Below are 57,278 nucleotides of genomic sequence, written 5' to 3'. Positions count from 1 at the left end.
TAATAGCACCAATTTGGGGGATGCGCCGACCGCAAATCAGAGCCTCCATGCGGTTAGAGAGATTGCGCGGTACGCCATCAGCATAACCAATTCCCACCACAGCCAAACGGAGTTCGCGATCGCTGGCAAAATGATGTCCGTAGCTCACGCCTGTATTGGGGGGGATAGTTTTTACCTGCGTAATTCGCGCTTTGACTTGCAGTACGGGTTTCAACTGGACAGAACTGCTGAGATGAGCTGCTGGGTAGAGTCCATACATTGCTAACCCCACACGTACCAAATCGTAATGTAGATCGGGGCTAGTCAAAGTAGCAGCTGAGTTGGCTAAATGCAGCAATGGAAGAAAGACACCAGCCGCTTGAACCTGTGCGATCGCCGTTTCAAATCGCTGCTGTTGTTGCTGCATTATCCTGCGGTCTGGGTTTTCTGCCGTTGCCAGGTGAGAATAAATACTAGCGATTTGCAAATGCGGTAAAGAATGGACTAGCTGCACGAACTCTGTTGCTTGTTCCCACAGGGGTCCAAGGCGAGACATTCCCGTATCGAGTTTGACATGAACTGGTAAATTACCACCCGTAGTCGCAGCCAAAGTTTCAGAGAAGACCAAAGCTTGTTTGGGGTCGCACAGCGTCGGTTGAAGTTGCCAGTGGGCGATCGCCTTTAGTTGTTCCGGCGTATGCGTTGCACCTAAAATCAAAATCGGCGCGTCAATTCCTGCTTGGCGCAGTTCAATTCCTTCCGGTATGGTTGCCACACCCAACCAATTTGCTCCAGCACTTAAAGCTGTACGTGCCACCGTCACCGCTCCATGACCGTAAGCATCTGCCTTCACAACTGCCATTAACGCTGTTTTAGCCGCTAGCAAGCCCTTGAGTTGCCGCACGTTATGGGCTAAAGCACCTAAATTGATTTCCACCCAGGCTCTTTGACGCAATCCACCCACGACATCATTACTAAAAACCGTCTTCTCACTCTGCTCCTGACTCAGCATCCCCACTCCTCTTGTTTTCAGTGACCAGTTACCAGTTATCAGTTATCAGTTGTCAGTGTAGAGACGTTACATGTAACGTCTGTACAAAGTTATCAGTTATCAATGACTAGTGGCTGGTAGCTGGTGGAACCAGAATTAGCCCCCTTGTCCCCCTTGTCCCCCTTGTCTCCCTTGTCCCCCTTGTCTCCCTTGTCCCCCTTGTCCCCCTTGTCTCTTTCCACGCACCACGCACCACTCACCACTTAATTAATGACAAATGACGCAAATATGAGTAATTATGTTAATATCTTGTAAAAAAGTTGGCTGCTGCGATACTCAATGGCTAAGGTATTAGTCCTGAACGCCTCTTACGAGCCGATTAACATCACGAGCTGGCGACGGGCAATTGTATTGCTAATTAAAGGCAAAGCGGAGCAAGTCGAACACAACGGCAAAGTCATTTACGCCGAGTTTCCCTTGCCGACTGTCATCCGCCTGCGTCACTACGTTCGCGTCCCTTACAAAGAAATTCCCCTTACCAGACGTAATATCCTCCATCGAGACAGTCACAGTTGTCAATACTGCGGCTACATCGGGGAGGATTTAACGTTAGATCACGTTCTACCGCGATCGCGTGGCGGGATGGATACTTGGGAAAACATCGTTACTGCGTGCGTCCGCTGCAACGTCAAGAAAGGCAGTCGCACTCCATCCGAGGCACACATGCATCTGCGCCATCCGCCGCGCAAGCCCTACAGCAGCCTCTACTTTGAAGTCACCAAGCATCTCAAGAGCGGTCTGCATGATGAGTGGCAAAAGTATGTCATCGGTCTTTAATCGACCTCTGGCTGAATAGTTGCTATAGAGCTATGATGAGAAATAGAATTTGTATTTCATCCCAGCGCCGGATTGAGTAGCATAACCGTTGATGCCTAAAATAATTGCAGTAAAAAATTGCAGTCACTGTGCGATGAGGCTGATACAGTTTATCGAGTAATAGTAACATTTTTGACCACAATTTTCGCTTCACACGCATACGATAGTATTTATGCCCTTGAACTCGTTCAAGCAGCTTAATAGTCTGCCTTCCACTTCCAATAGCGAGCCTTCTGTTGAAGAAGTTGAGATAGATATGGGATCTGCGGTCGCAACCCAAGAACCATCTCTCGCTCCCTTGTCCGGCGATTCTGGGACTCAACCAGTTGGACGCAACAACAATGGTTCTTCCACCACGTCAAAAGTGGAAGCATTGCGGCAAGTTTTAGAGCGACATCAGCACGAACGACATTTAGTCTTATTGCAAGACTTCCCCGACCCCGATGCTCTTTCGTCGGCGTGGGCGTACCAACTCATCGCGCAGCAATATGATTTGCAGTGCGACATCGTTTATGCCGGAACCCTGAGCCATCAAGAGAATATTGCTTTAGTCAAACTAACGGGACTACCAGCGCAGCGCCTACCAGTTCAAACAGCTAAAAGCAAAGACTTATCTGGTTATAAAGGTTACGTGCTAGTTGACAACCAAGGGACGACAAGTCAACTACTCTCGCTCGTTTTAGAAGCAGGTTTGCCACTCATATCGGTCATTGACCATCACAGCCTGCAAGGAGAACTCAAGCCAGAGTTTGCCGATATTCGTCCCAACGTTCGCGCCACAGCCACAATTTTGACCCAGTACTTGCAAACAGGGTTACTGGTACTCGATAGTAGCGTCGGACAACACGTCAAATGCGCCACTGCCTTGATGCACGGCTTGCGTTCCGACACCAGCAGCTTAATGCAAGCACAAGAAGAGGATTTTCAGGCAGCAGGCTTTTTGAGTCGATTTTACGATTACCAATTGCTCAAAGCCGTATTGCAGACCAATCGCTCCAAACGGGTGATGGATGTGATCGAGCGATCGCTGAAAAATCGTATAGTTCAAAATAACTTTTCTATTGCAGGTGTGGGATACCTACGTTATGACGACCGCGATGCTATTCCTCAAGCAGCTGACTTTTTAGTCACAGAAGAAAACGTCCACACGGCTGTCGTTTATGGTATCGTTCACGACGAAGATGAAGAACTAGAAGTTGTCATCGGGTCGCTACGTACCACCAAACTCACCCTAGACCCCGACGAATTTCTCAAAGAAGCTTTCGGACAAGACAATCAAGGACGCTTCTTCGGCGGCGGACGTAGCGGCGCGGGTGGCTTTGAAATTCCGATGGGCTTCTTATCTGGCAGTAATGAAATTTCTGCGTACGCCAAAATGAAATGGGAAGTCTTCGACGCTCAAATCAAGCAGAAGCTTCAACGACTGGTCAACCCACAAGATAGTCCGATTCAGACTGAATAGGGGCTTTTTCAGTGACCAGTGACTCCTGACCAGTGACTCCTGACCAGTGACTCCTGACCAGTGACTCCTGACCAGTGACTCCTGACCAGTGACCCATTACCAATTCCATAATCCAAAATCTAAAATCGTATTATGGAATTGTATTTAATCCGTCACGGTATTGCTGAAGAAAGAAGTCCTGATGTGGAGGATGAAAAACGGGAATTGACAGCCAAAGGGCGGGAAAAAACCCAACAAATAGCAAAACGCCTCTACGAACTCGGCTTGCGATTTGAGCTAATTTTGACCAGTCCTCTCGCTAGAGCAAGGCAAACGGCAGAAATCTTGCAAACTTGTGGATTGAGTTCTCAAATTAAAGAATCTAGCCACCTGTCTCCAGAAGGAGATTTTCGTCTGTGGTTAAGCTGGCTAGAACAAAAGCAAATGCTGGCTACTGATACTCAACTAGCTTTAGTCGGTCACGAACCAGATTTGGGACAATGGGCAGAAATGCTGATTTGGGGAAAACTCAAACAAGAGTTAGCATTTGCTGAAAATTCTCTGGATGATGACTCTGCTGCCCTAGTTCTGAAAAAAGCAGGTATCATTGGTATTAACTTACCAAAAGTCAACTCTCCCGTGGGTCGAAGCCAACTGTTTTGGCTAGCTCCACCGAAGTTTCTGCTCTAGATAGCATATAATTCTGGTAAAACTAACTACACAAGGCAAGTTTTTGGTAAGTTAGCTTGAGTATTGTCTTTTCTATGCAGCCAGTGTAGCTATGTCCGTTTGCGAATTTAGACCAGGTCTAGAAGGCATCCCTGCCGCCCAATCCGGTATCAGCTTTGTCAACGGACAACAAGGGATACTGGAGTATCGCGGCATCCGCATCGAAGAGTTAGCCGAAAAAAGTAACTTTTTAGAAACTGCCTACCTCTTAATTTGGGGTGAACTTCCAACTCAGCAAGAGTTAGAGGAATTCGAGCATGAGGTGAGACATCATCGGCGAATTAAGTATCGCATTCGGGATATGATGAAAAGCTTTCCTGAAAGCGGTCATCCGATGGATGCACTACAAGCCTCAGCAGCGGCATTAGGCTTGTTCTATTCTAAACGCGACTTAGAGAACCCCGTATACGTCAGAGATGCCGTCGTGCGGCTACTAGCAACAGTACCGACGATGATCGCAGCGTTTCAGTTGATGCGGAATGGCAACGACCCCGTGCGCCCCCATGACGGCTTGGATTACTCCGCAAACTTTCTCTACATGCTCAACGAACGGGAACCAGACCCATTAGCTGCACGGATCTTTGATGTTTGCTTAATTCTCCATGCCGAACATACGATGAACGCTTCCACGTTTTCGGCACGGGTAACGGCTTCAACGCTAACCGATCCTTACGCTGTAGTCGCTTCAGCAGTTGGTACTCTCGGCGGACCGCTACATGGAGGAGCCAATGAGGAAGTGATTACGATGCTAGAAGAAATTGGCTCGGTAGAAAATGTCCGTCCTTACTTAGAGGACTGTATGCAGCGCAAAGCTAAGATCATGGGCTTCGGTCATCGAGTCTACAAGGTGAAAGACCCGCGAGCAACCATTTTACAAAAATTGGCAGAGCAGTTATTTGAAAAATTCGGCTACGACAAATACTATGACATCGCCGTAGAGTTAGAACATGCCGTAGCAGAAAAACTGGGCGGGAAAGGCATCTATCCTAACGTTGACTTTTACTCTGGCTTGGTATATAGAAAGATGGGTATCCCTACGGACTTATTTACGCCCGTATTTGCGATCGCCCGCGTAGCAGGTTGGCTAGCTCACTGGAAAGAACAGCTCGTCCAAAACCGTATTTATCGCCCCACCCAAGTCTACAACGGTCATCACGATGTCTCCTATACTCCAGTTCATTTGAGACAGTGAGTCGTGAGGAGTGACTAATGGCTAGTGACTGGTGAGTAGACATAAAAAGCTGACTCTGCTAGCCACCAGCCACTATCTACTCACCAATTACCTAACTATAGACAAACCTCGAATACAAGTATAAGTACAACTTCTCAAGTACTCTGCTTTGCTGTGAGCCAGCGAACGATATACTAGGCAGTGGAATGTTAAAAAAATCTTCATGAAGAGGAGTAAAGAGTGAGGAATGAGTTTAGTGTTTGCACTACTCGCTACTCACTACTCGCTACTCACTACTCACTACTCACTACTCACTGCTTACTTCTTACCAAGTGCAAAGCATGAATTCAGGAATAGACCTGCAAGGTACTTTTATTGAAACCCTAATGGATTTGGGACTACCTGCGGATGTAGCCAAAGTCATATGGATGCCACTGCCGATGATTTTAATGATTATTGGCTCGACAGTGGGGGTGTTGGTATGCGTGTGGTTGGAGCGGAAAATTTCTGCTGCCGCGCAACAGCGAATTGGTCCTGAATATATCGGTCCATTTGGTTTACTAGCTCCTGTAGCTGACGGTTTGAAACTAGTCTTCAAGGAAGATGTGGTTCCAGCCAAATCAGATTCGCTACTATTTACCCTCGGACCCATCATTGTTGTCATTCCCGTGTTTCTGTCTTATTTAATCGTGCCGTTCGGACAGAACTTGGTAATTACTAATGTAGGGATGGGAGTTTTCTTATGGATTTCATTGTCGAGCATTCAGCCGATTGGTTTGCTGATGGCAGGCTATTCTTCCAATAACAAATACTCCCTACTCGGAGGCTTACGAGCAGCAGCGCAGTCAATTAGCTACGAAGTTCCCCTTGCTCTATCAGTGCTGGCGGTTGTCATGATGTCTAACAGCCTTAGCACCATCGACATTGTGGAACAGCAATCGGGCTACGGCATTTTAGGCTGGAACGTATGGCGACAGCCGCTTGGTTTTGTCATTTTCTGGATTGCAGCTTTAGCAGAATGCGAACGGATGCCCTTTGACTTACCAGAAGCAGAAGAAGAACTGGTGGCGGGATATCAAACCGAATACGCTGGCATGAAATTCGGTCTTTTCTACTTGGGTTCCTATGTTAACCTCGTCCTTTCTGCCTTAATGGTAGCTATTTTATACCTCGGTGGCTGGGAATTTCCCATTCCCCTAGACATTCTTGCTGATTGGGTAGGAGTGAGCAGAGATAGCTCTTGGTTGCAAGTCGTAGATGCTGCTTTAGGCATCACGATGACACTACTCAAAGCTTATTTCCTCGTCTTTATTGCCATCCTACTGCGCTGGACAGTGCCCCGCGTGCGGATCGACCAGTTATTAGACTTAGGATGGAAGTTTTTGCTGCCTGTAAGTCTAGTTAATTTACTTTTGACCGCAGCACTGAAGTTAGCTTTTCCCTTTGCCTTCGGCGGGTAATGGGTAATGGGTAATTGGCGATCGGCTACCAATTACCAACTACCAATTACCAATTGCCTATGACCTTAAAAGAGAGAAACACCACAGTACCATGTTGAAATTTCTCAAGCAAATTGGCGATTATGCCAAAGAATCAGTTCAAGCAGCTCGCTATATCGGTCAAGGGCTAGCAGTAACCTTCGACCACATGCAACGGCGACCGATTACAGTTCAGTACCCCTACGAAAGACTGATTCCCTCGGAACGCTTTCGCGGCAGAATTCACTTTGAATTTGATAAGTGTATTGCTTGTGAAGTGTGCGTTCGTGTTTGTCCGATTAACCTACCTGTAGTCGATTGGGAATTTGACAAACCATCGAAAAAGAAAAAACTCAATCACTACAGTATTGATTTTGGCGTTTGTATTTTCTGCGGTAACTGCGTGGAATACTGCCCGACAAACTGTCTATCCATGACAGAAGAATACGACCTCTGTACTTACGATCGCCACGAACTCAACTACGATAACGTAGCTCTAGGTCGCTTACCGTATAAAGTTACCCAAGATCCAATGGTTACGCCACTGCGGGAACTCGTTTACTTGCCCAAAGGCGTACTCGACCCGCACGATCTGCCAGCAGATGCCAAACGAGCTGGTATGCTACCAGAAGAAATTGTCAAGCAAGAAGAACAGACTGCTCAGTAGGTAACGGGTAATAGGTAATGGGTAAGGGAATCAAAAGTCAAAAGCTAAAAGTCAAAAAAGATCGACTTCTAACGACAACCAACTACCAATTACCAATTACCAATTACCAATTACCAATTTGCAAAGGATAAAGAGTTGTGAACATAGCACAAGGGGTACAGATTGTTTCGTTTGGCATCTTAGCAGCGATGATGATTGGGGCAGCCTTGGGAGTGGTGCTGCTGTCCAATATCGTCTACTCTGCTTTTTTATTAGCAGGGGTATTTATCAGTATTGCGGGAATGTACTTGTTGCTGAATGCTGATTTTGTCGCCACGGCTCAGGTGCTGATTTACGTCGGAGCGGTGAACGTACTGATTCTATTCGCGATTATGTTGGTAAACAAGCGCGAGGATTTCGCCCCGCTGCGGAATGCTTGGGTACGCCCGACATTAACTGCGATCGTCAGTTTAGGATTATTCGCGCTGTTAAGTACGATGGTGCTGGCAACGCCTTGGGTATATTCTACTGGCGTGACACCTGGTAATAATTCCATCGTCTCGATTGGACAACATTTCTTCAGCGACTTCTTGCTACCGTTTGAACTGGCTTCAGTTTTGTTATTAATGGCAATGGTAGGGGCAATTATTTTAGCGCGGCGGGAATTTTTGCCAGAACAAATAATTTCGCCTCGTAAAGAACAACCCGTATTGACATTGCCAGAACGTCCGCGCGAACTCATTACCGTGTCGGGCGATCGCACCAGCAATTTAAGTAAAGACAAGCAAGCCAAAGGCAACTCTTAGATTTAGATACTCGCAAGCCAAGAAATAAATGCAACTCCAGTACTTTCTCATTCTCGCCGCCGCCCTATTTTGTATTGGGATCTACGGCTTGATTACCAGTCGCAACGCCATCCGCGTCTTGATGTCAATTGAATTGTTACTCAATGCCGTAAATTTAAACTTGATGGCATTTTCTAACTTTTTAGATTCACAAGCAATTAAGGGTCAGGTCTTTACTGTATTTGTCATTACCGTTGCTGCGGCTGAAGCAGCTGTAGGATTAGCAATTGTGTTAGCGATTTACCGTAATCGCGACACAATCGATATGGAGCAATTCAATCTACTAAAGTGGTAGTTGAGTGCAGTTAAAGCAAGTCATCATCGCTCATAAAGCAGGAGATTCCCTCAGTCGCCGCTGGGCAGAAATTTGCGCCCAGCAGTTAGAAGACCGTGGCTGTAGAATACTGATGGGTCCGAGCGGTCCCAAAGACAATCCTTATCCAGTATTTCTCGCCTCAGCAGTTGCACCAATCGACCTAGCGATAGTTCTAGGAGGCGATGGCACGGTACTCACAGCTGCAAGGCACTTAGCTGCTGAGGGAATCCCTATTTTAGCTGTCAATGTGGGTGGAAATTTAGGTTTTTTAACCGAGTCATTTGAGAGTTTTAAAGATTCAGAACAAGTCTGGGATCGCCTGTTAGAGGATAGATACGCGGTTCAGCGGCGGATGATGTTACAAGCGGGACTTTATGAAGGCAATCGCTCGCAGATAGAAAGAGTTAGCGATCGCTTTTTAGCATTAAATGAAATGTGTATAAAACCCGCATCTGCTGACCGCTCGATCACCTCTATTCTAGAAATGGAAATTGACGGGGAAGTGGTCGATCAATATCAGGGTGATGGGTTAATTATTGCGACTCCCACTGGTTCCACAGGCTACACCATTTCCGCCAATGGACCCATCGTTCATGACGGGATGAAAGCGATTACCGTGACTCCCATCTGTCCGATGAGCCTTTCCAGCCGACCGATTGTTTTACCACCTGGTTCCGTCGTCAGCGTGTGGGCTTTAGGCGATTACGAATTGAATACTAAATTATGGATGGATAGTGTTTTAGCAACTGCAATTTGGCCCGGACAGCGAGTTGATATTCAGATGGCAGATTGCGACGCTAAATTTATTATTTTGCGAGAAAATTATTCTTATTATCAAACTTTACGCGAGAAATTACAGTGGGCGGGAGCGAGAATTCAATATACTAATAATCACCGGAATTGAGCGCTATTATTGCTCCTCAAATAGAGAGCGAGGTAATCTTGACTGCCGAATAATAGATTGCAGAGTACCTATACGTATCTCCGACTAGTTCGGCACGGGAACAGTAATTGTTGTATCTTCGGTTCGCTTTTGCATGATAATATGACTGCCACGCTGCCGAACTTTAATCAACCCAAATTGTTCGAGAATTTGACAAACTTCTTGAGCGGAGAGAACTCGCAGCCTACCCAATCGCAACCTCCAACCTAGTGATAAATACTTCACCGTGCAATCGAGTTTCTATTTCAGTAGGTTCTGCTGTTTCAAAAAATAATTCTAATGCTTCAATTAAATTATTTCTTGCTTCCTCAACTGTACTACCTTGACTGGCAATATCCAGCTCTGGACACAAAGAAACGTATCCATTTTCTTCCCGTTCAATAATTCCTGTAAACTGCTTTATTTGTTTCATGGATATAGAGACATAAATTGTAGGTCAGATAATTGTTTACCGTTACTAAAATCTTAGCATTCATCTAACCAAATCTCAGCAAAACGTTCCGTTGTCCATCCTACAAGATCTGAAACTTGCCCGTCGCCAATTTCAACAATGCGTTTAACTCCGTCTCTACGTTCTACCACATCTACGGAGAAAAACTTACTATTAATTCTTTTCGCACATTCTTCTACAATAGTTGGAATTTTCTTTTCTGAATTGGCAGCAAACACTCTACCATTAATAACAAAGTAACGCCGCTCGGAATCCGATATAAAATCTTCAACTCGTCGAACACAAACACCACCTTCAATTGTGCCGCTAAATTTTTGCATTTCATCCACAACGATTTTAATATCTGTTTGTAAACATACAGCCTGAGCGAAATAGGCTTCATCGAGCTATTTCGGATTAAAATAATCGCTAGGAAAAAGAAATGTTAACATATCCAAACTGACATACCATTCAATAGAATAAATCAGTATATATTCAATAAAATGAAAATAGGTGAAATTTAGCGCTGAATCGAGCATGATGAAAAAGTCTTTCGAGCTGCAAGGGCGATCGCTCTGCTGAGAGCGGTTTCAATAAGCGGTATAAATAAGCTATAGAAACGACTTATCATAATACCCAACGGTTGGTTAACGGCTGATTATGAGTTACTGCCTCAACCCTAGTTGCCAGAAGCCTTTGAATCCCAAAGGAACGCCCTTCTGCCACAGTTGCGGCAAAGAAATTCAGCCGCTGCTGCGCTATCGCTATCAGATCGTCCGCCAGTTAGGAAGCGGCGGGTTTGGTAGAACTTTTTTGGCAGAGGATACAGACAAGCTAAATGAACTGTGTGTTGTCAAGCAATTGGTATCGCAATTTCCAGGAACCAAAGCTTGGCAAAAGGCAAATGAGCTGTTTCAGGAAGAGGCACAGCGCCTACAACAGTTAGGGGAACATCCGCAGATTCCGGCGTTATACGCCTACTTTGAACAGGATAACTACCTGTATCTGGTACAGCAGTTAATTGTAGGGCAAACTTTGCAGCAGGAAGTAGAGCAACAAGGGATATTTAGCGAGGAAAAAATTTGGCAACTGTTGAGTGACTTATTGCCAGTTCTCCAGTTTATCCACGCCCATCATGTGATTCATCGGGATCTCAAGCCAGAAAACATCATTCGCCGTCAGAGTGACGGTAAACCAGTTCTGATCGATTTTGGCGTTTCCAAGCAATTATCGGCAACGGCGATCGCTAGCCCAGGAACAAGCATCGGCTCCTTTGGTTATGCCTCGCTAGAACAAATGAATATTGGGGATGCCTATCCAGCTAGCGATCTCTACAGTTTAGGCGTAACTTGCTTTTATCTGCTGACCCAGATCCATCCATCTCAACTGTGGACGGAAAAAGGCTACAGCTGGGTGACAGACTGGCGACAATATCTTAAAACGCCAATTAGTCAAAAATTAGAGCGAGTTCTAGACAAGTTGCTACAAAAAGACTTTCTCCAGCGCTATCAACATGCTGATGAAGTGCTGCGAGACTTTAGCGATCGCATCCAGTTATCTGTTGACCCAGCGACAATCGAAACCCAACTACCATCAAGCGAAATTGGTAGCATCAAGGCAGATTCTAACCCTATAGGACAGCCTTCGAGTCAGGGAAAGCGACTGCAACTCAAGCGCGATCGTACTCAAGCGCTGCCCACGCTTGTTCCTCTCCAACGGTTGCAAAAGCGACTGCTAGTGGGGGGTGTTATCCTGCTATTAGGATTGCTGGGATATGGTTATTGGTATCTCAATCGAATCTCCACGATCGCAGGGCATACTGGGGAAGTTAATACGATTGATTTCAGTCCAGACGGACAGAAGTTTGCTAGTGGTAGCGACGACAAAACGATTAAAATTTGGAATTTTAGCGATCGCCGAGAACTCAACACCCTTAAAGGTCATACCAACTGGGTTTACTCTGTCGCCATTAGCCCAGATAGTCAAACTCTAGTCAGTGGCAGTAAGGATAATACAGTTAAAATTTGGAACTTGAATACGGGACGGGAACTTCGTAGCCTCAAGGGTCATGCTAGCTATGTTGATACCGTTGCCATTAGCCCAGACGGTCAAAAATTTGCTAGTGGGAGTTATGACAAAACAATTAAAATCTGGAACTTCAAGACAGGAGAGGAACTTCGGACTTTGAGGGGTCATGCTGCTGAAGTTTTGTCCGTTGCCATTAGCCCAGATGGTTTAAGGCTTGCCAGCAGTAGTACAGATAGAACGATCAAAATCTGGAATTTCAATACAGGACAGGAAATTTTCACCCTCAGAGGGCATACAGGCGATGTTAACTCCCTCGCTTTTAGTCCAACTGGTCAAGAACTGGCAAGCGTCAGTGACGATCGCTCGATCAAAATTTGGAATCCCAACACGGGACGAGAAATACGCACCTTGACGGGACATTCAGCTGATGTCAATTTTGTCACCTTCAGCCCAGACGGTCAAAAAATTGCTACGGGCAGCGATGACAAGACTATTCGAGTATGGAACTTGACTACAGGAGAGACACTAGCTACCCTGAGAGGACATTCAGCTCCGGTTTGGTCGGTTGCTTTCAGTCGAGATGGACAGACTCTAGTTAGTGGTAGTGCAGACAAGAGAATTGCTCTTTGGCATCTATCGCCGTAATCGGGAGTAGGGAGAAGAGAGCTGACTGAGGGAGCAGAAGAGAGCTGAGGGAGCAAGTCACAACTAATTCCGAATTCCGAATTCCGAATTCCGAATTCTCCCCACCCTACTCCCTGTGAATTAAAACATTTTAGGGACGCGGATTTGGTAATCTATTCTTGTCCCTAGAAAGATGCGCAATGGCTCGGCAACCCAAGATAATTGTTGTGGCGAATGGTAAAGGTGGCGTGGGTAAAACCACAACAAGTATGGCTTTGGCAGGAATTCTTGCCGAGCATTACAAAGTCTTAGCGGTCGATGCCGACGTTCAAGGCAGTTTATCTTGGTGGGTCGATCGCGGCGAACAAAAAATGGGTTTCGATTTAGTACAGGAAACCGATCCCTTACTATTGGGTAAATTGAAGCGGGTAGAGGAATACGAACTCGTCGTTGTCGATACACCACCAGCGCTCAACTCGGAATCGTTGGCAGCAGCGATCGCAGCGGCAGATTATTTATTGTTACCAACGCCGCCAGCACCGATGGATTTAGCTATCCTAGTTGAGACAGTCAGACGTGCAGTCGTACCATCAGGGGTAGCCCATCGCGTCCTCTTAACGCGAGTCGATCCTCGTAGTTGGACGGACGCGCAAGCAGCTCAAAACACCCTTAAAGAACTCGGTATTCCAGCTTGCAAGACTGTCATCCGCGCCTATAAAGCCCACGAACGAGCAGCTTTAGATGGCGTGCCAATCGTCCAGTGGCGAGGAAAGCACGCAAAAGAGGCACAATTAGATTACCGTAAAGTCGCCGACGAAATGGAGAGGGATTGGAGGAAGTTATGGTGAGAAAAAATCTATCCGATTTATTGAAAGAAGAGGCGCAAAAATCTGCCGAACCGCAGGAGATTACGGTAGAAGCAAAACTTGTTGTGGAGGAACCCACTTCAGAAGAGACAAATTCTGAATCTGCCACAAATCATCGCCGTACCAGTCCCACTAAAGCCGAACTGGAAACCACAGTGAAAGACATACAAGCAGCACTAGAAGCTGCCCAAACCGAGAATCAGGAGTTGCGATCGCAACTCCAAGACCAAAAAACTTTAGTCGAAAAAGTTGAAAAGTTGCAAGCAGAACTCGACCAAGCCAAAGAAACAATCTTGAAACTGACAGAAACAAACACTAAATCTAGCTCCAAAACAACCTCTAAATCTAACTCTAAACCCGTTAGTTCTGCCTTAGCTAGACCGGTACAATCCTACTCTTTACCTGACATGTCATCATCTGCATTTTCAGATAAAGATATTGGTTGGTTTGATTGATTTAAAAAAGTACTGTGATAGTAAGGTGGGCAATGCCCACCCCACACAATTTTGACTTTTAACTTTTCACTTTTGACTTACTCACTGATACCCCGCTGCTTGCAGGCGAAACAAATGAGCATAGCGTCCTCCCGACTGCAATAATTCTTCGTGAGTTCCCTGTTCTACCACTTTCCCACCAGATAAAACCATAATTTTGTCCGCCATTCTCACGGTAGAAAAGCGGTGGGAAATCAGAATTGCCATCTGATTTTGAGTTAGCGATCGCAAACGTTCAAAAATTTGAAACTCTGCTTCCGCATCCATAGCGGCTGTGGGTTCGTCTAGAACTAAAATATCTGCCTTATTTCGCATAAAAGCGCGAGACAAAGCGATTTTTTGCCACTGTCCCCCCGATAATTCTTGTCCGCCACGAAACCATTTACCTAATTGCGTTTGAAAGCTGTCTGGTAATTGTTCGATTAAAGGTAGCGCCATTCCTTTGTCTGCTGCTACTTGCCATAGATCTCTATCTTCAATGCGGGTAACATCACCGACACCAATATTTTCACCTACGGTAAATTGGTAGCGAATAAAGTCCTGAAATATTACCCCAATTCGTCTTTGTAAAACTCCTAAATCCCATGCTTGCAAGTCTAAACCGTCAAGTAAAATTCGCCCTTTATCTGGATTATATAATCGAGTCAATAACTTAATTAAAGTCGTTTTGCCAGAGCCGTTTTCACCAACTATAGCTAATTTTTCTCCGGCTCGAATCCGAAACGAAACATTATTTAAAGCAAGTTTATTACTACCAGGATAAATAAAGGAGACATTTTCAAATCGAATGCCATCTCCAGGTATTAAACCTTGGGTAGCTTTGCCTTTAGGTAAAGAAATAGGTTGTTCTAAAAATTCGTATAAATTAGATAAATAGAGATTATCTTCATACATTCCGCCAATACTAGTTAAAGTGCTAGAAAAAGTCGTTTGTCCTTGACGGAATACCATTAAATACATTGTCATATCGCCAAGCGAAAGTCGTCCGGCGATCGCTTCAACAACAATCCAAGCATAGGCAAGATAAAACGCTGCCGTACTCAACAAACTTAATAAATATCCCCACACACCACGCCGCAGAGTTAAATCTCGATCTTCCCCATATAGCCGATTAAAGATCGAACGGTAACGTTCTAACAACATCGCCCCCAACTGGTATAACTTTACTTCCTTAGCAAAGTCTTCGCGAGCGATCAAAGTTTCTAAATAAGTCTGTTCCCTTGTTTCCGGCGCACGCCACCGAAATAGGCGAAAAGCTTGCCCAGCAAATCGCGTCTCCGCAATAAATGCAGGTACGGCTGACAACAACAAGACTATGACTGCCCAGAAAGAAAACTGTAGCAGCAAGCCACCGTAGGTCACAAGAGAAATCGCATTTTGGACAATACTAAACGTGCTACTCACTAAAGACAACGGACGGCTAGAAGCTTCTCTTCTCGCTCTAGTCATCTTGTCGTAAAATTCTGAATCTTCAAAATGGATAAGGTCTAAAGTTAACGCCTTCTGCAAAATTAATAGATTGACTTTTTGTCCCAGCAACACTCGCAACAAAGACTGGGATATCGTTAATCCTCTCTGACTTCCTGCGAGTAATGCGACTAAAATCGCCTCAATTCCTAGATAGCCTAGTGTAATCAGGCGATCGCGTTCTAATCCCGACTGATGGGCTAAAACCACACCATCGACAATTAACTTACCCACATAGGCGATCGCGGCTGGGAGTAAACCTGCTATCACAGTCACAATCGCCAAAACAAAGGTTAGGGCGCGACTTGTTTGCCAAACTAATCCTACCGCTCTACCTGTATATTGAAACACCTGCGATCCTTGTTTCAATTGTGTCAGCAGTCTTTGCAGGATGTTTCGTGGCTTTGGCATTTTTGGAGTTAGTAATTATTGGTGGTAGAGGCGCACACCTGTGCGCCTCTACTGATGCGATCGCTAATTTTTATGTTCGTAATACTCTGAAATGTGTTCGTAGACGTGTTCTGGAAATTGTAGATCCTTATACACATTACCTGCATCAGGATCGTCAGCATTGGGACAAATCGGAAAATCTTGGTGCTGTTGCCATTCTAATATCCGTTCCCGTTTGGGCGGATTGTAGTCTTTGGCTTGTACCTGGTGGTAGAGGCTGCGTGCTTCTGTTTCACTACAGTCTTTATCTTTAGTCAGGTAGTTAATTAATTCTTCTTCACTTAAAAAATGACGCGCCACCATCGCAAACACCAACCTACCGTAGTGTCCGATATCCTCACCTGCGTCCAGGGCATCCAGAAGATGCGCCATCATCCCATTCTTTCGCAATTCTGCCACTGCCATAACTCATCGTTCTCTCGATAACTACTTCTTATATGGTACACATGAACTATATATGTTGTTGGTTGTTGTCTCTCATAAGGGCGGGTTTTGAGGAAAAATTTTTCGTTGAGGCTGTTATATTTGTTTGCTAAACCCACCCTTACAAATTCTGATAACGTCACTGGTTACTGGTTACTGTCTTAAGGGGGGTCGCCAGCAAAGGTAGGCAAGGGGACCGAGTAATGGAATTAGGGCAATCAGCCAAAATAACTGAGAATTGCTGTAGTATCCGCGCCGCGCCATGTCATCACCGAGGACTGTGGGGAATAACAAGCAAAATAGGCAAAATGCTAAACTCATGCCATTAATAAAGCGATCGCTTAGAAATTGCTGAAGATAATTTCCCCAGTCACCAAAAATAATTCCGAAGCCAAGTAAGGCAAGAGTAAATAAAGTCAGAAATAACCCTGTTATGCGGGAATCTAACACCTGCAAAAAAGCATCTTTCTGCCCTGTAAACTCTTGATTTGCTTCTCGTAAAGCCAAATAAGGAATTAACCCAATTACCCCCGTGCCTATAGAAGCGATCGCAAAAGGATAAAATGGTAACTTCTGCATTCTGCCATCAAAGAAAAGCACGCAACTGTAGAGAGCAATACAAACACCAATTAGGGCAAACAAAGACAAAATTACTGGGTTGACACTTGCCCACTGGAACGTCAATATTTTCATCAACAAATTTAAAGTTTCTTGCCAGCGAATCGGCGGGGCAAGAAACAATACATAAATGAGAAATCCCACCCAAATCGTCCATAAAGCAATTTTTCTGTTCATGTCACCACTTGCTGACTCGCTATTGCCGAACTATCCTCTGGTAGAGGCGGACGCACGCACAAATACCCTAAAGAGCCAAATAAAGGAATTAACGCTGTTAACCAAAAAATCACCGAATTATTCATGCCTCTGCGTGCCATATCATCCCCTAATAAAGCAGGAAATAAAACACACAGTAAGCAAAAATCCAAACTCATGACATGAATAAAACGGCTAGTTTGCCACTGCTGCAAAAAATCTGCCCAATCTCCTTTACCCAAACCGTATGCAACTAATGCGATCGCACCTATACTCAAAACAACACCAGTTAGCCGTGCATCTAATAACTTGAGCAGCAGATTTTTCTGACCTAGAAACGTTGGATTCGGTTGACGTAATGCCAAATAAGGCAATAAAGCAAATGCGCCTACACCCATTGATATAGTTGCAAATATCCAAGCAGGAATCTTTTGCCCCCTACCATCAATAAACAGCAAGCAACTGTAAATTAGTGGAAAAACTCCCATCAAATTAAATAAGGAAACAATTAGAGGATTAATTCCCGCCCACTTGCCAGTAGAAAGATTTGTAATTAACTCCAGTGTATTTGGTTGGTCGGGGGGGCGAATACGAAAGCGTAAGTAATAAATCCTAGCCACAGCAACCAAAATCCAATCTTTCTGCTCATCATAAGGTAAGTACGTAGAGTAAAAGAACTAAATAACAACTCTACTTTAATTTTTGCGATCGCCCAAGATATTTAGATAGAATCTTCGACTCGCTCTCTTAAATCTTAAAATTGCTCTCTTTTACTCGCTTACGCCTAAAGGAAGAGTTGTTTATCAGTTGTCAGTTTATTTCAACTTACGACTTACGACTTACGACTTACCAATTACTTATACCATTTCTTTAAAACTACGCCACAGAAGATCCCCTACCCTTAATAAGGGGGCTAGGGAGATCGAATCTAGTACAATAATAAACAGAATTTGTATTATTACCAATTTCCCTCAACACCTTCTCTGCTTGCCCAATAAAGCGACGATTGCGTTTATAGTGAAAATGAGTGCAGTTTACAAAGCGCCCACAATCAAAATTCAGTCATGAGAAAATAGAGGATGTTTATCATTACTTATATTCCTTAAACTATAGTTTGTTAACTTCCTTTATATGGGAAAAATTACCTTTGCATACTATAGTTAGAATGCCCAATTTAACTAATAAAACTGAACTTTGTGATGTAGAGAGTATTTAGAGCATATTTTGGCGATCGCACATTAGAATTATTTATATTTTTCCTCGTAGGGTAGGCAGCGCCCACCTTCAGCTCATTTATCTAGAGAGCTTTTGAAACGTACTCTAACAATCGCATATTAGAATTATTTATGGATATAATTGATTAAGTCACTCGTGAGTTGTTGACTCACTGCGGCATAACATAAAGTGCCAAATTAAGAAGGTTGCTTAAACAAATGCAACATTACTCTGTGGCGATACTTTAGCTGCAAAAGCTTAGTATAGTTAGGGTTTGATAGATTTAACCAGAACGCTTCAATTTATAAATCTAAAAGCAATTTCATAATTTGAAAAGTGCTTTACTAGCCTTAATAAATCGCTAAATAATTTAATAATGCTTCTATGTGCGAATGCACAAGGACTGAGTTAGTTTTTATTCGCAATAAGTTAGTTTTGTTGCATTTAGCTACTGAATTGCGCTATTAAAACTACACCTCAATACGGTATCTAGTGAATTTAATTACAGTAGTTTCTCTTCGGCTTCATGTCGAGGGAGATTTCGTTTGTCTGTACTGTTTTGCTAATTCAGATTAATAACAACGGATTAGCTAATTGGAGGATTTAGTAAAGTAAATGGCAACTAAATTTCCCAAATTTAGCCAAGATCTCGCACAAGACCCGACCACTCGTCGGATATGGTATGGGATTGCTACCGCCCACGACTTTGAAAGTCACGATGGAATGACTGAAGAAAATCTTTATCAAAAGATTTTTGCTACACACTTCGGTCACATTGCCATCATCTTTCTTTGGGCATCCAGCCTTCTATTCCACGTAGCTTGGCAAGGAAATTTTGAGCAGTGGATAAAAGATCCGCTGCACGTCCGTCCCATTGCCCACGCAATTTGGGACCCTCAATTCGGTAAAGCCGCAGTTGATGCTTTTACCCAAGGTGGGGCAAGCTATCCCGTCGATATTTCCTACTCTGGTGTTTATCACTGGTGGTACACCATCGGGATGCGGACGAATAACGACCTCTATATGGGTTCGGTGTTCCTACTCGTGCTAGCTTCAGTATTCTTGCTAGCTGGCTGGTTGCACTTACAGCCCAAATTCCGCCCAGGACTTGCCTGGTTTAAGAGTGCGGAGTCTCGCCTGAACCATCACTTAGCGGGATTGTTTGGCGTTAGCTCCTTGGCTTGGACTGGACACCTAGTTCACGTTGCAATTCCCGAGGCTCGCGGACAGCACGTCGGTTGGAGTAACTTTCTGACTACACCACCCCATCCAGAAGGTCTAACGCCCTTCTTTACGGGGAAATGGGCGGCTTATGCTGCTAACCCTGACACTGCCAATCATGTCTTTGGAACCTCTCAGGGTGCGGGGACGGCGATCTTGACCTTTTTGGGTGGCTTCCACCCTCAAACTCAGTCTTTATGGCTGACGGATATCGCTCACCATCATTTGGCGATCGCAGTATTATTCATCGTTGCCGGACACATGTACCGTACCAACTTCGGTATCGGTCACAGCATCAAGGAGATGATGAATGCTAAAACCTTCTTTGGTGTTCCAGTAGAAGGTCCGTTCAATATGCCTCACCAAGGCATTTACGACACCTACAATAACTCTCTCCACTTCCAGCTCGGCTGGCACTTGGCTTGCTTAGGGGTCATCACCTCGCTGGTGGCACAACACATGTATTCCCTGCCTCCCTATGCATTCATGGCGCAGGACTACACGACCCAGGCAGCGTTATACACTCATCACCAGTACATTGCTGGATTCATCATGCTGGGGGCTTTTGCTCACGGCGCGATCTTCTGGGTACGGGACTACGACCCAGAACAGAATAAGGGCAATGTCTTAGAGCGCGTCTTGAAGCACAAAGAGGCGATTATCTCTCACCTGTCTTGGGTATCGCTGTTCTTGGGCTTCCATACCCTCAGTCTTTACGTTCACAACGATGTAGTGGTTGCCTTTGGAACTCCTGAAAAGCAAATTCTGATCGAACCCGTGTTCGCACAGTTCATTCAGGCTGCTCACGGTAAGGTGTTGTACGGCTTCGATACTCTGTTGTCTAACCCAGATAGTATCGCTACAACAGCTTGGCCCAATCACGGGAATGTCTGGTTGCCTGGTTGGTTAGGTGCGATCAATGCTGGTACGAACTCTTTGTTCTTGACGATTGGTCCTGGTGACTTCTTAGTCCACCACGCATTTGCTCTCGCTTTGCATACAACCACGTTGGTATTAGTTAAAGGTGCGTTGGATGCCCGTGGTTCCAAGCTGATGCCCGACAAAAAAGACTTCGGCTATGCCTTCCCTTGTGATGGTCCTGGTCGGGGTGGCACTTGCGATATCTCCGCTTGGGACTCCTTCTACCTGGCTGCGTTCTGGATGCTCAACACGATTGGTTGGGTGACGTTCTACTGGCATTGGAAGCATCTAGGAATTTGGCAAGGCAATGTGGCTCAGTTCAACGAGTCTTCGACATACCTGATGGGTTGGTTGCGCGATTACCTGTGGCTATATTCAGCTCAGTTAATTAACGGCTATAACCCCTATGGCATGAATAACCTGTCTGTCTGGTCTTGGATGTTCCTGTTGGGACACTTAGTATGGGCAACTGGTTTCATGTTCCTGATTTCTTGGCGCGGTTACTGGCAAGAGTTGATCGAAACTTTGGTCTGGGCGCACGAGCGGACACCTCTAGCAAACTTGATTCGCTGGAAAGACAAGCCTGTGGCTCTGTCAATCGTTCAAGCTCGCGTTGTGGGGTTAGCTCACTTTGCGGTTGGCTACGTCCTCACTTATGCTGCTTTCGTAATTGCTTCGACTGCTGGTAAGTTTGGTTAATCGAGCGTAGGGTAAATAAAATCCCCTACTTCACAAATAGGGGATTTTATTAATTGGTTAGTTATCAGTTATCGGTGGTTAGTTATAACTTCTGTCGCTTGTCTACTCAGTTTTAACTTTTAAATTTTGACTTTTGACTTTCTGAAGTTTTCTTCATAAATGAAGCTACAAAATGAGTTGCTGAGATGGTTATTATTTTCTAAAACCCTTTCGTAGTTAAGTTTTAGTTTTTGAAAAACATATGTAAAGTAATAAAACACAAAACGTTTTTTATCTTGTAGTCAGGACAATTTAAATTTTATCAAATCAGATTAAATTGGATTTTGAGTCTGTTAGGATACTTGCCAAAGACAACGACGATCGCTCTTTTGCAGAGGCGATCGCGCCTCTAAAACAAACCATTAACAATGCTATGCAGTTCATAAAAAGTGACAGAACAAAAAGCGAAATTAACATGAGGCGGTTATTATTTACACTAGCGATCGCCTTTGTAATTTGGGGCAGTACAATTCCTACGGCTTCTGCGGCTAATAGCACCCTCGTACCTTGTAGCAAATCGCCAGCTTTTCAGGCGCGGATGAAAAATGCTCCTGATACCTATTACTTCAATAAGCCATTTAAGGCTTACGCAAAATACGAACTTTGCGGCACGGATGGTTTACCTCATTTGCCACTAGATCGCTTAGATCGAGCTACTGATGTTTTAGTTCCCATCGGTCTATTTTTGTACGTTGCTGGTTTTATCGGCTGGAGCGGTCGTTCTTATCTCCGTGCCACTAAATCAGCTAGCGATCCCGAAATGAAAGAAATTTTTATCGATTTACCGTTGGCATTGCAGTCTATATCAAAAGCTGTTCTTTGGCCTCTTTTAGCACTGCAAGAGTTCTTGAGTGGTGACTTGACTGCTAGAGATGAGGAAATTCCAATCTCGCCACGATAGCCGAATTAGTTAAGTTGAATTAGTTCAAAACTTTGTGCGCACTATTCGCAATCTCGCATTAGGAAAATAGCCATGCAACATGTGTTTAAATATCTTACTCTTGCCCCTGTAATGGCAACTTTTACAATGGTTGCTCTTTCGGTAGTGCTAATTATGTTGCAAATTTGGTTTCCAGGTTTGCAGTATGGCACGTATTTTAAGCCTACTCCTTAATCGTCATTTGTCATTAGTCATTAGCAATTTAAATGTAAGGTGGGCATTGCCCACCCTACTAAATAAGCTTAGAATATTTTTCTTCTATTTGACTAGAAGATAAGTTTTTGCTGTAAATAAAACTATCCGCAACTACAATAAAAATGCCTCTAGGTTAGTAGAGGCAGGATTTAATTTATCACTGAGGAATGATAAATTAAAACCCAGGCAACAAATTTTTCCCTTTCATTTTAGAGTATCAATAAATAATAGAAAAATATAAGACTTTGTTACAATTTTAAACACTAATTGGATGGAAAATACAGATGTTCTTTTATGGAATATCGAGTCTGATTTGGCAATATTTTGAATTAGTTTTTCTAACTAATATAAGTGTAATTTATAGTGCGAGTTCCGAGAGCGATCGCTTAAATTATAATATCTTGATAAAGCAAAAGATTGAGTGCGATCGAAGCTAATTATTATGGATACTACTATTACTAACTCAATCAATTGTAGGCGCTTTTCTGGTAGGGTGGGCAATGCCCACCCTACATTTAAATTTCACGAATCAAACAGGATTGGTAGTTGCCCCTTGAGTATCGATCGCCAGCGATCGCACCTCAGCATCAATCCCTTGTTGTTGCCAAGCTGTCTGCATTGCCGTTGCTACAGCCGCCGCCTTTGCAGTTTCCGTCAACGCGAGTAAAGTTGGTCCCGCACCACTAATAACCATTCCGTAGGCTCCAGCAGCTAAAGCGGCATTTTGTACGGCTTCATAACCTGAAATCAGTCTTTGACGGTATGGTTGATGCAGTCGATCTTGCAAAGCTGCACCGATCCATTCTCCATTACCTGTTGCTAAACCCCGCAGTAGTAGTCCTAAATGTGCTGTATTAAAAATTGCATCGACGCGACTCACCTGAGTTGGTAAAACCCGTCGCGCTTCAGATGTCGATAGCTCAAAATCAGGAATTGCAACTACAGGTACGACATTTTCTTGCCACGGAATATCGCAAATTTGCCAGTATGGAGATGTTACATGTAACATCTCTACACTAGCTGCTAGCCGACAGCCACCTAGCAAGGCTGGTACGACATTATCAGGATGTCCTTCCATTGCGATCGCTAAATTCATCACCTCAGCTTGACTTAAAGGCGTACCTGCTAACTGATTTGCACCTACCAAACCACCAACGATTGCAGTAGCCGAACTACCCAAACCCCGCGCCAAAGGTACGCCTAATTCAATTTCAATTGCTACTGCTGGCGGCGATTGCTTGATGTGTTGATACAGTCTCAAAAAAGCCTGGTACAGTAAATTACTCTCATCTGTCTTAACTTTGGCGGCTTCTGTACCTGTAACTGTTATGCTCAGTTTGCCTACTTCCAAGCGGGAAAACTTGAACCGATTGTATAAAGTTAATGCTGCACCAATACAATCAAACCCTGGTCCTAGATTTGCCGTGGTAGCAGGAACGGTGACGGTAATATGAGATTCGGACATTGAAATAATTTACTCTTGATGCCCTTAGAGGAGGGTGTGTACTAGAAATAGATAACAGTTATAGCTATCAGGAGTTACGCATTTGAAGTTTTAGATCTCGCTCCCCCTCTGGCTCCCCCTTTTTAAGGGGGGAGCAAAGCCCCCTTAAAAAGGGGGTTGGGGGATCTGCGTAGCTCCTGAGCTATTCTCAATTGGATCGGGTACATAGATCTGTAGGGGCGCACAGCTGTGCGCCCCTACGAATGTATTTCACCTGTATAGGAAACGCTATAAACGCAGATTTGATGTTTAAAATCGGTGACTTTTCTAAACTTAGTCGCGTATCAATCAAAGCACTACGCCTCTATGATGAAATGGGGCTTTCAAAACCAATCCAGGTAGACCAGTTTACCAGCTATCGCTACTACTGTGCTAGCCAATTACCTAGATTAAATCGGATTTTGGCTCTGAAAGATTTAGGCTTTTCCTTACTAAAATTTAATTCCTAGTAGCAAAAGTTGCTACTAGCTAATTCGAGTTCCGTTTTCTACAGGTAAGTTTGGCTCTAATAAAACCACTCCTTTGTCATTAGTTACTGCTCCTAATACCAATACTTCAGACTTAACACCTGCAACTCTTTTAGCAGGGAAGTTAACGACAGCAATAATTTGCTTACCGATGAGTTCGGCTTTAGAATAGTTATCGGTAATCTGCGCCGAACTCATTTTTTCTCCCAACTCACCAAAGTCAATTGTCAAGATATAAGCAGGTTTTCTCGCTTTTAAATTATCTTCAACATCAAGAATTGTCCCAACTCGCATATCGACTTTGAGAAAGTCATCAAAAGAAATTTCTGCGATCGCTGTTTCGTTAACATTCATAATTAAACTTTATTTTTGTATTCGTAGGGTGCTTTGTTCGCAACTCACCCTACCAATTTTACGTCATCAAAATCAACCGCATTGGATCTAGCCTAATATACCAGGGAAACGATCGCCCTTTCAGGATCTCCCACTTTTCCTTAAATACTTCTGCTTGCAGGTGATAATCGCTAGAGTGGGTTGGCTGTTGATACAACTTGAGATATACAGTCATGCGGTGGGGAGTTTCGCTAGTTTGAGCTAAAAAACAAGGAAAAGTATTTTCTCGGTTTGATTCAGTCGTAAAAATAATTTGATGAGCGCGAATTCCTACATATTTTAATTGTTTGGAGATAGATTCTGTGACTTGTAACTCTATTCCCCAATCTGTTGCTTTTACCATTCCATTGACAGCAATCTCGGCGCAAGAAAAGTTTTTACATCCAGTTAATTGAGCTACGCTGTAAGTTTGAGGACGTTCAAATATATCGTGTTTGGAACCGCTAGCGATCGCAGTTCCTTTTTCCATGACTAATAAATTTTGACAAACTCGATAAGCTTCTTCTAAATTATGACTGACAAACAGAGTTACACCTTGATAATTAGACAGAATGGAAATTAATTGCTGTTCTAACTGACTCCGTAAATGAGTATCTAAAGCTGAAAACGGTTCGTCCAATAATAACGCTTCTGGTTGACTGGCTAAAGCCCGTGCCAAAGCGACTCGCTGTTGTTGTCCGCCGGATAGTTGATGGGGATAACGATTAGCACAACCATGTAGTTGCATTGATGCAAGTTGAGTTTCTACGACTTGGATAACTTGTTTTTTTGGCGTAGCTTTCGGTAAACCAAAGGCAATATTTTGCCCTATTGTTAGGTGAGGAAATAAAGCGTAGTTCTGAAACAGAAAACCAATTTTGCGATCGCGTGTGGGAAGATTAATTTGGCGTTGAGAATCAAACAGCACCCGCCCATTTAACTCAATTTTACCAGCATTAGGCGTTTCAATCCCTGCCAGACAGCGCAAAATCATGCTTTTACCTGCGCCAGAAGCTCCCAGAAGTCCTAATGGGCGATCGTCATTACTAAAAGTTACATTCAAGTCAAATTCTGCTAATTGTTTTTGAATATTGACAAATAATTTTGATTCGATAATTGGTAATTGGTAATTGGTAATTGGTAATTGGTAGTTGGTAGTTGACTCTTCTTGCCTCTTGCCTCTTGCCTCTCGCCTCTTACCTCTCGATTGCTGCCAATAATTTACTGCTACAATTCCAGATAGAGAAATTCCCATGATGACTAGCGCCCATCCCCAAGCTTCCTGCATCGAGCCGCCTTCAACTGAGAAGTAAATAGCCATCGGAATAGTTTGCGTTTGTCCGGGGATATTACCTGCTAACATTAATGTTGCACCAAATTCTCCTAACGCGCGAGCAAAAGCTAGCGTCGCACCACCAATAATCCCAGGAATTGCTAAAGGAAAGCTGACACGCCAGAAAACAGTCCATTCAGAAGCACCTAATGTTCTTGCGGCACGGATTAAATTTGCGTCTATTTGTTCAAAGGCTCCCAAAGCAGTTTTGTACATTAATGGAAAGGCTACTACTGTGGCGGTGATGACGGCTGCATACCAAGTGAAGACAATGTTGATATTAAATGATGCCAAAAATTGTCCGAGTATGCCGTATTTTCCAAATATTACTAGTAATAAAAAACCTACTACTGTTGGTGGTAAAATGAGAGGTAAGATGAATATTCCCTCAATTAGCGATCGCCACTTACCTCGATACCCTAGCATCCAATAGGCGGCGATAATTCCTAGAAAGAAAGTAATAGTTGTGGCAATTAAGGAGGTTTTTAGAGAAATCCATAGAGGGGAAATGTCATTGAACATTTATCTTTCTCTGGCGTAAGTTTGGCGATTCTCTTTACATCTTTGCACGAAGCAAAATAGTATCTTACAATCTATTTCGGAGTGACACCTATTTCTCTACAGCGATCGCAACTCGGTTGTGATTTGAAGATTGTAAACCAACTAAAATATATGTAGCAGTCCTATTTGCTACATGTAACTCAAGCTTAGGATAGGAAGTAATAGATCGCGCGATCGCCAGAACAAGGGATTGTTATTAATGGTTGGCGATTGGGAGTTGGCGATCGACAATTGCAACTTGTGGCTTACGACTGGTAATGTGTTGTGCAAGTGCGCCGAGGCTGACGAAAATCGCGATGAGGGTGACGATCGCCCCTAGTACGGGAATAGATGTCAGCAGCACAAATCCCAATAAACCAATCCCCAGTGCTACAAATTGTCGTATTGGGGGTTGTATTGAGATACTAGGTTGTAATTTTTGCAATAGCCAGCTTCCGGCTAGTAGGCTAAAGACAATCTGCGGCACAAAACTGGCAAAAGTTACAAAGCTGATTGTAAGGGCAAGATTAGCGACTATTCCCAATCCCAAGACCGGTAAAGCGAGACTAGGTAGAGCGATCGCAAAGAGAATAGCGAGAATAACAGTTACAGTGGCGATCGCGATCGTACCTACTCCAACTGCCACAAATGCTAGTATCCCCCAACCTAAATTCGATAAAGGTTTAGCTTTGACTCTTGCCGCTAAATTTTGCATCCAAGTGGGGACAAATCGCAGCAATAACCAACCAACGAAGAGTAAAGCCAATAGGCGCTGAATCTGCCAAATTGCTTCCCTAGCTGGATTTGGTGTAGGTGCAATCCGATGTTCTAATGCTTCTCCTACAACTCCACCCGCAATCTTTGCTCTTGGGCTAATTTGAGCCGTAGTCGCAGATTTATAATTGACTTTACCACCAATTTGTGCAGTATCGGTCAGGGTTAAACCTGGTTTAATTGGCGCTACTGTTACGGGGGGTTGAGGCACAAAGGGAATTTCAACCAACTGGGGATCGCCTACTGCTGTGGCTTGCATATTTCCGCCGACGCTTCCCCTCAGTTCCAAGGCATTTGTTGCCGCGATCGCATCGCGTTCTATACTTCCAGCTAACAAAGCTTGGTTGGCAAAGATAGTTAGATCGCCACCTATATTACTGCCAGTTTGATTTTCCCAACTGAAACCAGCCGCGATCGCATCGTCTGCTATCCGTGCTTTTGGCTGAAGAATTAACACCTGTCCAGCCAGTCGCGCATCATCGCCTACACTACCATTAATTGTAATGACTTGTCCTGCTGCAATTAAGTCGCCTTCAACTGTGCCATTCAGGGTAATTTGCTTTGCTGCCAAAACCGCATCGCCTTTGACAGTACCATTCAACAAGATTGTCTCTCCAGCCAAATACACGTCATCGGGAACAATTTGTCCAGCAGCGATCGTGACTTGCTTGCCACTTACGGTATCCTTTGCCCAACTTGGCGTAACGAATAATAGCACCGATAGCAGTACCAAAGCACAGAGAAATTGAATCAAATATCTTGTGGCAAAGTGCCAGCCTTTGCGACTGTTCATTAGGCTTGCGGCTCCATCTCCATCTGTCTTCACTCTTATGAAGGCTTTTGTCTCTCCTTTAAGTTAGATAACAAAGTTGAGGAAGTTGTGAGGATAGCCGTTCGATCTGGAAAGTTGGAGCGCGATCGCGCTAGATTTTTGCAATAGGTGTCATTAATTACAAATTCAGATAGCTGTACTTTTATAGCTCAAGATTTACTTGTTTTTTTATTCTTTCTTCATAAATTCATAATATTTTTTGATAAAAAGCATACAAGAATATTAACTATTAGTAAGCAACTTAGCATATATTCTCTATTAGATGAACTAAGAACTATATGAGGGCGATCGCCTCTTCATACAAAATTGCTTAAAATCATGTTTCGACTTTTCCAGAAAAATTAAGATGGCAGCAGAATTTTACTACAATAAATGCAGATACACATGTTGTATTGTCAACACTGCATCATCTCAAGAACTCAGAATCAGGAACGAACGCGGCGAAGTTTTAGCAGTAGAAAAGGGTAAAACAATCGGTCTTCAAGGTAAGAGAAGGGAAAATTCTAAACGAGTAAATGTTTCTCAACCTTATTTATATAACTTAATCAAAGCTGCTATGAATGCTTTAGAGATAGCAGATAAATCTCGGATGCTGATGGAACAAGAAGCTGTGATTGAAAAGCAGAACGAACAGGTCGAACTTCTGAAGCAAGAACTAGAGATTTTTCAGCGAAACAAGATTTTATCGCTAGAACAAGAAGATAAATTGTTGCATTTGCAGAATCAACTCAAAGAGCATGAGTTTTTAGTTGAAAAACAAAAAAAGAAAATTTTAAAACTTGAAGACGCACAAAGTCAGTTTCCACAAACTATTTCTTTAGAAAATGCCGAGAAACAAGTTAAGTCCAAGCTAGGACTTTTAGCGTGGAATTGCTTGCACCCAGCTAGCCAAAGAGATTTACGCAACGCCTACAGATATTACAAAATGATAAAGGCAGAAGAGTTCACCACTTCTGCCGATTATTCCGATGCAGGACATCCCTTGGGATTAGTAGCAGAAAGAGAAATTGTTAATCCTTTTTTCAAACAACTTTATCAGTTCTTGTTAACTAAAAACACCTCTGTTAGTTTTTTTGAAAAGACTCCTATTTTGCTAGGAAGCATTAATCTAATCGTTGATGGAGAATACACGCTAGGAGATCTACGAATCTTGTTATCTCAGCAGTGGCAAACTTTTACAAAATTTAGCTTGCAGCAAGAAACGATGCCTAAGACAAATTTATACTACACCGTTGAACGTAGCGATAAAATTAGTCAAGCTGACCGACTGTTAGTGCAACAATTCTTGCGACAATGGAAACATCCCTTATCCTTCTGGTTAGCTCAAAGTTATGCAGCTGCTTCTACCATAGATCAAATAAGAAAATTACGTAATATTGCTGCCCATTCAAATTCTATGCACTTATGGCAGTTTACAGAATTATGGTTTCTGTTGGTTGGTAGTAAAACTCGTAAAGGGGTGTTACAAGAAATCCATCACAATAGCTCTCTCACCGAAAATGTTTGTCATGCAGTAAAAGAGAAAGCAGTAACTTTTAACTATTTTCCAACATACTCAAGTATATAACAGTCATATTCAATTGAGGGAATTTAAGTGGAGGGTGGACAATGCCTACCCTCCTATCTGTTTTCTGTAATTGTCATTTAGCAACTATAATTCGATAACCGACATCAAATTCTGTAAATTCTAAATATTTGCCATATTTTATCTGCCATTCCCCACTCGCTAAATCTGCCTCTAGTTGCTTCACGCCTGTCTCTACTAACTGAGGATCGGTTAAAGCAAAAGCTGACATACTCGCCCGAATTTCAGAATTTAAATACATTTTGGGTTGCTGCCAACCTGCGGCAAGAAACAAATCTGTTAAATCTGGTGGTAAAGGAAAAGGGTAAATATCTACTGTATTTTTAAGATGAGTTTGAATAAACGATACAATATATTCTAGGGGGAAAAATGAGTCTTCATCATATTCCCAAAGAAACGGAAAATAATCATCCAACCAAAAATCTTTTCTAGCTTGAGAGTCATAAGTAAAAAAAGCGATCGCCCCCGTCCTGACAACTCGATGTATTTCCAACAAAGCAGCTTCTAAATCTGTAAAATGATGTAGAGACAAAATACAAATAGCTGCATCAACTGAATTATCGGGTAAAGGAATTGCCTCTGCACATCCATCAAACCACTTCACATGAGGATGAGGTATAGCCTGAGAACGCATTACCTCAGAAGGTTCGACAGCATAGACCAAAAATCCTCGTTCTGCGATCGCCCGACTATATCCTCCCGTACCCGCACCAATATCGGCAATAGTGCTGCCAGGTTTCAACTGAAGTGCATTGAGCAAACAATCGACAATGCGACGGTCTGGCAATCGGAATTGAGCGTAGGATTTACCGATAGTGTCGTATGTAGACATAGAAATAAGGATGAAGAGATAAAAATTTTAGCTCTCATCTTACCCTACTCCCGACTCCTGTACGGGCGGGTTGACAAACCCGCCCGTACCGACTCCATAGATAAAAATTCTGCGATCGCTTGGAAAATTCCAGAAAGTCGGCAAAATAGATAACAGGTAAGAAAATCTTAAATTATCTAAACTGTAGTCCAAATATCATTCCTAACTCTGCTAAACAGCGTGGCACATGAATAGTTTGTTTCTATCTCGACTGCATAGCCCAGAACGCCCAGTTATTGTATTTGACGGCGCAATGGGGACGAATTTACAATCGCAAAACCTGACGGCTGAGGATTTTGGCGGTTCTCAGTACGAAGGCTGTAACGAATATCTCGTTCACACCAACCCAGAAGCAGTGGCAAAAGTTCATCGCGACTTCTTCGCTGCTGGTGCGGACGTAGTGGAAACCGATACCTTTGGCGGGACATCCATCGTTTTAGCAGAGTATGACTTAGCGGATAAAGCCTATTATTTAAATAAAACCGCAGCAGAACTTGCCAAGCGGGTAGCCGCAGAATTTTCTACTCCAGAAAAACCGCGCTTTGTGGCGGGTTCGATGGGTCCTGGAACTAAACTGCCAACTTTGGGACACATCGATTTCGACACGATGAAAACGGCTTACGTCGAACAAGCAGAAGCCTTGTATGATGGTGGTGTCGATCTATTCATTGTCGAGACGTGTCAAGACGTACTGCAAATTAAAGCAGCCTTGAATGCGATCGAAGAAGTGTTTGCTAAAAAAGGCGAACGTCGTCCTTTAATGGTTTCCGTAACGATGGAATCGATGGGGACGATGCTAGTCGGAACGGAAATTAATGCCGCGCTAACAATTCTGGAACCCTATAAAATTGACATTCTCGGTCTGAACTGCGCCACGGGACCAGACTTGATGAAGCCGCACATTAAATATTTGTCGGAACACTCACCTTTTATCGTTTCCTGTATTCCTAACGCGGGTTTACCGGAAAACGTCGGCGGACAAGCACATTATCGCCTTACACCGACAGAACTGCGGATGCATTTGATGCATTTTGTGGAAGATTTGGGTGTCCAAGTAATCGGGGGTTGCTGTGGGACACGTCCAGCACACATTCAACAACTGGCTGAAATTGCTAAAGAATTAAAACCAGGGGTGAGAAATCCGCAACTAGAACCCGCAGCAGCATCAATTTATAGCACTCAACCCTACGAACAGGATAACTCTTTCCTGATTGTTGGGGAACGCTTAAACGCCAGTGGTTCTAAAAAGTGCCGCGATTTACTCAATGCTGAAGATTGGGACGGATTGGTATCGATGGCAAGGGCGCAGGTTAAAGAAGGCGCGCACGTCCTCGATGTTAACGTGGATTACGTGGGACGAGATGGCGAACGGGATATGCACGAATTAGTGTCCCGTTTGGTGAATAACGTTACTCTACCTTTGATGCTGGACTCCACGGAATGGCAAAAGATGGAGGCGGGTTTAAAGGTAGCTGGAGGTAAGTGCATCCTCAACTCTACCAACTACGAAGACGGGGAAGAAAGATTCCTCAAAGTTTTGGAGTTGGCGAAAAAGTATGGTGCTGGTGTCGTCATTGGTACGATTGACGAAGATGGAATGGCACGGACGGCAGATAAAAAGTTTGAAATTGCCCAGCGTGCCTACAGACAAGCAGTAGAATACGGCATTCCTGCCCGCGAAATCTTTTTCGATACTCTCTGTTTGCCAATTTCGACGGGGATTGAAGAAGATAGAAAAAATGGTAAGGCGACAATTGAAGCGGTGCGTCGCATTCGCCAGGAACTACCAGGCTGTCATATTATGCTGGGTGTTTCCAACGTTTCCTTTGGTTTGAACCCAGCAGCGCGGATCGTACTCAATTCCATGTTTCTACACGAAGCAATGCAGGTAGGAATGGATGGGGCGATCGTCAGTGCAAGTAAAATCTTACCATTAGCGAAGATTGAGGAGAAACATCAAGAAGTTTGCCGTCAGCTGATTTACGACGATCGCAAGTTTGAAGGTGATGTTTGCGTTTACGATCCTTTAACTGAGTTGACGACGCTATTTGAAGGGGTGACAACAAAACGCGATAAAGGTGTAGATGAAAATCTTCCGATTGAAGAACGCCTCAAACGCCACATCATCGACGGCGAACGGATTGGTTTAGAACAAGCTTTAGCCCAAGCCATGAAGCAATATCCACCTTTGGATATTATCAATGTCTATCTACTTGATGGCATGAAAGTTGTCGGCGAACTGTTTGGTTCGGGACAAATGCAACTCCCCTTCGTGTTACAGTCGGCGGAGACGATGAAAGCAGCCGTAGCTTATCTCGAACCCCACATGGAAAAGTCGGAAGGTGGTAACAGCGCCAAAGGAACCTTTATCATTGCCACTGTGAAGGGTGATGTCCACGACATCGGTAAGAATTTGGTAGATATCATCCTGTCAAACAACGGCTACAAGGTGATTAACCTGGGAATCAAGCAGCCTGTAGAAAATATCATCAATGCCTACGAACAGCACAAAGCTGATTGTATTGCCATGAGTGGCTTGTTGGTAAAATCCACCGCTTTCATGAAAGAGAATTTGGCGACATTCAACGAAAAAGGAATTACCGTTCCGGTAATTTTAGGTGGTGCGGCACTCACACCTAAGTTTGTTTATGAAGATTGCCAAAATACTTACAAAGGCAAAGTCGTTTACGGCAAAGATGCGTTTTCCGACTTGCACTTCATGGATAAATTAATGCCAGCGAAGGCTACAAGTCAATGGGATGACTTGCAAGGCTTTTTGGGTGAATTAGCCGACACAGAAGTCAATGGGAACGGACACAAAGAACCTACTGTAGATTCATCTGTACGGGCGCACAGCAGTGCGCCCCTACCGACAGAAATTGACACCAAGAGATCCGAAGCGGTAGCAGTAGATGTAGAACGTCCTACACCGCCTTTCTGGGGAACAAAGCTATTGCAACCACAAGATATTCCTTGGGATGAGATTTTCTGGCATTTAGATTTACAGGCTTTAATTGCCGGACAATGGCAATTCCGCAAGCCGAAGGAACAATCTAAGGAAGAATATCAAGCTTTCTTAAATGAGAAAGTCTATCCAATTCTAGAAGATTGGAAGCAAAAGATTGTTGCCGAAAATCTCTTGCACCCACAAGTGATTTATGGGTATTTCCCCTGTCAGTCAGAAGGAAATACATTGTATGTCTACAATCCAGAAAACCACGCCGCACAAGTAACATCGTTTGAATTTCCCAGACAAAAATCCTTACGCCGTCTGTGTATTGCTGATTTCTTCGCGCCAAAGGAGTCGGGAATTATCGATGTTTTCCCCATGCAGGCGGTGACGGTAGGACACATTGCTACAGAATACGCTCAAAAGCTATTTGCAGCCAATCAGTATACAGACTACCTCTACTTCCACGGGTTAGCCGTGCAATTAGCAGAAGCTTTAGCAGAGTGGACGCACGCCAGAATCAGGCGCGAATTGGGGTTTGGGACTGAAGAACCAGATAACATTCGGGATATGCTGGCGCAACGCTATCGCGGTTCGCGCTACAGCTTTGGTTATCCCGCCTGTCCGAATATTCAGGATCAGTACAAGCAACTGGATTTGTTAGAGACGAAGAGGATCGATTTGTATATGGATGAAAGCGAACAGCTTTATCCCGAACAATCTACCACTGCCATTGTGACCTATCACCCAGTCGCAAAATACTTTAGCGCTTAAATTTGAGGGAACGGGGAACTGTTGCCTGTTTCCCGTCCCCTATTTCCTCCCAGAGGACAGCCGTTGTATCTTGAGTTATACCCACTAGATCGATACGTTTAAGCATTAAGCCAAGGCAATGTTAATACATTGCTGCTGTTGTTAAACCAGACTGAAAAATTTTCATCGCTATTGAGAACTTCTATGGCTGTTGTAATTGTCGCGTAGGTCATATCAATTGCCTTCCAGTAATACCTTTCATTCCGATCCTTACGTCTATTAACACGTTAGGTTTTAGTGTTATGACAGTTTAGAGGTTGTCTGAGAAGTAGTTTTTCAGGTACTTCAGTTCGTTCGGTATTCGTTCATTACTGCTAATGCTTGTAACAAAGAATTCTGCCTATTGGTTGAGGAAAAGTACGCCAGCGTACATAAACATGGAATTCAGACAAAAGGTCTTTCATGTCGCTCCTACCAGCCGTTCCTACTGCAACGCTAGTTGGTAGGAATTTTCTTAGGTGCGTACATTACTGGTTGATAGTGGAATCGTTGCAGGATTACGCGGATAGCCCTGACACAATGCTATTGCTCTAATTACCTAAAACATCGGAACGCTTGAAAGCCCAGTCTCTTCAGAGCTGGGATGAAAAGCGAAGCTTAGTTTTAACTAACCATCTCTCTTGTTTATATCTTAATATTTGGAATCATCACTTTGTTGTATATTAATTAACTAGAAGGTGATGCTAATTGTACGGATGTCAACAAGTTTTACTGCACCCAGATAGCGAGTTAGAAGCAATTCTGGAATTCATTTGCAAAACCGCAAATTCTTTGACTAACTGCGGTATATATTTTGCTCGACAGATGTACTTCAAAGCTAAAACAATTGTTGGCAAGTTCGACTTGGAATCAGAATACAAAACCAATAAACATTTCAAGGCGTTGCACTCACAAGCAGCCCAACAAGTGTTAAGATCTGTCTCCGAATCATTCGAGTCATTTAAGAAGTTGAAATCTGCGTTTAATCGAGGAGAAATTGCGGATAAGCCTAGACCAGCGAAATATCGCAAATCGGGAGGTTTCGCGCTTGTCTCTTATCCCAAGCAGGCATTAAAGCTAATCAATAACCAAATACGTATTCCGCTTGGAAAATAAGTTAAGTGTTGGTTTGGTCTTGACTGCTTCTTTGTTCCGATGCCGTCAAATCTAATGAGAGATGGCGGGGGAAACATTCCTCCCGCCACTCTCTCAAGTTTGCAGACATTAAGGAACTACGGATACTGCCAAGAAATCGGTGTTTCTACGTCGAGTTTGTCTACAAAACTAATGTTATCGAAGTGGATGTAGACCCGAACAATGCATTAGGTATTGACCCAGGAATCTCGAATTGGCTGACTTGTACTTCCAGTGTTGGTACTAGCTTTATTGTTGACGGTAGGCACATCAAATCACTCAATCGCTGGTACAACAAGCAAGTTTCCACGCTCAAAGAAAACAAGCCACAAGGCTTTTGGTCTAATCGGTTGGCGGCTATCACTGAAAAGCGCAATCGACAGATGAGAGATACGATAAACAAGGCAGCAAGATTAGTCGTCAACCACTGCATTGAACATCGTATCGGTACGATAGTATTTGGCTGGAACCAAGGACAACGGCAAGAGATAAAATTGGGTAAAAACAATCAATCTTTTGTGCAAATTCCAACCGCAAGACTCAAAGAAAGAATTAGCCAATTCTGCCAACAGTACGGCATAAGGTTTGTTGAAATAGAGGAAGCGAATACCTCTGCCGCGTCATTTTTGGATAACGATACTCTCCCCAAACATGGTGAAAAACCCACAAACTGGAGAGCGTCAGGAAAGCGAGTTAAGCGCGGATTGTACCGAACAGCTAATAATTGGTACGTTAATTGCGATGCTCAAGCGGCAGCAAATATTATTCGTAAAGTAAGCAGAACGCTTGGTTTAGACCTAAGCCGACTGTGTAGGGGCGCTTTGACTCGTCCCCAGAGAATTCGTCTCTGGTCAGCTAAATTGAAACGCGAAGTGGCGCGTCTTTAGACCGCCATGAAGCAGCAGTTTAGAATCCCCTCGGCTTCAGCCAGGGGAGAAGTCAACCATCCCGAACCAGTGTATTTTGCCCCGATGGAACGATGGATCGAGAATGGCGATTTGGACTTCGTGCAAGTCCGTTACTCGATCGCTCAACGTGCAGCCGAAGAGAGAATTCTACCAGCAGCAGCAAAGCAATGCGAGGAGAACTACCCGATCGAGCAATGCGCGATCGCATGGTAAAGCACATGGAGAGCATTCCTGGTTTTGACAAACTAACCCAAACATCTTGGTATCCAGGTAAGCAGTTTGCTGGATTGGTACGCCTACCAAATCCCCGTCCCATTGGATGAGACAGTTATAGGGATGGTAATTGGTAGTTGGTAGTTGGTAATTGACAGTCAACAGGAGCGCGATCGCGCTCCTAGTGGCAACAGCTAAAATTTAAAATTGTGTAGTTTGCCTTTTTAATATTATGAGCGATCGCATTGAAGAAGTCCGTGAATTTTGGAATTCAGTTGCTGATGATTGGGACATACAAGTAGGAGATGACGGAGATAGCAACCGTCGTTTGAACTCCGATCCGGTTTTATGGAATTTTGTCGGAGATGTTCGAGAGCTTCGGATTCTGGATGCTGGATGCGGAACAGGCTATCTTAGTAGGAAATTGGCAAGTCAAGGAGCTATAGTAACGGCGATCGATCTATCCGAGAGGATGATTGAAATAGCTCGCGAAAAAGCTAATCAAAACGGTCAAAATATCAACTTTCATGTAGATAACTGCGAGACGATGGACAGTCTTGAAGATAATTTTTTTAACGCGATCGTTTCCAACTACGTTCTCATGGATGTGCCAGATCTTGAAAACACGATGAGAGCCTTCAATCGAGTATTAAAAGTCAATGGCATCGCAGTTGTGGTATTTTCCCATCCATGTTTTCCTCAAAGTAGAGCAATTGTTATTGAAGATGGAGAATCGCTTTATCGTTGGAGCTTTGCTTATTTCGAGCCGCAAAAATGCGTCGATCCACCCTGGAAGCATTTTACGTCAGAATTTATTTGGTTTCACAGACCGCTTTCCGATTACTGGAAAGCATTCAGGAATGCAGGATTTGAAATAACTGACTTTGAAGAGCCAAGAATCACCGAGCAGCAATTTCATTTAGCTGAAACTGAAAAAGAGATAAAAAATGCTCAAAACCGCCCATATTCAGTAGCATTCAAATTACAGAAAATCTAACCGCGATCGCGCCCGAATTGACGATCGAAATGTCGGCGATCGCAATTTTTCCTATCATTTCATATGAAATCTATCTGTAAATTTTTTCGGCTGGGTATGGCTATTGCCCTTCTCCCACTCGCGGCTAGCTGTTTTCCTCTTTCTAGTAGCAACAGCTCAATACCTTTTACTTTGGCATCGCCCGATCGCTCTACCAGTTCATCAGAAAATTCTGCAACCCTCAATACTGCTCAGGCAACCGAGCAAGATATTTGGACGCAAATGCGACAAGGAACGGGCTATGCAGTATTGTTACGCCATGCTCAAACAGTTCCCGGAACTGGCGACCCACCAGGGTTTCGACTGGATGATTGCTCGACTCAGCGCAATTTATCCGCCGCAGGTAGAGACCAAGCGGTACGGATTGGCAGAGTATTTCGCGATCGCAACATTCCTATTACTCAAGTCCTTTCCAGCCAGTATTGCCGCTGTCTGGAAACTGCCAAGTTACTCGACTTGGGTGCTGTCCAACCTTCTCCAATGCTCAATTCCATCTTTGAAGACCGTACCACTGCAACTCAACAAACGCAGCAGGTTCGCCAACAGATACTCAACCATCGAAACACCCCAGGAGTCATAATAATGGTGTCGCATTTCGCCAATATCAGCGAACTCAGTAGTATAGGTTTGCAGTCGGGTGGAGCCGTTGTCATGCGAGCCAATCAGCAAGGCGAACTAAAAGTTGTCGGACAAATTCAGCGCGATGGTAATGGGTAATTGGTAACTGGTCACTGGTAACTGGTCACTGGTAACTGGTCACTGGTCACTGCTCCCTGTTAAAGTCTGATACTGTGCCTCATCAATTTTGCCTGCTTCATATAAAGTTTGGGTAATTTCAGAAATTTTTAGCACGGCATGGGCGCGATAGCCATTATCTTTGAGCCTATCTCTTACCCCTTCTTCATGGTCGATAAATACAACAATATCTTCTACATTTAAACCCGCCGATTTTAACTTTCCCGCTCCTTCTATTGCACTTTTACCGCTAATCAGAATGTCATCAACGACTACAACTGTCTCCCCTGGCTGAAAATGTCCTTCAATAACTCTCCTCGTTCCGTGGGCTTTAACTTCCTTGCGGGGAAAAATCATCGGGTAATTCATTCGCAATGCCAAGCCTGTAGCAGTGGGTAAGGAACCGTAGGGAATTCCAGCAATGCGATCGAAGTTTAGATTTTGTAGGATTTCTGCATAAGCGTTGAGAACTTGCTCGAAAACTTGGGGATTAGAAATAATCGTGCGTAGATCGATATAGTAAGGAAATTCTGCCCCCGATGCCTGTACGTAGTTACCAAAGATAATGCAGCCAAGATCGTAGAGTTGCAAAATTAATTGGGTGTGGGGGTGTTGTTGCAACAAACAAACATTGGGAAACCACACGTCACACTGAGAAGCACTTTTAACAGCTGCGGTTCTAGCTTGCTCTACTTCTTGTCGCAAAGCTTGAATCTGAGTCGCTGGATTCTTTTGACTCAAAAAATCTTGAGGTACGGGAACGAGTAATCCGCTACCGTTGGAATTTAAACCTGCGGCTAATAATTGAGGTAGATTACTTGCTTGCGCCCAAATACTCCGAGCCATAATCGTTCTTTCGGGAGTAATTGCCCGAATTTTGGCTAGCACGTCAGGGGAAGTGGTTCCAACTTCTAAACAGACTTGTTCGGGAGTCCCCCAGATTTTCGCTTCTTTCACTATTTGTAAGTAAAAGGGAGATTCAGGCGAAGGATATTGCTGTAATGCGATCGCCCCAGGATTAGAAGTACAGCACAATATAAATATTCCCTTGCCGGGATAAACCAAAAATGGCGCGACGCAATCTTGCCCAGGATAAGGACTGAGGGTGACAGCATCGACTCGCCAGCGCTCGAATACTGTTTGGGCAAAAATTGTACTAGTGTTGAGGTCGCTGTGTTTGGCATCCAAAATGATTGGTATGTTTTCAGGTATAGCTTTGAGCGTCCGTTCTAGCAACTCTATGCCTGGGACACCTAAAGCCTGATAAAAGCCTAAAGTCGGCTTATAAGCGCAAATTAAATCTGTCGTTTGAGCGATGACAAATTGCAACCAGTCCCCTAAATCATCGATAATACTCTTCTCAGACCGATTTGAATTTTGGCTTGGCATCATTTCAGGATTTGGATCGAGTCCGAGAAACAGCAAACTCTGATTGCGGGCGATCGCAGCGTTTAATTTATCGAAAAATGTCATAGACAGTTATCAGTTATCAGTAAAGAGTGGTGCGTGGTGCGTGAAACGCTTGTGACTTGTGACTTGTACTTGCTCCGCTCCCTTGTCTCCCTTGTCTCCCTTGTCTTCCTTGTCTCTCAATGTCTCTCATGTCAGTTTTCAAAAAATGGCGATCGCGGTTGAGGCAATTTTCGCTGAAAAATAGATTATTTGCCCCTTTGTATCTTAGTTGTTTGCTACTGATTCTATTCCTTATCGTACAAGGTTCTCTGAATCTACTATTAGAAAATCTCCATCAGCAAGCCTTTGGTTGGGTGACTCATTCTTTACTGGTAGAACAGAAAACGGAACAGATGTTGAGTCATGCTTTAGATCAACAGACTTCGATTCGAGGCTATTTAATTACTAAAGATAAAGAATTACTTGATAATTACGATCGCGCTAATAATGCTTTTCATAGTAGTTTTAAATCTTTAGAAAAATTGACAAAAGGAGATCAAAGCCAACTAGAGCAGCTCCAAGTCATTGAATCAATTCATACAATTTGGCAGGATAGTTTTGTGCAAAGTGTCATAGCTGGTACTGCGAGTAAGACTTATCTACCTGGAAAGATTTTATTCGATCCCATGCGCGATGTTGTCAAAACTATGTTGCAGCATGAAGAAAAAATCCTGTCTCAGCGCCAGCAGCAATTGCAGCAAATTAACCAGATCAAGACTGCGCTGGAAGTCTTCAACGTCTTCATAGCTAGTGTTGGAGTTAGCTGGAATTTATGGTTGTTACGCAAGCGGGTAGAAATTCCCCTACGCCATTTAACTCAAGTCAGCCAAGCTTGGCGGGCTGGTAAGCTGGAAATTCGGCTCGGTTATACTACATCAGATGAGATCGGACGGTTGGCTAGCGTACTCGATGAGATGGCAGCAGAAATTCGTCAGCGTCAAGAATACAGTCAAATGCGTAACCAACAGCTAGAAGATTTAATCTCTGCACTGTCTCATGACTTGCGCACGCCTTTACTCGCCACTCGCAATACATTGCGCCCGATGTTGAATGGGGCTTTTGGTTCTGTTGACGAGACTTGGAGAGAAATTCTAGAAGAGTATCGCCAATCGAACGAGCAATTGCTGAAGTTGGTAGATAATTTGCTGGATGTATCTCGTTATGAAGCTGGTGGCGGACAGCACTTAAACTGGGAACCCTTAGATTGGGCAAAGATTTGCTCTCAGGCTGTGGAGCTGATTTGTCAAATTCACGCTCGCCAGCTTACTCCCACTATTTACATCGCTGCCTCACTCCCTACAGTCTACGGCGACCAGTTAGAAATTCAACGAGTGGTGCAAAACTTATTAGATAATGCCGCACGGGTTAGCCCACCAGATCAAGAGATTACAATCAAAGTCAGTTTGTTAGGAGGCGATCGCATCAAAGTCTCGGTTCGCGATCGAGGTCCGGGAGTCCCACCCCACGAAAAGGACAAACTCTTCCACCGCTTCATTCAAGGGAGAGGTAGGCGGGGTGGTGCAGGATTGGGTTTATATCTCTGCCGTCAGATCGTCGTTGCTCACAGAGGTACGATCGAAGTGGATAGTCAGCTAGGTGAAGGCAGTACCTTTTGGTTTACCCTGCCAGTTTCTTTGACATTTGATGGGGAAGCGGGAGTCGGTACGGGCGGGTTTCCAAACCCGCCCGTACAGAAGTCGGGAGTCGGGGGAGTATGAAACTAGTAATGAGCAGGTCTCAGGTAGAGGGTGTGGTACGAATTTTATTAGTCGAAGATCATGCTTTGATGCGTCGAGGGATGAAAGGACAGTTTGCCCTCGAACCCGATTTTTGTGTCGTGGGAGAAGCTGCTGATGGCAGGGTGGCAGTTCAATTAGCTGCCGAATTAGAACCAGATGTCGTATTAATGGATATCGATCTGCCCGTGATGGATGGGATCGCGGCAACTCAACAAATCAAAAGCGATCGCCCCACGACGCGAATACTCGCCTTAAGTGCTTTTGATAATGATACTCAAGTAATGGGCATGTTAGCCGCAGGGGCTGATGGCTATTGTCTCAAAACAATTGAATGGGAACAACTGCTAGCTGTAATCCAGTTAATTCAAACTGGTGGCGCTTATCTCGACCCGCAAATAGCCCGCAAAGTGGCACGGATGCTCAAGCCTAATCCGGTAATTCCCGTCAAAGAACAGTATTCCACCATCTCACCTATTCCAGTTCTCAGCAGCCGCGAACGAGAAGTTCTCAAACTAATTGCTGAAGGATGCTCGAACCAAGAGATTGCCCAACAACTATTTCTTTCCCTGGGAACGGTCAAGTCTTACGTGCGGATGATTCTCAATAAACTGAGCGTTGACGATCGCGTTCAGGCAGCAGCTTTAGCCGTGCGCGAAGGACTAATTTAAATGACGTGAATTAAATTACACGCATGACATTTTCAATTGAAATCTTGTAGTGTTTGCCGCAACATCTTTGCTAACTCTGCCGGATTAGACGCAATCGGCAGCTTGAAATTTGCCTCCAGTTCAGACCACAAAATAAAAGGCTTGTCTGTCTGAAGATAGAGTTGTTCTGGGGCGGGCAGACATATTATGAGGATGTCTGGATCGAACAGAGTTATCTCCTCACCAGTAGGAACCCCATAGTAAGGTAAGACTTCTACCATTTGTTCGAGACAGTAGCGGCTCACACGTTGTACTGTTGCAACAAGTCTACCGAGAATCATGACCCGGCAAGGCTGCTTGTTATCGCACAATTGATGCAGAAATTCAGTCACGAACAAGTATTTTTTTATTTAATAGAAAGTTTGTTAACTTAATCACCCTAAACTGGATAACTTTATTTACGCCTCCATCAAGTGGATATCCAGGTGGATATTTTTTTTTAGTGAAGAATGCAGCCTACAAGTATCCACTGGGTAGTTTTTCCCAAACTGTATCTAGCAATACTGTATTAATGCTTAACAGAATTAGGGGTTTCGGACAGTAGCTGTGGATACAACAGAACAGGTTTATCAACTCATCAAGCAATGGTGTTTTGCAGGCGATCGGTTTCAGGCGGGTGCTACTTTACGCCAGATTGCCGTCATTACTGAATGTTTGCCAGAAGTACCCGAACAGTTAACAGACAAGCAGCTTAAATACATTGTGCGATGGATACAGGAAAATCACCCAAATGCTTACTTGTGGGCAATGGGTCAACGCTGTGTCGGTCATCCAGCCGCAGTCTGGGGTATGGGCTTACCAAATTTAGATTCAGTGATGCCGAGAATTGCTAGTAGTTTCTGAGCGAAAATCATGTCTGTAAATGCACTACTTTCACCAGTTGAATATTCTTTAGACGTTATCAAACACGAAGTCTTACATCTAGTACAGAAAGGAATTATTAGCCGTAGGCAACCAATGTACGTCCTCTGTGAATACATCCCAGCTAGAGATTGGACGGCTTTTGAGCGAGAATTGGAAAAACACGAGTACAACTTGCGCGATCGCATTGCCGATCTGCTCGATTGCGAACGCTGGGAAAATGATTAAACGAATGGCAAAGGACTAGGGTAGGACTAGGAAGGCGATCGCAGGGTAAAGAGAGAAAATTACTCTCGATCTATATTCCCTAGTTCCGAACGCCGAGCGGAAGATTTTATCTATTTACATTAGATTATTTATATACAGCGATTTCCACTCTAATGCATTACATCTGTAGGGGCGCACAGCTGTGCGCCCCTACAGATCTGTGTAGTTCATCTGCTTGAAAACTGCTATATATCTATTCTCAGCTAGATAAGGCAAACAGATTTGTAGAGGCGTACGTATGTGCGCCTTGCTATATATTGCCAACAATTATTAAGTAGAAAAGTCAGGCTCATGCACTCTAGCTTAGGGAAGAATAAAACAAGCTTAGGTAGTGAAAAACTTCTTTCTTGAGATACTGTGTGCTGATGTTTTAGATAGCTAGATTATATATATGAAATCACAATAGGCTGCATTAGCAATCGATCCTGCTAAAACGCTTGCAATACAAAGATAATTTGCTATTTTTGAATTAGGAAAGCAAATAAGTTTTCTCTATTAATTCAACACAATTTCGAGGGAGAAAAGTTAGCGATCGCGCTTTCTAATTCTGCGTGTCAATTTTCCAGAAGTTAATCGCCGCTAGGCAATGTCTTTGTATTTTTAACGCCATACATTAAGAAGAGCGTGAGGAAGGTAGCTTACATATGATTCAGGTTGTCAGTTTAATTTCCCTTGTAGTAGAAGCAAGCATTTCACACAAGTCCCGTCCATCGATCGCATTTACATTATCTCCAATGAAGTCTTTGAAACAAAGGATAGATACTTTTGAGATTGCTCACCCCCAAGTTGCAAAATTAATTGCGAAAACTATTCCAGCGCAATGTCCTTTTGAGCGAGATATTATTCTATTCGGTCATAAAGTAGGACACATTCCTCCTCTATGCAAACTCAACCCCCTATACGAGCAATTGGTCGGTTTGAGATTTCGTGCTTTATGTTACCTTGCCGACTGCTGCGGTGAAGACATTCAAGCATACTGTTAAAGAAGTCAGCAGTCAGCAGTCAGAATTAACTGACAACTGATAACTGACAATTGTTCATCGCGTTTGCTGACTGAGTAACTTCATCGCAATTTCTAAGCTCGATTTCATCCGATTGAAAGAAGCTGCAAGGATACCAATTTCATCATTAGAATTTTGCTCGAAATCTGCACTCATTTCTCCCGTGCTAACTCGCTCTGCGGTTCTAGACATTTTCCTAATTGGCTGAATTACAGAGCGTTTTAAGAAGAAGTTCAGCCACAATACGACGATCGCAAAGATTCCAAATAATATTCCCATAACTAGAGATAAAGAGCGTCTAGAACTCTCAAAAATCTCGCTCGAAGGTACAGAAATAACTTGTGCTGCTACAATTTCATTGAGTTTCCAACCAAAACCCCATTCCGAGCCATAGGTAGCAATTTGGCTTTTAGGTGCTGCTTCTGGGGTAGAGTGACACCGCAAACAGCTTTCTTTTGTTATCGCTAATGGTCGAGCAATGTAAAAGACTTCTCCGCCTGGTAAATTGCGAAAACCAGAAATTTCTTTAGTGTTTGATTCGTTGCGGAAACGCTCGACAATTTTAGCTTCAAAAGCATCGGCTTTATCACGTAAGTTGGTAGGATTAAGCGTGGCTTCTTTATAAAAGAAGTTTCGATACTCTTCGTTTTTACGCAAGTTTTCAAAGACTTCCGTAGCGGAGTAAGCTGGCACTGTTTCAGGAATAAAGACTGGTTCGGTTTCGAGTTTAGGTGCGAGTAATGGGTTGACACGCTCGTTGGTATATGTCCTAACCGCATTCATCGCTTTGATCAGAATTGCTGCTTGAGAACTAACTTCCCTTTCGGCTCTCTGTTCGAGTACCTTGGAGAGTGCCGCACCACTGATGATAATCCCACCGATGAAAACTACGACCAACATTAAGCTAAATTTGGCAGTAAGCTTAAGATTTTTTAACATTTTGGCTTGTAAGTAGAGATTTATTTTACGATGGTAAAAGAAGTGTATATAATGCTACTTAAAATTATAAATTGTTTTCATCTTTTCCCCTAAGTGGAGATCGCACCTCATCGATCCAGCAATACTATTCAACTACAGCTGGGTGAAAATGAATTCCAGATATTCGCGTCGTCTCTTTTTACTTCAATTATTTTTCTTAGCAGCTTGCGGTTCGCGATCGCTACAAGGTGAGGGAGAAGAGTTAATTATTGGTACAGTTAGCTACTCTGAAGGTCAACAGACGCTCAGTCAGTACGATCGCTTGATCAATTACTTAGGCGAGAAGACTGGTTCGTTGGTGAGGCTAGAGCCTGCCTTTAATGAGAATAAAGCCATAGAACGAATTCGCAATCGCTCTTGGTCGTTGGTGTTTGCTCCTCCAGGCTTAGCTGCGATCGCCATCACCCAGCAACAGTACCGTCCCCTGTTTACCTTGGAAGGAGTTCAAAACTTACGCTCGATTTTGGTTGTTCAAGAAAACAGCCCCATTCGATCTCTGAAAGACTTAGCAAATAAAACAGTAGCCTTGGGTCAACCTGGTTCGGCAACGGGATTTTATTTACCTATTTATAATCTGTATGGCTTAACTTTAGCAGAAATTTTATTAGCGCCTACGCCAAAAACTATATTGAGTTTGGTAGCGGAAGGTAAAGCCGATGCGGGAGCGCTTTCTCAAAGAGAATTTAATTTTTATAAAACGCAGTTTCCGCAAATTCCTTTTCGCGTTTTATACACCGATCCCCACAGCGTACCACTAGGATCTGTTTTAATTTCGCCAACTATCGAACGCAATCGCCAAGAATTTATTCGTCAAATTTTAAGCGAAGCTGCTTCCGTTTTAGCTCAAGAAACAGGTTACGTTCCTACAGGTTCGATTCCAGATTATCGCTACATGATTTCTGTAGTCGAGCGTGTCAAAAGCATTTTTCCCTACGAACTACAACCAGGAAGCGCGCAATTGAAACCCGCACGGTTGTTTAAAGGGTAAGTGGTTGTTGGGAAGTGGGTGGCAAGTAGTGAGTAGTGGGGAGTTGGTATTAATTGGCGGAAGTGTATATGCGATCGCGATCGCTTGGACGCGGCTGTACTTAGGAGTTCATTATCAAGCGCGATATTTTAGCAGGATGGATGGTTTCAGTCGCTTGGGCAATTGGAGTTAGCTTTCTCGTCAGACTCAAGCGGACTGCGGCGATCGCTCCTCGCGCCGAACAGCCAAAAAATGAAACCACCTTACTACCCGAAGAAAGCGAGGAAAAGTCGTAAGTCACAAGTCATTCTCCCTGCTCTCTGTTAATCTCTAACCTTTGAGACAGGAAAGGCGAGCGCCAAGATTGTTACGTTTTGGTTGTGATAGTTAGCACTTGCTCACAGAAATTGTCATATTTTGATAGATTTTTCTATCGAAAGTTTTGATATATTAGTCTATCGAAACCTCTAGTTAAGAGGAAAAAAGAGTTTATGGCTTTTGAACTGCAATCTCTACCCTACGCAAACGACGCTTTAGAACCTTACATAGACACGCAAACTATGCAGATTCACCACGATCTGCATCATGGAACTTACGTAAACAATTTAAATACAGCACTGCAATCGCAACCAGATTTACAGAGCAAAAGTATTGACGAATTGATTCGCGACCTGAATTCATTACCCGAAGCAGTTCGTACTCCTGTCCGCAATAACGGTGGCGGACATTTCAATCACTCGATCTTTTGGACATTGATGGCTCCTAATGCTGGCGGAGAACCCACAGGTGCGATCGCCCAAGTCATCAGTGATAATTTTGGCGATTTTGAAAACTTCAAAACTCAGTTTAACGATGCCGGTACAAAGCGCTTTGGTAGCGGCTTTGTGTGGCTAGTCCGCTCGGCTGGTGGCAAGTATGAGATTGTCAGTACGCCCAACCAAGATAATCCTTGGACGGACGGACACTTCCCAATCATGTGCAACGATGTTTGGGAACACGCATACTACCTTAAATATCAAAACCGTCGGGCTGAGTACCTCAAGCAGTGGTGGAATACAGTCAACTGGAGTGAGGTCAACAACCGTCTATCGACAGCGCCATAATGTAGCTAGTTAGGTAGAAAAGATCCCCCTAGCCCCCCTTAACAAGGGGGAATCAATTCCTTATAAAAAAGTGAGGAATGAACGTCCTTCTAGAAGAGAGGAAACAAATGCCCCCTTTTTAAGGGGGTTGGGGGATCGAAATCTCAAACTTCTAGTGCGTAACTCCTGCTTGTAAAATTCAAAATCTCATATCGCTCGGATGTCTCTATGGTTCCAGCTAATTTCGTAGAGCGTAGAAGCTGCGATCGCATTTTTTCTAACCGGAAAATCATTTCTCTCGGTGTAATCGCAGTTATTCTCTATACGGTGGTAGGTTTCTGTCTTGCCAGTCTCAAGATTAATTTGGGCTTTTGGTCTATAGGAATTCTGTTCTATCACTGGCAGCTAGCAAACTTAGTCGGTGTAGCTAGCAGTCGGTATCGACAAAACGGATCGATCGCCTTGACGGGATTAGTGGGTACGGCGATCGCCTACCTCGTCCAGCAGGCAAAATCGAGCTTGTTGCCCTATCACTGGTTGGCAATTGGTCTAGTGGCAACGATTAATTCTTATGTGATGACGGCGATCGCGCTGAGGTATTGGCAAAAACTAGGAGCGATCGCATTTACAACAGCAGTAGCATGGTTGGGCTTATTGTTGGGATGGATAGCATATAACTATCCCGGCGTTTCTTAAGCTAAGTTAAAATTTGCGTTAATCTAGGTTTGATAGCCCAGTAAGCCTATCTACCTGGCATGAATGATGCGATCGAGCGGGTAAGGGTCAAAAATCAGATTTTATCTGTCATTAAAATGCACGGCTCGCAAACGGCTGTGGATTTAGCCACTAAGTTGCAGGTTTCACCTATGGCAATCCGCCAGCATATGCAAACTCTTCAAGATGAGCAATTAGTCACTTATAGCGAGCAAAAGCAAGCGGTTGGTCGTCCAGTCAAGTTTTGGCAATTAACAGAGAAAGCCAACGCGCTTTTTCCCAACCATCACGCCGATCTGGTAGTGAAATTAATTGAGGGAGTCCGCAAAGTATTTGGCGAAGCTGGGTTAGGAGTATTAATTGGCGAACGTACCCAAGCTCAAATTCAAACATACTCGGCGCAGATGCAACACGCTCAAAACTGGCGAGAACGAGTGGCAATTCTGACTCAACTGCGAACTCAAGAAGGGTATATGGCAGAAATAATTGAAGAGTCACCAGGAGTCTTGTTACTGGCGGAAAATCATTGTTCGATTTGTGCTGCTGCCCAAAGTTGTTCGCAATTGTGCAGTTCAGAATTGCAAGTGTTTGAAACTTTGCTTGGTTCTGATGTTAACGTCGAACGAGTCGAGCATATTTTAAGTGGCGATCGCCGTTGTGCTTACCGCATTTCTAGTTGTAACTGAGACAAACTACTCACTACTCCTGTACGGGCGGTTTACCTGAAATCTCTGTGAATAGCAAAGTTGCTTGGTAAACCCGCCCCTACGATTCACGACTTACTGATACTGCTAAATGTTTCAATAAAGTTGCCTGTGACAAAGGTGCTTGCAGGTGACTCCAGGGTAAGACTTGTTCGTGCGACCAATTGCGAAACACGTAGAATTCTAAATCGGGTACTTGTCCGCGTAACTCTTTAAAAGCGCGGCGATAGCTACCGAGACTGTCACCGTAGTTTCGCGTCAATTCCAACAGGCGGGATAAACGGCGATCGCCTCTCGATATTAAAGCCTGAATCACCGACCAGTTATAGCTTTCGGGACGAAAATCAATCCCTTGGGGTTTGAGGTGTTTCTGTAAATATTGCAAGCGCTTCTCGGCTTGGGGATTGACTCCATACCACTGAAACGGCGTGTGTGCTTTGGGGACAAACGTACTGCATCCCAGGGTTAACCTTAATCCTGGGGCAGCTTTTTTGAGCGATCGCATCATTTTAACTGTTTCTTCCAGATCTTCGGGTTCTTCCCCAGGTATGCCCACCATACCGTAAAGTTTCAAGCTACTCAGTCCTCCCGCTTTGGCATTTACCGCTGCTTGGACGATCTCATCGTTATGCAGTTTTTTGTTAATAATTTGACGCAACCGTTCCGAACCGCTTTCTACAGCAATGGTGAGCGATCGCGTGTCTCTTTTTGCTAAAGTCTGTGCTAGTTCTACTGTGACGGTATTTGTCCGCACCGAGGCAATGCTCAAACGGACATCATCGTATTTTGGTTGACTTAAATAAGCTAATAAATCATTAAATTGTGGATGTTGGGTAACGGATGCCCCTAATAAGCCTATCCTGTTTGTAACTGTCAGTCCTCGTTCGATCGCGGGAATCAGAGAACCTTCCAAACTTGCCGTGCGAAAAGGTAGAGTCAGATAGCTAGCCAGACAAAAGCGGCACATTTCAGGACAACTGCGTACCACTTCCACCATAAAAATATTTTCCCAGGCTGCCTTTTCAGTCACAACCGTAGAAGCAGATAGAGTATTACCTCGATAAGTTTGCTTTTCTATCTGATGGGGAATATCTGGCGCAATTGGTTTAATAGATTGGATACAACCTGTAGGGTCTTCATACGTCACTTCATACAAGCTGGGAATATAGATTCCTGGTACTTGTGCTAGGTGATGTAATTTAGTTTTTCTATCGGCTGTCCGAACTTGTTTGTAAGCTGAAATAAAATTTCCTAATAAATTTTCTCCATCTCCCAACAGAATCACGTCAAAAAATTCCGCGAAGGGTTCGGGGTTAGCCGTCAAAACAGGACCACCACCAAATACTAGGGGATCGCTGTCAGTGCGCTCGCTGGTATGAATTGGAATGGAGATAGATTCTAATAGACTCAGAATATTAACATAATCCAATTCCCACGAACAAGAAAAGCCGACTAATTCAGGCTGACGTGGCAGCGGTTCGGATATATCTGTAAATAAGCGACTGACATCAACATCAGCACGCATTGCCAAAGTTGCCCATACGACTTGATATCCCAAGCTGGTAATTCCTACGGTGTATTCGTTAGGAAAGGCGAAGATAGCGGGGATCGCATCGGATTCTGGAGTTGTTGGGGTAAATAGTAGGCGTTCGGCAGAAAATACAGAGGTGCGGGAGTCGAGAGTCGGTAGGGGCGGGTTTCTAAACCCGCCCGTACGGGAGTTGGGAGTTGGGTAATTCATGGAATGACATTTGTAGGGGCGCACAGCCGTGCGCCCTTCCAAGGGTGCGGGAACAAGTTTGAATTATTTAGCTATCCATATCTAATTTTAAGACCTAAAATTATATTGTTCTCTATGATTTGGTAAAAGACAAATAACCGATCGAAAACAATGCAACCCGATCTAATCAATTTGTATATTACCAGAGATGAATTGCAACAGCTCGCTGGTATGAGCAGAAGAGACTGGAAAGCATACGATACCTTAAAAAAACCAGACAACATCCAAATTATTATTTTGCCAGGATATCTAGAGCAAGTTTTTTTACTAGGTTGGGGGTTAATTCCACTTTATTACTTATACAAATGGAAATATCGTCGGCAGCGATTGAGAAATTTGCTACTAGAAGTAGATCGGTATAACGATTTAATTAGAATTATCAATCTTGGTGACGAACTAGAAGCTGCGGGGAATCAGGGAGCTAGCATCGAGAACAGAGAAAAGGCGATCGCGGCGTTACAAATCACAAGAAATAGTTTAAGTTGTGCAATTAAGACAGAAAAAATTCTCAGAAAAAACAGAGATTTAATTAACCGCAATCTAGATCTACTATCGAACGGCATATTATCACTGCAAGCCTTACAGATTAACGCAGAAGCATCTGAGTATAGCAAGTTACTGAACGAAGCCGTGCAATTAACCATAGACGTACAAACAGAAATGAAAAAGCTAGAAGCGAATGGGGAGAAGTCGTAAGTCGTAAGTCGTAAATCGTAAATCGTAAGTAACTGAGTCTCCTTCTAATATCGCAGCATCCTTGGTAGTACTAGCATGACGAAAGCTGCCAGTAACGCCCCCACCACAATACTAAAAATTGCCGCATCAAAACTACCAGTCACCGCTACAATCGAGCCAGGAATCAGCGAACCGCCAACACCACCAAACAGGACAGAAAGCCCGTTGTACAGCCCTGTTCCCGCACCAACTCGGTGTGGAGGTAACAAGCGATGTTTTTCTAATTTACGCATCAACTCTTGTCGCAGCAGACGAATGCCGTTAAAACACCCTCTTTTCAATTGAATTTTATCGGCGATCGAGTAATACGGACAACGATCTGAAAACTGACCTTTTCTAACTTAACCAACCTATTAAATACCTGAACTTATTTATATCGACAACACTCGATATATCAAAGAACATACTGAAAGCACAAATTAATTGTCCTGTTAATGCTGAAAACTTATTCGTTTAGTCGTCGCTCTCTATTATTATTAATATTCGGTTTACTACTAGCATTTTTCATATCAGCAGCTCAGATCGCAACAGCACATGCCACAGCGATTAAAGTTAATGCGATCGAGAAGAGCGGCTTACATCAAACACTCGTGCAAGCAAATCCAGATAATCTTGATGAAAATTCGGTAGAACTAATCATCAGCGATATGCAGGGTCAGCATGAAGGTAAGATGCGCGGAGTACCAGCATCATATGACTGGTCGCAAACTCCAAGAGTCAAGTTAGGTAACAATCCTGGAGAATTGCAAGCACTAATTGGATGGGGTATCGTCAACGAAGCTGCCGAGGGCAATCCAGCTGCAAATACTCGTGTCGAGCTAGGAGAAATTCACACCTATCTACTACAAAAAAGTAACAACCGATGGTTGGCTTTGCAGAGTTCTATTCCTGTAGGAGCTGCATATAGGGAGGACTTTGCAGGAGGCATCAATATTCCTGCGGATATTCGGCAGGAGCCACAAGGCACTATCTCAGTGACAGCAGGCAATGGATATAATTTTCATTTTTGGTCCAGAAACAGAGCAGGAATAGATCCAAACGATGTCGCAGGTGTGTTTACAACGTTTAGAGCCAGATTAATTCTGGATAACCCTAGTCAGCCAGACGATCGCGATATCGCGCGATATCTTGCTCTAGCTGGAGCCGATTATTGGACAAATGTTTGTTCGTCCAGTGGTGAAAGAAATGCAGATGCTGCGATCGGCAAAGCCAAGTATGTTACGCGAGAATGGAAATATTTCAACATGACAACAGCATCTCCAGAAGTTCTCAGAAACAATCCTCCTCCACTGGAGTAACAGATTTTGACGCATTGGCGTTAGGAACTAGCGCCAATGCCTATAGAGGCTCTGTAAGTCTCAAGCGTGGATTTTTCACGTCCACGTTTGAGCAGAAGCCTGAGAAGTAGGAAGCCTGCGATCTTCTCGCAGGTAGTTTACGTTAGCATATGTCAAATTTGTTTTGGCGCTGTTGCCAGGAGGCAAAACTATGGCTCAGATCGTAGACTCCTTACCTGATGAGTACCAAGAGCGTATTTTGTGCAACTATAAGAATGCAACAAGTGGAATTCAAATTGCACGGATCGCGAATATTCCTCACTGGTACTTGGAGCGAGTTGTATTTCCCGGTCAGCACTTGCTATTTGAGGCAATCCCAGAAGCGCAGTTAGAGATCCATAGTGCTAAGATAGCTAGCGCTATTCCTGCTGACACCATTCTTTGCGAACAATTGCAAGTTGATGCAGGCGAAGAAAATAACTAGATCGAGATCTGCTCTCACGCTTGAAGCAGCACTACAGGCTGGCATGGCACGGTTGATAAAGGGCGCGTCCTGCACCCTTTATTCAACTTAAGAGAGTTGAACAGCACTTAAATAGTTATTCAGCGTAATGTTTTAATTGGCTCGGCAGGTATTCGCTCTTTCCTTGACTCGGCAAAGAAACTAGAGTAGAAAAAACCTGCTAGGACTGCCCCTAAAATTGGAGCTAGCCAAAACAACCAAAGTTGAGCAATATGCTCCAAGCCAGCAAAAAGTGCTGGACCCGTGCTGCGAGCAGGGTTGACTGAGGTATTAGTTACAGGAATACTAATTAGATGAATTAAGGTCAGTGCTAACCCAATAGCAATGGGAGCAAAACCTTGGGGAGCGCGGCGATCTGTTGCCCCTAAAATCACCATCAAGAACATGAAAGTCATCACGACTTCGGTTAAGAAGCAAGCTGCTAAAGAATAACCACTGGGTGAATGTGTACCGAAACCGTTGGTTGCCAATGGGTTTGAGCCTGCAAGAGTGAAGCCCGCCTTACCGCTAGCAATTAGATAAACAACTCCCGCACCCGCGATCGCACCTATGACTTGGGCAATGATATATGGCAGTAGTTCAGAACCAGGAAATCGCTTGCCAGCCCAGAGTCCGAAAGTTACAGCTGGGTTGAGATGGCAATCAGCAACGTGTCCTAATGCGTATGCGATCGTCAGAACTGTCAAACCAAAAGCGATGGATACACCAACTAGTCCGATCCCTAGTGGAAATGCTGTCCCTTCACCTAGTTTTGCTGCATCTGCTGTAAATGCTGCTGCAAGTACTGCACTACCACAACCGCCAAGAACTAGCCAAAAAGTCCCAATCGACTCCGCTACGCACCGTTTCATAAGTGCCATATTCATCTATTCCTTACACTGAGTAAAAAGTTTTTTACGCAACAGATAAAGACAAACTTTTGACTGAGAAGTGAAGCTTCTTCTCGATCAAAAACGAGTTTGAATTGTATCGTTTTATGCCAGATGCAAAGTAGCTAGAGTATTGCCCTATCTCACAATGCATTCATAAGTTAGAGGACAGATAACAGACCTGTTTCCGTAGACTCTACACTTGAGTTGAACACACTTTACACTTAATTGAAAGCGAGTTTTATCTACTTAAAGAGATAGTCTAATAGTAGTACTAATGAAGACAGTAGCTGCTCTTAGCCATTTGCACAAACGGGAAAAATTCAATCTGAATTATAAATCTGCCCGCAACTTCTGAATAGGTCGGGATTAATTACAGTAATCTATAGCAGTTCTAAATGATTTGTAAAGTAGGCTTCTAGCCTACGGCAGGCTAGAAGCTGCTCCACGTTCATGAATCAAATAGGATTGCTATAGCAAGCGAGATCGAGCATTTAGCTTTTTTATCAATCCAGGCATTCTATTCCAGGGGACGTTAAAAGTTAATTTGACTAAAACAGAACCAGTAGTAGAAACAACTCGCATATCTAATGCCAACGGACGATCGCTCAGAATACTGCTATTAATTTCTCAGTGTGAGGAAGGCAGAAAAAAACACATAACTTACGGTAGAAACAGCAGGCTTAGTTATCAGCTAGCTTAATGGATATATTGCATCAGATGCAGCAGTAGGAGCGTGCGTCGAACATAAATATCATAAGTAATAAGTAGGCAAAACTGGAGGAGATCCCGATGATAGGCATTGTTTAGACTGCACAGTTACCCCTGCTCAACTGAATAGGTAAGCAGGTAATTATTTTCATCGATCGTCATTTTGCTAACCGCCAGTAGCAAAGCAATATTGCAAAAAAACTTGTATATTTTCTGACAAGGAGAGCCAAATGCAACAGACAGAATACATGACCGACACTTCAGAAGTTAGAGAAACGGCAGAATCTACATCTCTAACAACACCATCGACTGCAAAACAACTTGAAATGCAGGGACGGCAGATCGGTAACAATATAGTTGCTTTTTTTGCGGAACTACCGAAACACGTTAGTAGCTTCTGGCAACAATACAAACAACCAATTACGAGCATTCTTTTAATTTTTGTTGCCTTAATTGCACTCAGAGTGTTGTTTGCAGTCTTGGCTGCTCTCAACAGCATTCCATTATTAGCACCGACGTTTCAACTAATCGGAATTTTCTATTCGGTGTGGTTTGTCTATCGATATCTGCGGACAAAATCTAATCGGGAGGAATTGGCAAGTAAGTTACAGTCACTTTTTGAATAAACGATCGGATTGATATCTGCTGACTATCGATCGCACAGAACGGCGATCGCCTGCACTAACTGCTCTGGTTCTACAGGTTTTGGCAGATGTAGCTGAAATCCTGCTTGCCTTGCAAGTTGGCGATCGCACTCTCCAGCGTAGGCAGTTAGGGCAATTGCCGAAACTTGCCCCCCTGCTTGCGGCGATCGCTGCCTGACTTGTTGCATTAACATGTAGCCATCGAGATCTGGCATTCCAATATCGCTAATCAAAACGTTAGGGACGAAGCGATCGAAGATAAGCATTGCTTCTGCTGCCGATGCTGCGACCTGCACTTCTGCCCCATACTGTTCTAAAACGAATTGAGCTAAATTCAACATATCGGCTTCATCATCTACGACTAACACGCGAATACCTTGTAAAGGACAGGCAAGAAAGGATGAAGTGGCGCTTCGATCGCTTATTTCTGGGTTTTCATCCTGAAGCAGAGGTAAACTGACGGTGAAAGTTGCTCCCTTTCCTTCTCCAAGGCTTTCGGCTTTGACTGTACCCCCATGTAACTCGGTGATGTGGCGTACAATTGCCAGCCCTAATCCTAATCCGCCAAATTTTCGTGTCGTTGTCCCATCTTCTTGCCGGAAGTAATCAAATACGTATGGTAAGAAGTCTGAATTAATTCCTTTTCCAGTGTCGCTGACTTGGATTTTAGCGTAGTTGGTAATTGGTAATTGGTAATTGGTAGTTGGTAGTTGGTAGTTACTGAGTGGCTGGTGGCTGGCGGCTGGAATTGCTTCCTTGTCTCCCTTGTCCCCGACTCCCGACTCCCGACTCCCGATTCCCGAAGCTACTCCCATCAGCGAAACCTCAATCCGCCCCCCTGACGGGGTGAATTTAACGGCATTAGAGAGTAAATTCCACACAACTTGTTGGAGACGATTTGCATCCCCACAGACTAATCCTACGTTGGGGGCAAATTGAGTTTGAATCTGAATGTTTTTTGCTCGTGCTGCCAACCGCACGGTTTCTATAGCTGCCTCAATTGTAGTGGTTAAGTCGATCGGGGCGATGTTGAGCGCCATTTTTCCTTGTAATATGCGCGAGACATCTAACAAGTCTTCAATGAGTTGCGTTTGTAGTTTGGCATTGCGCTCGATCGTTTCTAGGGCGCGATCTGTTGCTTGTGCGTCAAATTTGCGAGAACGCAGCAGTTTTGTCCAACCTAGTATCGGGTTGAGGGGCGATCGCAATTCATGGGATAGTACAGCCAGAAACTCATCTTTAATTCGATTGGCAGCTTGGGCTTCTTCCCGTGCTACTCGTTCCTGCTCCAGCAGTTGTTCGCGTTCGGCTTCAGCTTGTTTTTGCTTGGTGATATCGCGTGAGATTGATAGCAGTTGTGCAACCTGTCCCGATGCATCTCGGATCGGCGTGATTATGACATCCCACCACTTCGGCTTGCCCTTTGCCGTGGGACAGAAGCCTTGAAATTGACCGACATTGCCCGCTTTGGCTACGGCGATCGCTGCTTCTGCACTTTGGCGATCTTCACCCTGCCAGTAATCAAGCCAGTTCGTGTCGAGGAAAGCTGTAGGATTGTCAATTTCTAGAAGAGCCAAGCCGCCTGTATTCACGTAAAGGAGTCGCCCATCTAAGGATAAAACTTTAATGCAGTCTTGACTGCTTTCTAAAATGCGTCCCTTCAGTTCTTCACTCTTTCGCAGGGCTTCCTCAGCTTGTTTGCGATCGCTAATATCCCGATAGTAGAGGGAAAGCCCACTGGATGAGGGGTAAGCGTGAACTTCAACCCACATGTCGTATGGTTGATAATATTCCTCAAACTCAACCTTAACTTGCTCGAAGAGGGCTCGACGATATTCAGATTCAAACCGACTGCCAATTGTATCGGGAAATACTTCCCACAAAGTTTTACCCAGCAACTCTTCTGGTGTTTTTTGCGTCAATTTTGCTGCTGCTGGGTTGACATAGGTATAGCGAAACTCGCGATCGAAGGCAATAAATG

The 57,278-nt window shown here is 43.9% G+C and carries 56 protein-coding genes and 5 pseudogenes (2 of these 61 running past the window's edge); 39 read left to right on the top strand and 22 right to left on the bottom strand.

Going from position 1 to position 57,278, the window contains the following annotated elements:
- Positions 1-991: the 5' portion of an alanine racemase gene (gene alr, locus M5J74_RS11840; RefSeq protein WP_250016744.1), read on the bottom strand. Its footprint begins 215 nt before the window's first position; only the first 991 of its 1,206 coding nucleotides appear in the window; its start codon is at positions 989-991; its stop codon lies beyond the left edge, outside the window.
- 106 nt (positions 992-1,097) lie between these two features.
- On the bottom strand, positions 1,098-1,223 hold the full coding sequence (locus M5J74_RS32650; protein WP_256498777.1) for a hypothetical protein: 126 nt from the start codon (positions 1,221-1,223) through the stop codon (positions 1,098-1,100).
- A gap of 86 nt (positions 1,224-1,309) precedes the next feature.
- On the opposite strand from M5J74_RS32650, the gene M5J74_RS11835 reads away from it, so the two are divergent.
- The 9 genes from M5J74_RS11835 to M5J74_RS11795 all read left to right on the top strand — a co-directional run bounded on the left by M5J74_RS11835 (position 1,310) and on the right by M5J74_RS11795 (position 9,376).
- Entirely contained in the window at positions 1,310-1,807 is a 498-nt protein-coding gene (locus M5J74_RS11835; protein ID WP_015154299.1) for an HNH endonuclease, read from the top strand.
- Between the two features lie 211 nt (positions 1,808-2,018).
- Positions 2,019-3,308: a bifunctional oligoribonuclease/PAP phosphatase NrnA gene (locus tag M5J74_RS11830; protein ID WP_106168797.1), complete on the top strand. Its 1,290-nt coding sequence runs from the start codon at positions 2,019-2,021 to the stop codon at positions 3,306-3,308.
- Positions 3,309-3,440: 132 nt separating this feature from the next.
- Complete coding sequence (gene sixA, locus M5J74_RS11825; RefSeq protein WP_106168798.1) at positions 3,441-3,977, top strand: phosphohistidine phosphatase SixA; 537 nt, start codon at positions 3,441-3,443, stop codon at positions 3,975-3,977.
- A 91-nt stretch (positions 3,978-4,068) separates the two neighbouring features.
- Positions 4,069-5,208: a citrate synthase gene (locus M5J74_RS11820; RefSeq protein ID WP_015154295.1), complete on the top strand. Its 1,140-nt coding sequence runs from the start codon at positions 4,069-4,071 to the stop codon at positions 5,206-5,208.
- Positions 5,209-5,528: 320 nt separating this feature from the next.
- Complete coding sequence (nuoH, locus tag M5J74_RS11815) at positions 5,529-6,647, top strand: NADH-quinone oxidoreductase subunit NuoH (protein ID WP_015154294.1); 1,119 nt, start codon at positions 5,529-5,531, stop codon at positions 6,645-6,647.
- A gap of 91 nt (positions 6,648-6,738) precedes the next feature.
- Positions 6,739-7,332 (top strand): NAD(P)H-quinone oxidoreductase subunit I, encoded by a 594-nt coding sequence (gene ndhI, locus M5J74_RS11810; RefSeq protein ID WP_015154293.1) that lies wholly within the window; start codon positions 6,739-6,741, stop codon positions 7,330-7,332.
- A gap of 137 nt (positions 7,333-7,469) precedes the next feature.
- The gene (locus M5J74_RS11805; protein WP_015154292.1) at positions 7,470-8,117 is read left to right on the top strand and encodes an NADH-quinone oxidoreductase subunit J; all 648 of its coding nucleotides are present in this window, start codon (positions 7,470-7,472) and stop codon (positions 8,115-8,117) included.
- A 28-nt stretch (positions 8,118-8,145) separates the two neighbouring features.
- The gene (gene nuoK, locus M5J74_RS11800) at positions 8,146-8,451 is read left to right on the top strand and encodes an NADH-quinone oxidoreductase subunit NuoK (protein ID WP_015154291.1); all 306 of its coding nucleotides are present in this window, start codon (positions 8,146-8,148) and stop codon (positions 8,449-8,451) included.
- A 4-nt stretch (positions 8,452-8,455) separates the two neighbouring features.
- On the top strand, positions 8,456-9,376 hold the full coding sequence (locus M5J74_RS11795; protein ID WP_015154290.1) for an NAD(+) kinase: 921 nt from the start codon (positions 8,456-8,458) through the stop codon (positions 9,374-9,376).
- 6 nt (positions 9,377-9,382) lie between these two features.
- Here the strand turns inward: M5J74_RS11795 and M5J74_RS11790 are convergent.
- The 3 genes and pseudogenes from M5J74_RS11790 to M5J74_RS11780 form a co-directional block, all read right to left on the bottom strand.
- Positions 9,383-9,607: pseudogene (locus M5J74_RS11790) on the bottom strand (type II toxin-antitoxin system HicA family toxin).
- A complete protein-coding gene (locus M5J74_RS11785) occupies positions 9,600-9,827 on the bottom strand; it encodes a type II toxin-antitoxin system HicB family antitoxin (RefSeq protein WP_015154289.1) in 228 nt (75 codons plus the stop codon). Before M5J74_RS11785 ends, M5J74_RS11790 begins: the two are co-directional and overlap by 8 nt.
- 53 nt (positions 9,828-9,880) lie before the next feature.
- Positions 9,881-10,186, bottom strand: a complete 306-nt coding sequence (locus tag M5J74_RS11780) for an ATP-grasp domain-containing protein (RefSeq protein ID WP_106217089.1) — start codon at positions 10,184-10,186, stop codon at positions 9,881-9,883.
- Positions 10,187-10,505: 319 nt separating this feature from the next.
- Here M5J74_RS11780 and M5J74_RS11775 point away from each other — a divergent pair, with 319 nt between their 5' ends.
- The 3 genes from M5J74_RS11775 (at position 10,506) to M5J74_RS11765 (ending at position 13,818) form a co-directional block, all read left to right on the top strand.
- Positions 10,506-12,518 (top strand): serine/threonine-protein kinase, encoded by a 2,013-nt coding sequence (locus tag M5J74_RS11775; RefSeq protein WP_250016742.1) that lies wholly within the window; start codon positions 10,506-10,508, stop codon positions 12,516-12,518.
- A gap of 179 nt (positions 12,519-12,697) precedes the next feature.
- Positions 12,698-13,345 carry a ParA family protein gene (locus M5J74_RS11770; RefSeq protein WP_015154286.1) on the top strand — a complete coding sequence of 216 codons (648 nt, stop codon included), beginning with the start codon at positions 12,698-12,700 and terminating at the stop codon, positions 13,343-13,345.
- Positions 13,339-13,818 carry a hypothetical protein gene (locus M5J74_RS11765; protein WP_106170173.1) on the top strand — a complete coding sequence of 160 codons (480 nt, stop codon included), beginning with the start codon at positions 13,339-13,341 and terminating at the stop codon, positions 13,816-13,818. Before M5J74_RS11770 ends, M5J74_RS11765 begins: the two co-directional genes overlap by 7 nt.
- Positions 13,819-13,899: 81 nt before the next feature.
- On the opposite strand, the gene M5J74_RS11760 is transcribed toward M5J74_RS11765, so the two are convergent.
- The 4 genes and pseudogenes from M5J74_RS11760 to M5J74_RS11745 all read right to left on the bottom strand — a co-directional run bounded on the left by M5J74_RS11760 (position 13,900) and on the right by M5J74_RS11745 (position 17,659).
- Entirely contained in the window at positions 13,900-15,735 is a 1,836-nt protein-coding gene (locus M5J74_RS11760) for an ABC transporter ATP-binding protein (RefSeq protein WP_250016740.1), read from the bottom strand.
- A 63-nt stretch (positions 15,736-15,798) separates the two neighbouring features.
- Positions 15,799-16,179, bottom strand: coding sequence for a hypothetical protein (locus tag M5J74_RS11755; RefSeq protein WP_106167036.1), 381 nt, complete (start codon positions 16,177-16,179; stop codon positions 15,799-15,801).
- Between the two features lie 171 nt (positions 16,180-16,350).
- Positions 16,351-16,992, bottom strand: coding sequence for a hypothetical protein (locus M5J74_RS11750; RefSeq protein WP_106167038.1), 642 nt, complete (start codon positions 16,990-16,992; stop codon positions 16,351-16,353).
- A pseudogene (locus tag M5J74_RS11745) lies at positions 16,989-17,659 on the bottom strand (DUF2834 domain-containing protein). The gene M5J74_RS11750 and the pseudogene M5J74_RS11745 overlap by 4 nt, the downstream one beginning before the upstream one ends.
- Positions 17,660-18,840: 1,181 nt before the next feature.
- Between M5J74_RS11745 and psaB the strand changes: the two are divergent.
- From psaB to M5J74_RS11730, 3 genes are all read left to right on the top strand, one after another.
- On the top strand, positions 18,841-21,066 hold the full coding sequence (psaB, locus tag M5J74_RS11740; protein ID WP_015154280.1) for a photosystem I core protein PsaB: 2,226 nt from the start codon (positions 18,841-18,843) through the stop codon (positions 21,064-21,066).
- Positions 21,067-21,520: 454 nt separating this feature from the next.
- Positions 21,521-22,006, top strand: a complete 486-nt coding sequence (locus tag M5J74_RS11735) for a photosystem I reaction center protein PsaF subunit III (protein ID WP_015154279.1) — start codon at positions 21,521-21,523, stop codon at positions 22,004-22,006.
- A 72-nt stretch (positions 22,007-22,078) separates the two neighbouring features.
- Entirely contained in the window at positions 22,079-22,219 is a 141-nt protein-coding gene (locus M5J74_RS11730; RefSeq protein WP_015154278.1) for a photosystem I reaction center subunit IX, read from the top strand.
- Positions 22,220-22,769: 550 nt separating this feature from the next.
- Here M5J74_RS11730 and thrB read toward each other — a convergent pair.
- A complete protein-coding gene (gene thrB / locus M5J74_RS11725; RefSeq protein ID WP_250016736.1) occupies positions 22,770-23,705 on the bottom strand; it encodes a homoserine kinase in 936 nt (311 codons plus the stop codon).
- Between the two features lie 284 nt (positions 23,706-23,989).
- Between thrB and M5J74_RS11720 the strand changes: the two are divergent.
- Positions 23,990-24,175: pseudogene (locus M5J74_RS11720) on the top strand (MerR family transcriptional regulator); the annotation flags it as partial.
- Positions 24,176-24,208: 33 nt separating this feature from the next.
- Here M5J74_RS11720 and M5J74_RS11715 read toward each other — a convergent pair.
- From M5J74_RS11715 to M5J74_RS11705, 3 genes are all read right to left on the bottom strand, one after another.
- On the bottom strand, positions 24,209-24,565 hold the full coding sequence (locus tag M5J74_RS11715) for a tRNA-binding protein (RefSeq protein WP_250016734.1): 357 nt from the start codon (positions 24,563-24,565) through the stop codon (positions 24,209-24,211).
- A 58-nt stretch (positions 24,566-24,623) separates the two neighbouring features.
- Positions 24,624-26,438 carry a molybdate ABC transporter permease subunit gene (gene modB, locus M5J74_RS11710; protein ID WP_250016733.1) on the bottom strand — a complete coding sequence of 605 codons (1,815 nt, stop codon included), beginning with the start codon at positions 26,436-26,438 and terminating at the stop codon, positions 24,624-24,626.
- A 235-nt stretch (positions 26,439-26,673) separates the two neighbouring features.
- Complete coding sequence (locus tag M5J74_RS11705; RefSeq protein WP_250016732.1) at positions 26,674-28,023, bottom strand: hypothetical protein; 1,350 nt, start codon at positions 28,021-28,023, stop codon at positions 26,674-26,676.
- Positions 28,024-28,408: 385 nt separating this feature from the next.
- Here M5J74_RS11705 and M5J74_RS11700 point away from each other — a divergent pair, with 385 nt between their 5' ends.
- Complete coding sequence (locus tag M5J74_RS11700) at positions 28,409-29,629, top strand: hypothetical protein (protein ID WP_250016731.1); 1,221 nt, start codon at positions 28,409-28,411, stop codon at positions 29,627-29,629.
- Between the two features lie 73 nt (positions 29,630-29,702).
- On the opposite strand, the gene M5J74_RS11695 is transcribed toward M5J74_RS11700, so the two are convergent.
- The gene (locus M5J74_RS11695) at positions 29,703-30,479 is read right to left on the bottom strand and encodes a class I SAM-dependent methyltransferase (protein ID WP_250016730.1); all 777 of its coding nucleotides are present in this window, start codon (positions 30,477-30,479) and stop codon (positions 29,703-29,705) included.
- A 39-nt stretch (positions 30,480-30,518) separates the two neighbouring features.
- Positions 30,519-30,671 carry a hypothetical protein gene (locus M5J74_RS11690; protein WP_158631787.1) on the bottom strand — a complete coding sequence of 51 codons (153 nt, stop codon included), beginning with the start codon at positions 30,669-30,671 and terminating at the stop codon, positions 30,519-30,521.
- A gap of 34 nt (positions 30,672-30,705) precedes the next feature.
- On the opposite strand from M5J74_RS11690, the gene metH reads away from it, so the two are divergent.
- From metH to M5J74_RS11660, 6 genes and pseudogenes are all read left to right on the top strand, one after another.
- A complete protein-coding gene (metH, locus tag M5J74_RS11685; RefSeq protein ID WP_250016729.1) occupies positions 30,706-34,242 on the top strand; it encodes a methionine synthase in 3,537 nt (1,178 codons plus the stop codon).
- A 726-nt stretch (positions 34,243-34,968) separates the two neighbouring features.
- Positions 34,969-36,281: pseudogene (locus M5J74_RS33400) on the top strand (RNA-guided endonuclease InsQ/TnpB family protein).
- Between the two features lie 6 nt (positions 36,282-36,287).
- The gene (locus tag M5J74_RS11675) at positions 36,288-36,515 is read left to right on the top strand and encodes a hypothetical protein (protein WP_250016728.1); all 228 of its coding nucleotides are present in this window, start codon (positions 36,288-36,290) and stop codon (positions 36,513-36,515) included.
- Positions 36,470-36,625 carry a hypothetical protein gene (locus tag M5J74_RS11670; RefSeq protein ID WP_199755550.1) on the top strand — a complete coding sequence of 52 codons (156 nt, stop codon included), beginning with the start codon at positions 36,470-36,472 and terminating at the stop codon, positions 36,623-36,625. The genes M5J74_RS11675 and M5J74_RS11670 overlap by 46 nt, the downstream gene beginning before the upstream one ends.
- 122 nt (positions 36,626-36,747) lie before the next feature.
- Positions 36,748-37,512 carry a class I SAM-dependent methyltransferase gene (locus M5J74_RS11665; RefSeq protein ID WP_106165946.1) on the top strand — a complete coding sequence of 255 codons (765 nt, stop codon included), beginning with the start codon at positions 36,748-36,750 and terminating at the stop codon, positions 37,510-37,512.
- A 96-nt stretch (positions 37,513-37,608) separates the two neighbouring features.
- Positions 37,609-38,268: a histidine phosphatase family protein gene (locus tag M5J74_RS11660; RefSeq protein ID WP_015154268.1), complete on the top strand. Its 660-nt coding sequence runs from the start codon at positions 37,609-37,611 to the stop codon at positions 38,266-38,268.
- A 39-nt stretch (positions 38,269-38,307) separates the two neighbouring features.
- Here M5J74_RS11660 and M5J74_RS11655 read toward each other — a convergent pair whose 3' ends face one another.
- Positions 38,308-39,759: a bifunctional orotidine-5'-phosphate decarboxylase/orotate phosphoribosyltransferase gene (locus tag M5J74_RS11655; RefSeq protein ID WP_106217098.1), complete on the bottom strand. Its 1,452-nt coding sequence runs from the start codon at positions 39,757-39,759 to the stop codon at positions 38,308-38,310.
- Positions 39,760-39,887: 128 nt separating this feature from the next.
- Here M5J74_RS11655 and M5J74_RS11650 point away from each other — a divergent pair, with 128 nt between their 5' ends.
- A complete protein-coding gene (locus M5J74_RS11650) occupies positions 39,888-41,456 on the top strand; it encodes an ATP-binding protein (protein WP_250016727.1) in 1,569 nt (522 codons plus the stop codon).
- 8 nt (positions 41,457-41,464) lie between these two features.
- Complete coding sequence (locus tag M5J74_RS11645; RefSeq protein WP_041463027.1) at positions 41,465-42,145, top strand: response regulator transcription factor; 681 nt, start codon at positions 41,465-41,467, stop codon at positions 42,143-42,145.
- A gap of 32 nt (positions 42,146-42,177) precedes the next feature.
- On the opposite strand, the gene M5J74_RS11640 is transcribed toward M5J74_RS11645, so the two are convergent.
- Complete coding sequence (locus tag M5J74_RS11640; RefSeq protein ID WP_106165942.1) at positions 42,178-42,516, bottom strand: hypothetical protein; 339 nt, start codon at positions 42,514-42,516, stop codon at positions 42,178-42,180.
- Positions 42,517-42,730: 214 nt separating this feature from the next.
- Between M5J74_RS11640 and M5J74_RS11635 the strand changes: the two genes are divergently transcribed.
- The 3 genes from M5J74_RS11635 (at position 42,731) to M5J74_RS11625 (ending at position 44,295) form a co-directional block, all read left to right on the top strand.
- The gene (locus M5J74_RS11635) at positions 42,731-43,027 is read left to right on the top strand and encodes a hypothetical protein (RefSeq protein ID WP_015154263.1); all 297 of its coding nucleotides are present in this window, start codon (positions 42,731-42,733) and stop codon (positions 43,025-43,027) included.
- A 9-nt stretch (positions 43,028-43,036) separates the two neighbouring features.
- A complete protein-coding gene (locus tag M5J74_RS11630; RefSeq protein ID WP_015154262.1) occupies positions 43,037-43,273 on the top strand; it encodes a DUF4327 family protein in 237 nt (78 codons plus the stop codon).
- Between the two features lie 773 nt (positions 43,274-44,046).
- Positions 44,047-44,295, top strand: coding sequence for a Mo-dependent nitrogenase C-terminal domain-containing protein (locus M5J74_RS11625; protein ID WP_199197493.1), 249 nt, complete (start codon positions 44,047-44,049; stop codon positions 44,293-44,295).
- 54 nt (positions 44,296-44,349) lie between these two features.
- Here M5J74_RS11625 and M5J74_RS11620 read toward each other — a convergent pair whose 3' ends face one another.
- Positions 44,350-45,252 (bottom strand): DUF3365 domain-containing protein, encoded by a 903-nt coding sequence (locus M5J74_RS11620; protein WP_015154260.1) that lies wholly within the window; start codon positions 45,250-45,252, stop codon positions 44,350-44,352.
- 148 nt (positions 45,253-45,400) lie between these two features.
- On the opposite strand from M5J74_RS11620, the gene M5J74_RS11615 reads away from it, so the two are divergent.
- The 6 genes from M5J74_RS11615 (at position 45,401) to M5J74_RS11595 (ending at position 48,740) form a co-directional block, all read left to right on the top strand.
- A complete protein-coding gene (locus M5J74_RS11615) occupies positions 45,401-46,279 on the top strand; it encodes a phosphate/phosphite/phosphonate ABC transporter substrate-binding protein (protein ID WP_015154259.1) in 879 nt (292 codons plus the stop codon).
- Positions 46,280-46,307: 28 nt separating this feature from the next.
- Positions 46,308-46,451: a hypothetical protein gene (locus tag M5J74_RS11610; protein ID WP_199197490.1), complete on the top strand. Its 144-nt coding sequence runs from the start codon at positions 46,308-46,310 to the stop codon at positions 46,449-46,451.
- Positions 46,420-46,554, top strand: a complete 135-nt coding sequence (locus M5J74_RS32645) for a hypothetical protein (protein WP_256498776.1) — start codon at positions 46,420-46,422, stop codon at positions 46,552-46,554. Before M5J74_RS11610 ends, M5J74_RS32645 begins: the two co-directional genes overlap by 32 nt.
- Positions 46,555-46,749: 195 nt before the next feature.
- Positions 46,750-47,361, top strand: a complete 612-nt coding sequence (locus M5J74_RS11605; protein ID WP_015154258.1) for a superoxide dismutase — start codon at positions 46,750-46,752, stop codon at positions 47,359-47,361.
- Positions 47,362-47,568: 207 nt separating this feature from the next.
- Entirely contained in the window at positions 47,569-48,036 is a 468-nt protein-coding gene (locus tag M5J74_RS11600) for a hypothetical protein (protein ID WP_250016725.1), read from the top strand.
- Between the two features lie 59 nt (positions 48,037-48,095).
- Positions 48,096-48,740 carry a metalloregulator ArsR/SmtB family transcription factor gene (locus M5J74_RS11595; protein ID WP_106165940.1) on the top strand — a complete coding sequence of 215 codons (645 nt, stop codon included), beginning with the start codon at positions 48,096-48,098 and terminating at the stop codon, positions 48,738-48,740.
- Positions 48,741-48,819: 79 nt separating this feature from the next.
- Here M5J74_RS11595 and M5J74_RS11590 read toward each other — a convergent pair whose 3' ends face one another.
- Positions 48,820-50,499 carry a radical SAM protein gene (locus M5J74_RS11590; protein ID WP_250016723.1) on the bottom strand — a complete coding sequence of 560 codons (1,680 nt, stop codon included), beginning with the start codon at positions 50,497-50,499 and terminating at the stop codon, positions 48,820-48,822.
- 150 nt (positions 50,500-50,649) lie between these two features.
- Between M5J74_RS11590 and M5J74_RS11585 the strand changes: the two genes are divergently transcribed.
- Positions 50,650-51,234, top strand: a complete 585-nt coding sequence (locus M5J74_RS11585; RefSeq protein WP_250016721.1) for a hypothetical protein — start codon at positions 50,650-50,652, stop codon at positions 51,232-51,234.
- A 44-nt stretch (positions 51,235-51,278) separates the two neighbouring features.
- Here the strand turns inward: M5J74_RS11585 and M5J74_RS11580 are convergent, their stop codons facing one another.
- A complete protein-coding gene (locus tag M5J74_RS11580) occupies positions 51,279-51,554 on the bottom strand; it encodes a hypothetical protein (RefSeq protein WP_250016719.1) in 276 nt (91 codons plus the stop codon).
- 153 nt (positions 51,555-51,707) lie between these two features.
- Here M5J74_RS11580 and M5J74_RS11575 point away from each other — a divergent pair, with 153 nt between their 5' ends.
- Together M5J74_RS11575 and M5J74_RS11570 are read left to right on the top strand one after the other, a co-directional pair.
- Positions 51,708-52,571: a hypothetical protein gene (locus tag M5J74_RS11575; protein ID WP_250016717.1), complete on the top strand. Its 864-nt coding sequence runs from the start codon at positions 51,708-51,710 to the stop codon at positions 52,569-52,571.
- A 190-nt stretch (positions 52,572-52,761) separates the two neighbouring features.
- A pseudogene (locus M5J74_RS11570) lies at positions 52,762-53,013 on the top strand (DUF1830 domain-containing protein); the annotation flags it as partial.
- A gap of 140 nt (positions 53,014-53,153) precedes the next feature.
- On the opposite strand, the gene aqpZ reads toward M5J74_RS11570, so the two are convergent.
- Positions 53,154-53,933 (bottom strand): aquaporin Z, encoded by a 780-nt coding sequence (aqpZ, locus tag M5J74_RS11565; RefSeq protein WP_015154250.1) that lies wholly within the window; start codon positions 53,931-53,933, stop codon positions 53,154-53,156.
- Between the two features lie 556 nt (positions 53,934-54,489).
- Here aqpZ and M5J74_RS11560 point away from each other — a divergent pair.
- Entirely contained in the window at positions 54,490-54,645 is a 156-nt protein-coding gene (locus tag M5J74_RS11560) for a hypothetical protein (RefSeq protein WP_250016716.1), read from the top strand.
- 238 nt (positions 54,646-54,883) lie between these two features.
- A complete protein-coding gene (locus M5J74_RS11555) occupies positions 54,884-55,279 on the top strand; it encodes a CAAD domain-containing protein (RefSeq protein ID WP_106165933.1) in 396 nt (131 codons plus the stop codon).
- Positions 55,280-55,302: 23 nt separating this feature from the next.
- Here M5J74_RS11555 and M5J74_RS11550 read toward each other — a convergent pair whose 3' ends face one another.
- On the bottom strand, positions 55,303-57,278 hold the 3' end of the coding sequence (locus tag M5J74_RS11550) for an ATP-binding protein (RefSeq protein ID WP_250016713.1). It continues 2,365 nt past the right edge of the window; the window shows 1,976 of its 4,341 coding nt (coding positions 2,366-4,341); its start codon lies beyond the right edge, outside the window; the stop codon is at positions 55,303-55,305.

The sequence above is a fragment of the Chroococcidiopsis sp. CCNUC1 genome, assembly GCF_023546805.1.
In the GTDB taxonomy this organism is placed as follows: domain Bacteria; phylum Cyanobacteriota; class Cyanobacteriia; order Cyanobacteriales; family Chroococcidiopsidaceae; genus Chroococcidiopsis; species Chroococcidiopsis thermalis.
Note: the sequence above shows the minus strand (reverse complement) of the source record. Positions and strands in the feature narration are given on the sequence as shown.

Excerpts from the sequence above, each read along its gene's own strand:
- M5J74_RS11835 (WP_015154299.1), top strand. The coding sequence starts at position 1,310 with ATGGCTAAGGTATTAGTCCTGAACGCCTCTTACGAGCCGATTAACATC.
- M5J74_RS11830 (WP_106168797.1), top strand. The coding sequence starts at position 2,019 with ATGCCCTTGAACTCGTTCAAGCAGCTTAATAGTCTGCCTTCCACTTCC.
- sixA (WP_106168798.1), top strand. The coding sequence starts at position 3,441 with ATGGAATTGTATTTAATCCGTCACGGTATTGCTGAAGAAAGAAGTCCT.
- M5J74_RS11820 (WP_015154295.1), top strand. The coding sequence starts at position 4,069 with ATGTCCGTTTGCGAATTTAGACCAGGTCTAGAAGGCATCCCTGCCGCC.
- nuoH (WP_015154294.1), top strand. The coding sequence starts at position 5,529 with ATGAATTCAGGAATAGACCTGCAAGGTACTTTTATTGAAACCCTAATG.
- ndhI (WP_015154293.1), top strand. The coding sequence starts at position 6,739 with ATGTTGAAATTTCTCAAGCAAATTGGCGATTATGCCAAAGAATCAGTT.
- nuoK (WP_015154291.1), top strand. The coding sequence starts at position 8,146 with ATGCAACTCCAGTACTTTCTCATTCTCGCCGCCGCCCTATTTTGTATT.
- M5J74_RS11785 (WP_015154289.1), bottom strand. The coding sequence starts at position 9,827 with ATGAAACAAATAAAGCAGTTTACAGGAATTATTGAACGGGAAGAAAAT.
- M5J74_RS11780 (WP_106217089.1), bottom strand. The coding sequence starts at position 10,186 with ATGCAAAAATTTAGCGGCACAATTGAAGGTGGTGTTTGTGTTCGACGA.
- M5J74_RS11775 (WP_250016742.1), top strand. The coding sequence starts at position 10,506 with ATGAGTTACTGCCTCAACCCTAGTTGCCAGAAGCCTTTGAATCCCAAA.
- M5J74_RS11770 (WP_015154286.1), top strand. The coding sequence starts at position 12,698 with ATGGCTCGGCAACCCAAGATAATTGTTGTGGCGAATGGTAAAGGTGGC.
- M5J74_RS11765 (WP_106170173.1), top strand. The coding sequence starts at position 13,339 with ATGGTGAGAAAAAATCTATCCGATTTATTGAAAGAAGAGGCGCAAAAA.
- M5J74_RS11760 (WP_250016740.1), bottom strand. The coding sequence starts at position 15,735 with ATGCCAAAGCCACGAAACATCCTGCAAAGACTGCTGACACAATTGAAA.
- M5J74_RS11755 (WP_106167036.1), bottom strand. The coding sequence starts at position 16,179 with ATGGCAGTGGCAGAATTGCGAAAGAATGGGATGATGGCGCATCTTCTG.
- M5J74_RS11750 (WP_106167038.1), bottom strand. The coding sequence starts at position 16,992 with ATGAACAGAAAAATTGCTTTATGGACGATTTGGGTGGGATTTCTCATT.
- psaB (WP_015154280.1), top strand. The coding sequence starts at position 18,841 with ATGGCAACTAAATTTCCCAAATTTAGCCAAGATCTCGCACAAGACCCG.
- M5J74_RS11735 (WP_015154279.1), top strand. The coding sequence starts at position 21,521 with ATGAGGCGGTTATTATTTACACTAGCGATCGCCTTTGTAATTTGGGGC.
- M5J74_RS11730 (WP_015154278.1), top strand. The coding sequence starts at position 22,079 with ATGCAACATGTGTTTAAATATCTTACTCTTGCCCCTGTAATGGCAACT.
- thrB (WP_250016736.1), bottom strand. The coding sequence starts at position 23,705 with ATGTCCGAATCTCATATTACCGTCACCGTTCCTGCTACCACGGCAAAT.
- M5J74_RS11715 (WP_250016734.1), bottom strand. The coding sequence starts at position 24,565 with ATGAATGTTAACGAAACAGCGATCGCAGAAATTTCTTTTGATGACTTT.
- modB (WP_250016733.1), bottom strand. The coding sequence starts at position 26,438 with ATGTTCAATGACATTTCCCCTCTATGGATTTCTCTAAAAACCTCCTTA.
- M5J74_RS11705 (WP_250016732.1), bottom strand. The coding sequence starts at position 28,023 with ATGAACAGTCGCAAAGGCTGGCACTTTGCCACAAGATATTTGATTCAA.
- M5J74_RS11700 (WP_250016731.1), top strand. The coding sequence starts at position 28,409 with ATGGCAGCAGAATTTTACTACAATAAATGCAGATACACATGTTGTATT.
- M5J74_RS11695 (WP_250016730.1), bottom strand. The coding sequence starts at position 30,479 with ATGTCTACATACGACACTATCGGTAAATCCTACGCTCAATTCCGATTG.
- metH (WP_250016729.1), top strand. The coding sequence starts at position 30,706 with ATGAATAGTTTGTTTCTATCTCGACTGCATAGCCCAGAACGCCCAGTT.
- M5J74_RS11675 (WP_250016728.1), top strand. The coding sequence starts at position 36,288 with ATGAAGCAGCAGTTTAGAATCCCCTCGGCTTCAGCCAGGGGAGAAGTC.
- M5J74_RS11670 (WP_199755550.1), top strand. The coding sequence starts at position 36,470 with ATGCGAGGAGAACTACCCGATCGAGCAATGCGCGATCGCATGGTAAAG.
- M5J74_RS11665 (WP_106165946.1), top strand. The coding sequence starts at position 36,748 with ATGAGCGATCGCATTGAAGAAGTCCGTGAATTTTGGAATTCAGTTGCT.
- M5J74_RS11660 (WP_015154268.1), top strand. The coding sequence starts at position 37,609 with ATGGCTATTGCCCTTCTCCCACTCGCGGCTAGCTGTTTTCCTCTTTCT.
- M5J74_RS11655 (WP_106217098.1), bottom strand. The coding sequence starts at position 39,759 with ATGACATTTTTCGATAAATTAAACGCTGCGATCGCCCGCAATCAGAGT.
- M5J74_RS11650 (WP_250016727.1), top strand. The coding sequence starts at position 39,888 with ATGTCAGTTTTCAAAAAATGGCGATCGCGGTTGAGGCAATTTTCGCTG.
- M5J74_RS11645 (WP_041463027.1), top strand. The coding sequence starts at position 41,465 with ATGAGCAGGTCTCAGGTAGAGGGTGTGGTACGAATTTTATTAGTCGAA.
- M5J74_RS11630 (WP_015154262.1), top strand. The coding sequence starts at position 43,037 with ATGTCTGTAAATGCACTACTTTCACCAGTTGAATATTCTTTAGACGTT.
- M5J74_RS11625 (WP_199197493.1), top strand. The coding sequence starts at position 44,047 with ATGAAGTCTTTGAAACAAAGGATAGATACTTTTGAGATTGCTCACCCC.
- M5J74_RS11620 (WP_015154260.1), bottom strand. The coding sequence starts at position 45,252 with ATGTTAAAAAATCTTAAGCTTACTGCCAAATTTAGCTTAATGTTGGTC.
- M5J74_RS11615 (WP_015154259.1), top strand. The coding sequence starts at position 45,401 with ATGAATTCCAGATATTCGCGTCGTCTCTTTTTACTTCAATTATTTTTC.
- M5J74_RS32645 (WP_256498776.1), top strand. The coding sequence starts at position 46,420 with ATGGTTTCAGTCGCTTGGGCAATTGGAGTTAGCTTTCTCGTCAGACTC.
- M5J74_RS11605 (WP_015154258.1), top strand. The coding sequence starts at position 46,750 with ATGGCTTTTGAACTGCAATCTCTACCCTACGCAAACGACGCTTTAGAA.
- M5J74_RS11600 (WP_250016725.1), top strand. The coding sequence starts at position 47,569 with ATGGTTCCAGCTAATTTCGTAGAGCGTAGAAGCTGCGATCGCATTTTT.
- M5J74_RS11595 (WP_106165940.1), top strand. The coding sequence starts at position 48,096 with ATGAATGATGCGATCGAGCGGGTAAGGGTCAAAAATCAGATTTTATCT.
- M5J74_RS11590 (WP_250016723.1), bottom strand. The coding sequence starts at position 50,499 with ATGAATTACCCAACTCCCAACTCCCGTACGGGCGGGTTTAGAAACCCG.
- M5J74_RS11585 (WP_250016721.1), top strand. The coding sequence starts at position 50,650 with ATGCAACCCGATCTAATCAATTTGTATATTACCAGAGATGAATTGCAA.
- M5J74_RS11575 (WP_250016717.1), top strand. The coding sequence starts at position 51,708 with ATGCTGAAAACTTATTCGTTTAGTCGTCGCTCTCTATTATTATTAATA.
- aqpZ (WP_015154250.1), bottom strand. The coding sequence starts at position 53,933 with ATGGCACTTATGAAACGGTGCGTAGCGGAGTCGATTGGGACTTTTTGG.
- M5J74_RS11555 (WP_106165933.1), top strand. The coding sequence starts at position 54,884 with ATGCAACAGACAGAATACATGACCGACACTTCAGAAGTTAGAGAAACG.